This window comes from Helicobacter sp. 23-1045, from assembly GCF_053654655.1.
The window spans coordinates 54,799-109,479 of the sequence record NZ_JBSIUR010000007.1 but is presented as its reverse complement, the minus strand read 5'-3'; the positions used below and the strand labels follow the sequence as shown (position 1 = coordinate 109,479).

The 54,681-nt window shown below is 41.3% G+C and carries 55 protein-coding genes and 2 pseudogenes (1 of these 57 only partly in view); 18 read left to right on the top strand and 39 right to left on the bottom strand.

Annotated features, from left to right (window positions below; genetic code table 11):
* Positions 1–166: 166 nt before the first annotated feature.
* The 3 genes and pseudogenes from ACWIUE_RS08355 to ACWIUE_RS08345 form a co-directional block, all read right to left on the bottom strand.
* Positions 167–832 (bottom strand): annotated as a pseudogene (locus ACWIUE_RS08355) (ABC transporter ATP-binding protein); the annotation flags it as partial.
* Between the two features lie 49 nt (positions 833–881).
* Positions 882–2,150: an efflux RND transporter periplasmic adaptor subunit gene (locus ACWIUE_RS08350; protein WP_454136267.1), complete on the bottom strand. Its 1,269-nt coding sequence runs from the start codon at positions 2,148–2,150 to the stop codon at positions 882–884.
* 1 nt (position 2,151) lies between these two features.
* Entirely contained in the window at positions 2,152–3,651 is a 1,500-nt protein-coding gene (locus ACWIUE_RS08345; RefSeq protein ID WP_454136266.1) for a TolC family protein, read from the bottom strand.
* A gap of 81 nt (positions 3,652–3,732) precedes the next feature.
* Between ACWIUE_RS08345 and ACWIUE_RS08340 the strand changes: the two genes are divergently transcribed.
* The 3 genes from ACWIUE_RS08340 to ACWIUE_RS08330 all read left to right on the top strand — a co-directional run bounded on the left by ACWIUE_RS08340 (position 3,733) and on the right by ACWIUE_RS08330 (position 5,310).
* Entirely contained in the window at positions 3,733–4,731 is a 999-nt protein-coding gene (locus ACWIUE_RS08340; RefSeq protein ID WP_454136265.1) for a glycosyltransferase family 2 protein, read from the top strand.
* A gap of 26 nt (positions 4,732–4,757) precedes the next feature.
* Complete coding sequence (locus ACWIUE_RS08335) at positions 4,758–4,898, top strand: hypothetical protein (protein ID WP_454136264.1); 141 nt, start codon at positions 4,758–4,760, stop codon at positions 4,896–4,898.
* 145 nt (positions 4,899–5,043) lie between these two features.
* Complete coding sequence (locus tag ACWIUE_RS08330; protein ID WP_454136263.1) at positions 5,044–5,310, top strand: hypothetical protein; 267 nt, start codon at positions 5,044–5,046, stop codon at positions 5,308–5,310.
* Here ACWIUE_RS08330 and ACWIUE_RS08325 read toward each other — a convergent pair.
* The 3 genes from ACWIUE_RS08325 to ACWIUE_RS08315 form a co-directional block, all read right to left on the bottom strand.
* On the bottom strand, positions 5,240–5,695 hold the full coding sequence (locus ACWIUE_RS08325) for a hypothetical protein (protein ID WP_454136262.1): 456 nt from the start codon (positions 5,693–5,695) through the stop codon (positions 5,240–5,242). The genes ACWIUE_RS08330 and ACWIUE_RS08325 overlap by 71 nt on opposite strands.
* Entirely contained in the window at positions 5,643–6,290 is a 648-nt protein-coding gene (locus ACWIUE_RS08320; protein ID WP_454136261.1) for a glycosyltransferase family 10 domain-containing protein, read from the bottom strand. The genes ACWIUE_RS08325 and ACWIUE_RS08320 overlap by 53 nt, the downstream gene beginning before the upstream one ends.
* A gap of 105 nt (positions 6,291–6,395) precedes the next feature.
* The gene (locus ACWIUE_RS08315; RefSeq protein WP_454136260.1) at positions 6,396–7,007 is read right to left on the bottom strand and encodes a tetratricopeptide repeat protein; all 612 of its coding nucleotides are present in this window, start codon (positions 7,005–7,007) and stop codon (positions 6,396–6,398) included.
* A 215-nt stretch (positions 7,008–7,222) separates the two neighbouring features.
* Here ACWIUE_RS08315 and ACWIUE_RS08310 point away from each other — a divergent pair, with 215 nt between their 5' ends.
* The 3 genes from ACWIUE_RS08310 (at position 7,223) to ACWIUE_RS08300 (ending at position 9,958) form a co-directional block, all read left to right on the top strand.
* On the top strand, positions 7,223–7,573 hold the full coding sequence (locus tag ACWIUE_RS08310; protein ID WP_454136259.1) for a hypothetical protein: 351 nt from the start codon (positions 7,223–7,225) through the stop codon (positions 7,571–7,573).
* A 13-nt stretch (positions 7,574–7,586) separates the two neighbouring features.
* The gene (locus ACWIUE_RS08305) at positions 7,587–9,176 is read left to right on the top strand and encodes an RNA-directed DNA polymerase (RefSeq protein WP_454136258.1); all 1,590 of its coding nucleotides are present in this window, start codon (positions 7,587–7,589) and stop codon (positions 9,174–9,176) included.
* A 95-nt stretch (positions 9,177–9,271) separates the two neighbouring features.
* A complete protein-coding gene (locus tag ACWIUE_RS08300; RefSeq protein WP_454136257.1) occupies positions 9,272–9,958 on the top strand; it encodes a tetratricopeptide repeat protein in 687 nt (228 codons plus the stop codon).
* A gap of 189 nt (positions 9,959–10,147) precedes the next feature.
* Here the strand turns inward: ACWIUE_RS08300 and ACWIUE_RS08295 are convergent, their stop codons facing one another.
* From ACWIUE_RS08295 to ACWIUE_RS08265, 7 genes and pseudogenes are all read right to left on the bottom strand, one after another.
* Entirely contained in the window at positions 10,148–10,456 is a 309-nt protein-coding gene (locus ACWIUE_RS08295) for a hypothetical protein (protein ID WP_454136256.1), read from the bottom strand.
* A gap of 14 nt (positions 10,457–10,470) precedes the next feature.
* The gene (locus ACWIUE_RS08290) at positions 10,471–11,733 is read right to left on the bottom strand and encodes a tetrahydrodipicolinate N-succinyltransferase N-terminal domain-containing protein (protein WP_454136255.1); all 1,263 of its coding nucleotides are present in this window, start codon (positions 11,731–11,733) and stop codon (positions 10,471–10,473) included.
* Positions 11,734–11,749: 16 nt separating this feature from the next.
* The gene (locus tag ACWIUE_RS08285) at positions 11,750–12,640 is read right to left on the bottom strand and encodes a DUF2156 domain-containing protein (protein ID WP_454136254.1); all 891 of its coding nucleotides are present in this window, start codon (positions 12,638–12,640) and stop codon (positions 11,750–11,752) included.
* 2 nt (positions 12,641–12,642) lie between these two features.
* Positions 12,643–13,614 carry an NAD(P)-binding domain-containing protein gene (locus ACWIUE_RS08280; protein WP_454136253.1) on the bottom strand — a complete coding sequence of 324 codons (972 nt, stop codon included), beginning with the start codon at positions 13,612–13,614 and terminating at the stop codon, positions 12,643–12,645.
* A gap of 230 nt (positions 13,615–13,844) precedes the next feature.
* A pseudogene (gene ccoS / locus ACWIUE_RS08275) lies at positions 13,845–13,959 on the bottom strand (cbb3-type cytochrome oxidase assembly protein CcoS); the annotation flags it as partial.
* 2 nt (positions 13,960–13,961) lie between these two features.
* The gene (alaS, locus tag ACWIUE_RS08270; protein ID WP_454136252.1) at positions 13,962–16,712 is read right to left on the bottom strand and encodes an alanine--tRNA ligase; all 2,751 of its coding nucleotides are present in this window, start codon (positions 16,710–16,712) and stop codon (positions 13,962–13,964) included.
* A 101-nt stretch (positions 16,713–16,813) separates the two neighbouring features.
* The gene (locus ACWIUE_RS08265; protein ID WP_454136251.1) at positions 16,814–16,945 is read right to left on the bottom strand and encodes a hypothetical protein; all 132 of its coding nucleotides are present in this window, start codon (positions 16,943–16,945) and stop codon (positions 16,814–16,816) included.
* Between the two features lie 88 nt (positions 16,946–17,033).
* Between ACWIUE_RS08265 and ACWIUE_RS08260 the strand changes: the two genes are divergently transcribed.
* From ACWIUE_RS08260 to ACWIUE_RS08225, 8 genes are all read left to right on the top strand, one after another.
* Complete coding sequence (locus tag ACWIUE_RS08260) at positions 17,034–20,066, top strand: helicase-related protein (protein ID WP_454136250.1); 3,033 nt, start codon at positions 17,034–17,036, stop codon at positions 20,064–20,066.
* On the top strand, positions 20,056–23,259 hold the full coding sequence (locus ACWIUE_RS08255) for an Eco57I restriction-modification methylase domain-containing protein (RefSeq protein ID WP_454136249.1): 3,204 nt from the start codon (positions 20,056–20,058) through the stop codon (positions 23,257–23,259). Before ACWIUE_RS08260 ends, ACWIUE_RS08255 begins: the two co-directional genes overlap by 11 nt.
* A gap of 87 nt (positions 23,260–23,346) precedes the next feature.
* A complete protein-coding gene (typA, locus tag ACWIUE_RS08250; protein WP_454136248.1) occupies positions 23,347–25,161 on the top strand; it encodes a translational GTPase TypA in 1,815 nt (604 codons plus the stop codon).
* Positions 25,158–26,423: a glycosyltransferase family A protein gene (locus tag ACWIUE_RS08245; RefSeq protein WP_454136247.1), complete on the top strand. Its 1,266-nt coding sequence runs from the start codon at positions 25,158–25,160 to the stop codon at positions 26,421–26,423. Before typA ends, ACWIUE_RS08245 begins: the two co-directional genes overlap by 4 nt.
* Complete coding sequence (locus tag ACWIUE_RS08240; RefSeq protein ID WP_454136246.1) at positions 26,410–26,775, top strand: glycosyltransferase family 2 protein; 366 nt, start codon at positions 26,410–26,412, stop codon at positions 26,773–26,775. The genes ACWIUE_RS08245 and ACWIUE_RS08240 overlap by 14 nt, the downstream gene beginning before the upstream one ends.
* A 16-nt stretch (positions 26,776–26,791) precedes the next feature.
* Positions 26,792–27,319 (top strand): hypothetical protein, encoded by a 528-nt coding sequence (locus tag ACWIUE_RS08235; RefSeq protein ID WP_454136245.1) that lies wholly within the window; start codon positions 26,792–26,794, stop codon positions 27,317–27,319.
* Positions 27,319–27,456 carry a hypothetical protein gene (locus ACWIUE_RS08230; RefSeq protein ID WP_454136243.1) on the top strand — a complete coding sequence of 46 codons (138 nt, stop codon included), beginning with the start codon at positions 27,319–27,321 and terminating at the stop codon, positions 27,454–27,456. The genes ACWIUE_RS08235 and ACWIUE_RS08230 overlap by 1 nt, the downstream gene beginning before the upstream one ends.
* The gene (locus tag ACWIUE_RS08225; RefSeq protein ID WP_454136242.1) at positions 27,407–27,556 is read left to right on the top strand and encodes a hypothetical protein; all 150 of its coding nucleotides are present in this window, start codon (positions 27,407–27,409) and stop codon (positions 27,554–27,556) included. Before ACWIUE_RS08230 ends, ACWIUE_RS08225 begins: the two co-directional genes overlap by 50 nt.
* A 231-nt stretch (positions 27,557–27,787) precedes the next feature.
* Here the strand turns inward: ACWIUE_RS08225 and ACWIUE_RS08220 are convergent, their stop codons facing one another.
* From ACWIUE_RS08220 to proB, 16 genes are all read right to left on the bottom strand, one after another.
* Positions 27,788–28,084 carry a hypothetical protein gene (locus tag ACWIUE_RS08220; protein WP_454136241.1) on the bottom strand — a complete coding sequence of 99 codons (297 nt, stop codon included), beginning with the start codon at positions 28,082–28,084 and terminating at the stop codon, positions 27,788–27,790.
* Entirely contained in the window at positions 28,081–28,884 is an 804-nt protein-coding gene (thiF, locus tag ACWIUE_RS08215) for a thiamine biosynthesis protein ThiF (protein ID WP_454136240.1), read from the bottom strand. Before thiF ends, ACWIUE_RS08220 begins: the two co-directional genes overlap by 4 nt.
* Before the next feature lie 37 nt (positions 28,885–28,921).
* Positions 28,922–29,758 carry a YkgJ family cysteine cluster protein gene (locus ACWIUE_RS08210; protein WP_454136238.1) on the bottom strand — a complete coding sequence of 279 codons (837 nt, stop codon included), beginning with the start codon at positions 29,756–29,758 and terminating at the stop codon, positions 28,922–28,924.
* Positions 29,755–30,561, bottom strand: coding sequence for a tRNA1(Val) (adenine(37)-N6)-methyltransferase (locus ACWIUE_RS08205; protein ID WP_454136237.1), 807 nt, complete (start codon positions 30,559–30,561; stop codon positions 29,755–29,757). Before ACWIUE_RS08205 ends, ACWIUE_RS08210 begins: the two co-directional genes overlap by 4 nt.
* Positions 30,543–31,565: a bifunctional diaminohydroxyphosphoribosylaminopyrimidine deaminase/5-amino-6-(5-phosphoribosylamino)uracil reductase RibD gene (gene ribD / locus ACWIUE_RS08200; protein WP_454136236.1), complete on the bottom strand. Its 1,023-nt coding sequence runs from the start codon at positions 31,563–31,565 to the stop codon at positions 30,543–30,545. Before ribD ends, ACWIUE_RS08205 begins: the two co-directional genes overlap by 19 nt.
* Complete coding sequence (locus tag ACWIUE_RS08195; protein ID WP_454136235.1) at positions 31,556–31,984, bottom strand: ribosome maturation factor RimP; 429 nt, start codon at positions 31,982–31,984, stop codon at positions 31,556–31,558. Before ACWIUE_RS08195 ends, ribD begins: the two co-directional genes overlap by 10 nt.
* On the bottom strand, positions 31,985–32,344 hold the full coding sequence (locus tag ACWIUE_RS08190; RefSeq protein ID WP_454136234.1) for a hypothetical protein: 360 nt from the start codon (positions 32,342–32,344) through the stop codon (positions 31,985–31,987).
* Complete coding sequence (rbfA, locus tag ACWIUE_RS08185; RefSeq protein ID WP_454136233.1) at positions 32,338–32,853, bottom strand: 30S ribosome-binding factor RbfA; 516 nt, start codon at positions 32,851–32,853, stop codon at positions 32,338–32,340. The genes ACWIUE_RS08190 and rbfA overlap by 7 nt, the downstream gene beginning before the upstream one ends.
* Positions 32,813–35,608, bottom strand: coding sequence for a translation initiation factor IF-2 (infB, locus tag ACWIUE_RS08180; protein ID WP_454136232.1), 2,796 nt, complete (start codon positions 35,606–35,608; stop codon positions 32,813–32,815). Before infB ends, rbfA begins: the two co-directional genes overlap by 41 nt.
* Positions 35,590–35,841 (bottom strand): DUF448 domain-containing protein, encoded by a 252-nt coding sequence (locus ACWIUE_RS08175; protein WP_454136231.1) that lies wholly within the window; start codon positions 35,839–35,841, stop codon positions 35,590–35,592. Before ACWIUE_RS08175 ends, infB begins: the two co-directional genes overlap by 19 nt.
* A 27-nt stretch (positions 35,842–35,868) precedes the next feature.
* Positions 35,869–36,900 (bottom strand): homoserine kinase, encoded by a 1,032-nt coding sequence (gene thrB, locus ACWIUE_RS08170; RefSeq protein WP_454136230.1) that lies wholly within the window; start codon positions 36,898–36,900, stop codon positions 35,869–35,871.
* Between the two features lie 90 nt (positions 36,901–36,990).
* Positions 36,991–38,871, bottom strand: coding sequence for a motility associated factor glycosyltransferase family protein (locus tag ACWIUE_RS08165; RefSeq protein ID WP_454136229.1), 1,881 nt, complete (start codon positions 38,869–38,871; stop codon positions 36,991–36,993).
* 65 nt (positions 38,872–38,936) lie between these two features.
* A complete protein-coding gene (locus tag ACWIUE_RS08160) occupies positions 38,937–40,478 on the bottom strand; it encodes a flagellin B (protein WP_454136228.1) in 1,542 nt (513 codons plus the stop codon).
* Between the two features lie 113 nt (positions 40,479–40,591).
* Positions 40,592–41,254 (bottom strand): biotin--[acetyl-CoA-carboxylase] ligase, encoded by a 663-nt coding sequence (locus tag ACWIUE_RS08155; RefSeq protein WP_454136227.1) that lies wholly within the window; start codon positions 41,252–41,254, stop codon positions 40,592–40,594.
* Between the two features lie 11 nt (positions 41,255–41,265).
* On the bottom strand, positions 41,266–42,288 hold the full coding sequence (locus ACWIUE_RS08150; RefSeq protein ID WP_454136226.1) for a methionyl-tRNA formyltransferase: 1,023 nt from the start codon (positions 42,286–42,288) through the stop codon (positions 41,266–41,268).
* Positions 42,270–43,067 carry a glutamate 5-kinase gene (gene proB / locus ACWIUE_RS08145; RefSeq protein WP_454136225.1) on the bottom strand — a complete coding sequence of 266 codons (798 nt, stop codon included), beginning with the start codon at positions 43,065–43,067 and terminating at the stop codon, positions 42,270–42,272. Before proB ends, ACWIUE_RS08150 begins: the two co-directional genes overlap by 19 nt.
* Before the next feature lie 293 nt (positions 43,068–43,360).
* On the opposite strand from proB, the gene ACWIUE_RS08140 reads away from it, so the two are divergent.
* From ACWIUE_RS08140 to ACWIUE_RS08130, 3 genes are all read left to right on the top strand, one after another.
* Positions 43,361–44,557: an NAD(P)/FAD-dependent oxidoreductase gene (locus ACWIUE_RS08140; RefSeq protein ID WP_454136224.1), complete on the top strand. Its 1,197-nt coding sequence runs from the start codon at positions 43,361–43,363 to the stop codon at positions 44,555–44,557.
* 15 nt (positions 44,558–44,572) lie between these two features.
* Positions 44,573–45,148 carry a hypothetical protein gene (locus tag ACWIUE_RS08135; RefSeq protein ID WP_454136223.1) on the top strand — a complete coding sequence of 192 codons (576 nt, stop codon included), beginning with the start codon at positions 44,573–44,575 and terminating at the stop codon, positions 45,146–45,148.
* A 162-nt stretch (positions 45,149–45,310) separates the two neighbouring features.
* Complete coding sequence (locus ACWIUE_RS08130; RefSeq protein WP_454136222.1) at positions 45,311–45,487, top strand: hypothetical protein; 177 nt, start codon at positions 45,311–45,313, stop codon at positions 45,485–45,487.
* Between the two features lie 126 nt (positions 45,488–45,613).
* Here ACWIUE_RS08130 and ACWIUE_RS08125 read toward each other — a convergent pair whose 3' ends face one another.
* Positions 45,614–45,766 (bottom strand): hypothetical protein, encoded by a 153-nt coding sequence (locus tag ACWIUE_RS08125; RefSeq protein WP_454136221.1) that lies wholly within the window; start codon positions 45,764–45,766, stop codon positions 45,614–45,616.
* On the bottom strand, positions 45,720–45,851 hold the full coding sequence (locus ACWIUE_RS08120) for a hypothetical protein (RefSeq protein WP_454136220.1): 132 nt from the start codon (positions 45,849–45,851) through the stop codon (positions 45,720–45,722). The genes ACWIUE_RS08125 and ACWIUE_RS08120 overlap by 47 nt, the downstream gene beginning before the upstream one ends.
* Before the next feature lie 82 nt (positions 45,852–45,933).
* Between ACWIUE_RS08120 and ACWIUE_RS08115 the strand changes: the two genes are divergently transcribed.
* Complete coding sequence (locus ACWIUE_RS08115) at positions 45,934–48,750, top strand: hypothetical protein (protein ID WP_454136219.1); 2,817 nt, start codon at positions 45,934–45,936, stop codon at positions 48,748–48,750.
* A 61-nt stretch (positions 48,751–48,811) separates the two neighbouring features.
* On the opposite strand, the gene ACWIUE_RS08110 is transcribed toward ACWIUE_RS08115, so the two are convergent.
* From ACWIUE_RS08110 to ACWIUE_RS08075, 8 genes are all read right to left on the bottom strand, one after another.
* Positions 48,812–48,964 carry a hypothetical protein gene (locus tag ACWIUE_RS08110; RefSeq protein ID WP_454136218.1) on the bottom strand — a complete coding sequence of 51 codons (153 nt, stop codon included), beginning with the start codon at positions 48,962–48,964 and terminating at the stop codon, positions 48,812–48,814.
* Between the two features lies 1 nt (position 48,965).
* Positions 48,966–49,115, bottom strand: coding sequence for a hypothetical protein (locus ACWIUE_RS08105; protein WP_454136217.1), 150 nt, complete (start codon positions 49,113–49,115; stop codon positions 48,966–48,968).
* Complete coding sequence (locus ACWIUE_RS08100; protein WP_454136216.1) at positions 49,078–50,283, bottom strand: DNA-methyltransferase; 1,206 nt, start codon at positions 50,281–50,283, stop codon at positions 49,078–49,080. Before ACWIUE_RS08100 ends, ACWIUE_RS08105 begins: the two co-directional genes overlap by 38 nt.
* The gene (locus ACWIUE_RS08095; protein ID WP_454136215.1) at positions 50,280–51,152 is read right to left on the bottom strand and encodes a CfrBI family restriction endonuclease; all 873 of its coding nucleotides are present in this window, start codon (positions 51,150–51,152) and stop codon (positions 50,280–50,282) included. Before ACWIUE_RS08095 ends, ACWIUE_RS08100 begins: the two co-directional genes overlap by 4 nt.
* Positions 51,142–52,374 carry a DNA-methyltransferase gene (locus tag ACWIUE_RS08090; protein ID WP_454136214.1) on the bottom strand — a complete coding sequence of 411 codons (1,233 nt, stop codon included), beginning with the start codon at positions 52,372–52,374 and terminating at the stop codon, positions 51,142–51,144. Before ACWIUE_RS08090 ends, ACWIUE_RS08095 begins: the two co-directional genes overlap by 11 nt.
* A gap of 81 nt (positions 52,375–52,455) precedes the next feature.
* Positions 52,456–53,187 carry a phosphoadenylyl-sulfate reductase gene (locus ACWIUE_RS08085; RefSeq protein WP_454136213.1) on the bottom strand — a complete coding sequence of 244 codons (732 nt, stop codon included), beginning with the start codon at positions 53,185–53,187 and terminating at the stop codon, positions 52,456–52,458.
* Complete coding sequence (locus ACWIUE_RS08080; RefSeq protein WP_454136212.1) at positions 53,177–54,244, bottom strand: sulfate/molybdate ABC transporter ATP-binding protein; 1,068 nt, start codon at positions 54,242–54,244, stop codon at positions 53,177–53,179. The genes ACWIUE_RS08085 and ACWIUE_RS08080 overlap by 11 nt, the downstream gene beginning before the upstream one ends.
* A 12-nt stretch (positions 54,245–54,256) precedes the next feature.
* Positions 54,257–54,681, bottom strand: the 3' portion of a protein-coding gene (locus ACWIUE_RS08075; RefSeq protein ID WP_454136211.1) for a hypothetical protein. It continues 190 nt past the right edge of the window; the window shows 425 of its 615 coding nt (coding positions 191–615); its start codon lies beyond the right edge, outside the window — the gene reads right to left on this strand; its stop codon occupies positions 54,257–54,259.

Genomic DNA, 54,681 nt, shown 5'->3' with positions numbered 1-54,681 from the left:
GATTATTTTTTATGGATTGCTTCGGCGAATCTGTCGATTCGCCTCGCAATGACGAATCGTTTTTAGATTCTGCGAATTTATTTGCGATTTTTGTGCTAGATTCTGCGTTTTTATCTAAATCTACGCAATGATTACCCAAAGGCGAATTGCCTAAATTGCTTTTTGTTTCATCAATATTGCCATCCAAAAAATGCACTTCTCTATTTGCAAAAGAAGCCATTTCAGGCTCGTGCGTTACCATTAAAATGGTAATCCCCAAATCCTTATTTAGCCACTGCAAAATCTTCATAATCTCCACACTGCGCTTCGTATCAAGGTTACCTGTCGGCTCATCGGCTAGTAAAAACAAAGGCTTACTTGCAATCGCCCGTGCAATCGCCACGCGCTGTTGCTGTCCGCCACTAAGCTTATTTGAAGTGTGATTTACAAAAGCCTCTAACCCTACCATTTTCAACGCTTCAAATGCGATTTTTTGTCGCTCCGCCTTTGGCGTCCCACGATATAAAAGGGGCAATTCGACATTTTCTAGCGCGGTGGTGCGGGGCAGTAGATTAAATCCCTGAAAAATAAAGCCGATAAAATGTCGCCGTAAAAGTGCGCGTTCATTGCGGACAAGCGAAAAAACGCTCACATTTTCAAAGAGATATTCCCCGCTTGTGGCGACATCAAGGCAACCCAAAATATTTGCCATCGTGCTTTTGCCAGAGCCACTAGGTCCCATAAGCGCGACAAAATCGCCCTTTTCAATCTCCAAATTCACGCCTTTAAGCGCACGAAACGCGCTTTGCCCCTCGCCATAAGTTTTTGTGATATTGCTTAATTTTATAAACATTTTTGCGCCTTTTTTATTGCGAATCTTTGCCTAAATCCCACGCAAATCGCTACTTTTTGCTATCATCTTTTTGGATAATGACTTGTGAATCTGTGGTTAGATTGTCGCTTAAAATCTGCGCACTTTTGCCATTTGTAATGCCAATCTCAATTTCGATTTCTTTTGGCGCGCCGTTTTCTAAAATCCAAATCGTGCCTTTGTTGCCGATGTTTGAATATGAGCGTTTATTGCGCTTGGGCGGTCCCATCATAGACATTGCGTTGCCCTTTTTTTCTATCTCGTTTGGATTGAAAAGCAATGCTTGATATGGGATAATTAGCGCGTTTTTCACAGCGGCGGTTTTGATTGTCGCTGTGGCACTCATTCCGGGTCGAAGCAGAAGTTTTGAGTTATCCACATAAGTCGTAACTTCGTAGCTTATGATATTTGAGCTTGTTGTGCTTGAGCTTGATGAGCTACTAGTGGTAGAGCTTGAATCGGCGAAATTTACCTTTGCAACTTTGGCGATGAATTTTTCATTTGGGTAGGCATCGACATTAAATTCGACTTCTTGGTTGATTTTGACTTTGCCCACATCTGCCTCTAGGACGCTAGAAATTAGCTTCATTTTGGTTAAATCCTGTGCGATTGTAAAAAGTGTCGGCGTTGAAAAACTAGCCGCAACGGTCTGCCCCGGGTCGATTGAACGGACAAGCACGATTCCATTTGTGGGGCTTGTGATTATGGCGTTTTTTACATCGATTTTGGCAGATTTTAGCGAAGTTTCAAGTTGGCGAATACTAGCCTTTCGTATGTCGATATTTGCAAGTGCGCTTTTATACTCTAACTCAGCGGTTTTTAACTGCAACTGCGAAGGCGATTTGCCATCCGTTTTTTCAAACAAATCTTTGTAATTTTCATAAGTCCATTTTTTGTTTTCAAGCGTAACTTGTGCGCTTGTAAGCTCAGCTTTTGCGCTTTGTAACTGCGCTTCAAAGTTATCGACTGCTTGGTCTAACTTCTCTGGGTCGATTTTTGCTAAAATCTGCCCTTTTTTCACCTCATCATTCACATCGACAAGCACTTCATAAATCGTCCCTGATATTTGTGAGCCCACTTCCACCGTGTCTGTGGGTGATAGTGTCCCTGTCGCGCTTACATCTTGGCTAATGTCGCCACGCGTAGGATTTTGCGTGATATAGTGCACATTGCCTTTGCCAAATCCGCTTATAAAAAGCACCGACATAATCGCTACCACTGCGATGATTGCTACTACCGCAATGATTTTTTTTGTGTTTGTTTTTTTGCTTGGTTTGATTGTGTTGTAAATGTTTGTCATTTTATTTTCCTTGTGATTTTAATGTGTTGTTTTGCTTGTTCGTGGATTGCTTCGTTGCACTCGCTTCGCTTCGTGCGCCTCGCAATGACGAATCGGGCGAATTATTTGCAATTATATCCTCATCATTGCCACCTATCGAACGATACAAATAAATTATCGCGCTTATCGCATTAAAATGCGCCGTATTGCTTGATTTTATCATCGCCAAATTGTTGTTTGTGGCAAGCAAATATTCCGCCTTGTCGATTAGCCCCGCATAATAGCTCTGCTCCAAAAGCTCCAAAACCTCGTCATTTTGGGAGAGAATCTCTAAACTCGTTTTAAGATTCGCCCTATTTGTTTCAAGCGAATAAATGGCATTTTCAATCTCGCTAAACGCCGTATTCACGCCCTTTTGCAACGAATAATATGCCTCTAGGCGCGTGTAATCGCTGATTTTGATATTTTCATAAATCTCAAAGCGCGAAAATAACGGCATTGCAAGGGACGCCAAAATATTATACACAAAATCCGCAGGTTGCAAAAACGCCTTGCCAAGCGAACCGCTCACATTTAGCGTGGGATACATTTGCGCTTTGGCGGAGTTTAGATTATGCACGGCGGCATTTAGAGACGCGATTTGCGCTGAAATATCAGGGCGATTTAAGATGATATTTGCGCTAGAATTTAGATTTACGCTAAAATCTGGCATATCAAAGGATTGTGGCATTATCGCAAAATAGCTGTTTTTTTGCGCGTCCTGCGAAATTTGCTCTGTGATATGCGAATCATCAAAAACGAAATTGCGATTATTTATCAAAGTGCGAATCTCATTTTTTTTAGCTTCATAGTCGTTTAGTAGCGTGTTTAAGCTCTGTTCTTCGCTTTGCATATCTGCTTTTTTCTCCAAAAAATCACTAAAAGAAACCAACCCACTTTTATACATAAAATCCATAATTTCAAGCATTTCGCGGTAGTTTATGACGCGCTCTTTGGTTAAAACGATATTATTTTGCAAATATTTGAGATTAAAATACGCTAGGGCAATGTCGCTAATTAGGGAGATTTGGAAATATTTTAGATTGCTTTTGGCGACTTCTAATTGCTCATATTGCGCATCCGTTGCGGAGGCATATTTGCCAAAAATATCTAACTCCCAAGACGCCATAAGGCTTGTATTGATAGTCGAATCGCCATTGTAGCTATAACTCGCACTTGCGCTAATATCTGGAATCTGCTTTGAAATCGCTAGTCGCACTTGCGATTCGGCACTTTTGATTCGCGTCTCATAGATGAAAATATCGCTATTTTGCGACAATGCGCTATGAATCAGATTTTTTAAACCATCATCTTTAAAAACCTCAAAAAGCGAATCCGTGCGCTCCGCATTTTGCGAATAAATATTGCGAAAATCGCCCATTTCAAAGTCGCTTTTTAGAGATTCTGCGGTGTAAGTCGCGCTACACGCATTAAAAAGAAGATTTATCAAAGCAAAAATGGCGCAAAAAGTTAGTTTTTTCATAAAAATGCCTTTAATTTTTAAAACTCAAAGCGAAATTTTAATAAAATATTTGTGAAATATTTGTGAAATAAAGGCGAAGTTATGAAAGATTCTGCGAAAAAATCGGCATTAGATTCTGCGAAAAATGCGAAAGATTCTGCGAAAAATCCCGTGCTGTTTTTGATAATCCCTTGCTACAACGAGCAAGAAGTCATTAAATTAAGCATTGAGACTATTGATAAAAAAATGCGCGATTTAATCGAATCTAACGCGGTTAGCAAAAAAAGCAAAATCGTTTTTGTGAATGACGGAAGCAAGGATTCAACGCTATCCTTGCTAAAAAAGCACAAAACAAAGCAAATGCAAATTGTCTCTTTAAGCACAAACAAAGGACACCAAAACGCGCTGTTAGCGGGACTTTCTTACGCAAAAGACAAATGCGATTGCGTGGTGAGTTTGGATTGCGATTTGCAAGATGATATAAATTTAATCGATAGATTCGTGGAATGCTACAAAAATGGCTATGAGGTGATTTATGGCGTGAGAAGCGATAGAAAAGAGGATAGCTTTTTTAAGCGAAGCACGGCAAATGCGTTTTATGGGCTTATGAAAATTTTGGGCGCGGACATCGTGCATAATCACGCGGATTATAGACTTCTCTCAAATCGCGCTTTGGGGCATTTGCTAGAATTTAGCGAAGTAAATCTATTTTTGCGAGGCATCGTGCCACTGATAGGATTTAAATCCACAAAATTATATTACAAGCGAATCGCGCGTGTGGCGGGTGAATCCAAATATCCATTTTTCAAAATGCTAAGTTTTGCAATCGATGGAATCACAAGTTTTAGCATAAAACCACTGCGAATCTTAACGCTTTTGGGCGCGTTAATCGCATTTTTTAGCTTATGCGTGGGCGTGTGGGCGTTCATCACAAAAATATCAGGCGAAGCGGTAAGCGGATGGACATCAATGGTGATTTCAATGTATTTTTTAGGCGGGATTCAACTGCTAGGACTTGGGATTATCGGCGAATACATAGGCAAAATCTACCGCGAAACCAAACGAAGACCGCTGTATTTTATAGAAGAAATCGTGGAGTAGATGGCAATTTGTTCTGGGGTAATCATTTGAATTATTTTTGCATTCTGAGCGAAGCGAAGAATCTTAAAAAATTTTCCCCCTCCCTTGCGATAAATACCCCACCCCAAACCCCTCCCGCAAGGGGAGGGGCTTTCTCTACCTCCCCCTCCCTTGCGGAGGGGGATTAAGGGGGTGGGTAAAAAACAATAAAAATCACAGATTTTGCGATTTTCGTGCGATTCGCAGAATCTATCGCAATTTTGTCATATTGAGCGAAGCGAAATATCTCTAACATAATCCGTCATTGCGAGAAAATGAGCGTAGCGAATTTTCGTGGCAATCTATGGCGCAATTAAAAGATTTGGATTGCCACGATTTTGCTACGCAAAATCTCGCAATGACAAATCAGTGGCAGATTCTGCGATTCGCGCAAAAAACGCAGAATTTATTCAAAAATCACAAAATCCCGCACGATTCACACGAAAAATCGCAGAATCTACCACAAAAATCCACGCATATCCCGCCAAATCTATCGCCGTTTTTTCGCCCCAAGTCTTTGCCAAAAGCGCAAAAATATCGCCCTGCGGTAGCAATCGATGATTTTATTCACCACTTCGCGCGCCCTTTGAAATCGCACATATCGCTTTTCTAAATTCATCCGCCACTGCCCAAAACCGCGCGCGTAGGGATTATCCGCGCTAAAAATCTCTCGCAAAAACTCCGCCAATCTCTTTTCGCCCTTCTCCACAACATTTGAGTCCAAAATCAAAGGTTCATTTAACATCGCAATGTAGGCATTTTCATCGCTATCCAAATATTTGATAAACTCCACAAACTCGCCCACACTCGCAAAATCCGCAAAATTCACAAATGCCTTTTTGTTAAAAATCGCGCCATCATCGATAAAACGCCCAAGATTCTGCGAATCTACACTATGAAATCCCCCCCCCCCAATAGATAGGCACAGAATCTGCCTTTTTGGCATCGATGATTTTTTCTGTCACATATCCCGCTGTGTCGGAGTTTTCAAAGCAAATGTTGAATTTATATTTGCGTAAAAATGCGATTTTATCATCCGCCAAAAATCCCACATTGTTTTTGAAACGCCCCGCAGAATCGACTTTTTTATACGCGCTTAACGCCTCAAATACCGCGCTTCGCAACTCATCTGCCTTGCCATTGCTTACTACAAAACTGCAAAATTTGCGCTTGGCAAACTCCGCACAGAAGGCACTTTTTTGATAAATTGCGCTATTTTTATCCACGCCCACGAGATTTCGCAGGTAATACGGATAGCGCAAATGCCGCGCACCAAAGTCCAAATAGTCGTAAGTTATCGCATAGTCGCAGAAATTAAAGTCGGCGCGACAATTTTCCGCCGTGTGAAAAATGCGAACGCAATCATAGTGAATGTGACGCGTGCCAAACACGCTATACACGATAAATTGCGGGTTTTTCTCATCGATGATAAACTCAAACTCATCGCCACAATTTTCGCTATTTTCTTTCAGCACTCGCGAAAATAACGCCAAGTCATCGCCCCCGCATCCATCTATAAATGCGATTTTGATTTGCTTCATTTTTTGTCCTTTTAGTTTTTTAGATTCTGCGATTCTCGTGCTAGATTCTAGCGCAGATTCTGCGATTTTGCGTTAGATTCGCAGAATCTCATATTTCGCCAAATCTCACGATTCGCAAAATCGCTCATCAATCTCACACGCCCTTTGCGCGAAATCCTCCGCCTTTTGCAAGTCCGCCTCCACCGCCTCGCCAGAGGCATAAATCCCCGCCACGCTTTGACAAGCATTCGCATCGCCCCTAGCACACGCCTCTTCGTAGAGTTCGATGGCGTCATTAAAGCGCATTTTGGCGAGAAACGCACTCTCCCTAACGCCCTGCCCGTATAAATACGAAATGCCTAAATTAAAGCACCCATCGGCGTTTCGCAGCTCACACGCACGAGAAAAGTAAGTATTTGCCACTTCAAAATTTTCGATTTTCGCATAGATTGCCCCCGCATTCACGCACCCAAGCGCACTTCGCAAATCACACCCGCGCTTATAATACGCAATCGCAAAATCCACTCGCACCTCCACGCCCACGCCATTTTCATAAATGTATCCAAGCGTAAAGCAGGACTGCGCGCCCTTTTTGTCGCAGGACTTTTTGAGAAAATCGATGGTTTGCTCGCACTGCGCGACTTCGCCCCCCTTGCACGCTTCAAGCGTTAGCGCGTCATCGCTTGTTTGCATCGCCAAAATCATCGCACCTTGCGCAAGTGCCAAGCCAAAAAGCATAAATTCTCCATAAATCACATATTTTGCAAATCGCTAATCGCGCTTCTAAATCGGCGTTATGCAGTCATTTGCGAAATTTAGCGATTGCGATAAGCACCGCAACGCCATAAATTTGCGACAAAATACGAAAAAATAAGGCGATTTTATTGACTTGCGTTTTTTTTTTTTTTTTTTTTTTGTATTATGCGCGAAAATTTTAAATAAAAGGATAATGGTTGAAAAAGTTAATTTGTGCTTTAATGTTAATTTTTAGCATTGGCTACGCAGATAAAGTTGGTGATGGAGAATTTTTTATTGGACTTAGCAAACTATGTATGTTAGATAATCAAAAAGAAGCGATACCGATTATTTTAAATGTGAGAAATTTTCTAAATACGGAGGATGAGAATTTGATGATTGAAGTAGGGTTTGATTTTGGTGTGTTAGCTGCTACATATTGCCCAGCATTATGGTGGTGGCTTGGAAAAATGTATGTAGAATATGACGAAGAAGTTATTGGAATTTGGATATTGAAAGCAATTATGCAAACCGCTAGTGAGCTTGGTATAAAAATGTATCAAAAATAACAGTAAATAGCTTATGCAAAAACTTTACCAAAATAACAACAAAAGAAAAAATGTTTTACAGCTTGACTATAAAGAAGCTAGGGATTTTTTCTTTACAGAAAAAAGCTATTGCGATTTTGATTTACCACCATATATCAAATTTAAGCCCTTGCTTAAAGCGATAGATGAGAAAATCGAAAAAGAAAATATTGAGTTTAAAAATATAGGTGGCAATACAGCAAACAATTTTGATAGCGTCAATTATAAATTATTTAACAATAAAAATGGCAAATATGATTGGCGTCCGTTTGAGCTAATCAATCCTTTTATTTATGTGTATCTTGTGCGCGAAATCACAGATGAAGCAAATTGGGAGTTTATACGCAATAATTTTAAAAAACTCAATAAAAATAGTCGCGTGAAATGCCATAGTATCCCCATAAAATCACAAAGCAAAAAGCCAAATAAAGCCGAGCAAATTACAGAGTGGTGGGAAAAAGTAGAGCAAGAATCTATAAAATATAGTTTGGCATTTGAGTATTTATTTGAGACGGATATAACAAATTTTTATCCATCAATCTATACGCATTCTATTGCTTGGGCTTTACATACAAAAGACACGGCAAAAGCAAATAGAAGCAATAGCGATTTAGGCAATAAAATCGATAAATACATTATGGTTATGAGCTACGGACAGACAAATGGTATCCCACAAGGCTCAGTTTTAATGGATTTTATAGCCGAAATACTTTTAGCCTACATTGATAATCTTTTGAGTGGAAAATTAAAAGAACTTAACAAAAAAGATTTTAGAATTATTCGTTATAGAGATGATTATAGAATCTTTGTCAATAATCCACAAATTGCAGATTTAATACTTAAAAATCTATCTATGATTCTTGCAGAAATGGGACTTAAACTAAATCCAAGCAAAACGATAGCTTCTCAAAATGTGATTCAAGATTCTATCAAAAAAGATAAAGTTGAGTGGCTTTTTGTAGAATCTCTTTTGAAAGAACAAACCACGCTTCAAAAACAGCTTATTATTTTTCATAAATTTGCATTAGCACACCAAAATAGCGGAACGCTTGATAAGATTTTGCCAATACTTTTGAATGATTTAAATCAATCCAAAGAAAAATTTAAAAAAGAACGCAGGGCAAGGCTATTTAAAACAAATCTAAATAAAGAAAATATTAAAGTTTTAGTCGCTATTTTGGTAGATATTGCTTCGTTTAACGCAAAGATTTATCCTGTCGCTATGTCGATTTTGGGATTTTTGCTAGATAAAATAAAGTGTAAAATATTTATTGATAGCACAATCCGCAAACTTCAAAAAATCAACAATAACGCCTATATGCAAATTTGGCTACAAAGGGCTATCATTAAATTGAATGTTACTCAAAATGATATTTTTGATGAGCAAATATGCAAAGAAGTAAGTCATATAACTTCGCTCCCTAAAAATAAAAAATACGAGATAAATCTATGGAATCTTGCTTGGCTTAATTGCAACGAATTAAAAGATTTGATTAAGAAATATCCTATAATCGATAGGCGAAAGCTTGGCAAATTAGCCAAATACGCACAATCAAACGAAGTCAATGTTTTTGAATATGGCTAATTGCTAATGCAAACATAGAAATTTAAGTGGATTTAAGTCGGCGGTTAGACAAAATGCCTTTAATAGGGCAACATTTGATTAAGAAAGGATAATAAATGAAGAAGTTAATTTACGCCCTTGTGGCGATAATGTGTGGCGTGTGTGCCGTAAATGCTGGTGAGACGCAAGATTTGTTGTGTGGTGATGAAAGTTTATCATATTGTATAAAGCACTTTGATAGGCAATGCGAAGCTAAAAATTATGGTGCTTGTGTTGAGTTGGGAGTTTTACACGAAGAGCAAAAACAATATAATAAATCCAAAAAATATCTTGAAATGGTATGCGACAAAGCAAATAGTAAAGATGGTTTTCAATTAGAGCGAATCGATGGTAGTTTAAGTCCAAAACTCCCCGCTATTATAATGATGCGAAGCGCTTGTGGTATGTTAGCGGAGCATTATTATGAAGGCTGGGGCGTTAGGCAAGATTATATAAAAGCATTGCAATATAATAAAAAGGCTTGTGATTTTGGTAGTGCAGAATCTTGCGCTGTGACTGGGCGTTCATATTATGTTGGCAAAGGCGCAAAAATAGATTATAAACTAGCAAAAAGCTATTTAGAAAAATCCTGTGAAATGCAAAGTGGTTTTGGTTGTTTGGGACTAGGCGCATTGTATGGGGAAGGCAAAGGTGTCCCAAAAAATCTATCCAAAGCAAAAGAGCTGTTTGGCAAATCCTGTGATTTTGGTAACCAAGATGGCTGTGATGGGTATAAAAAGTTAAATGAAAGGGGTGTGAGATAAGTTGGCGTTTGTCATTGTAAGGTGCAAAAATTTTTGTAGATTCGCGTGAAATTATCGTCATTGCGAGTCCTTGCGACAGCAAGGCGAAGCAATCCACTAATGCGAATCGTGAATCAAAGGTGAATCGCGGACTTTTGGCGAATCTAAATGTGATAATTTATCGATTCACTTTTGAAATATTATGCGAATCTATCTTTTAGATTCGCGTGTTTTGGATGGTTGCTTCGCTTTGCTCGCAAATCCTGCGGATTGCCACGAAAATGCTACGCATTTTCTCGCAATGACGGAGTGGGAGCGATTCGCTTTAAGTTTTGGATTGCTTTGATTTGGCGTTGTCGAATCTCGCAATGACAAACCCACCCCCTTAATCCCCCTCCGCAAGGGAGGGGGAATTTTAGATTCTGCGACGCAGAATCTCGCACTTTCAAAAAATCGCACTAGATTCTGTAAAATCGCAGAATCTTGTAATAACAAAATTTTTGCCCTTGATTCACACAAATCTAACGCGTTTTTTAATGCAACGCCGTGTTTAGCTCGATTTGGACTTTGCTACGAAATGCCGTCATTGCGCCACTTTTTGAGTCCTGCCTAAAATGCACTCCGTTTTTGCCAGATAGCTCACGCCCCTTGTAAAGGCAACTTTCCTTTATTTCAAAGTCATCGTTAATCTCGCGAATCTTTTGCGCTTCTTCATTTGAAATATAAAAAATCGTCCCCGCTAACACGGCGATTCCGCCATCTACCACGCACCCATCGCCTAGCGAAATGCCTGTGGAGCTATTCACGCCAAGCAGACAATTTTTGCCGATGCTGATAGGATTTGCGTTGCCACCGCTTAGCACGCCTAAAATACTCGCGCCACCGCCCACATCTGTGCCTTCGCCTACAATCACGCTTGAACTTATGCGCCCCTCATTCATACATTTGCCGACAACCCCCGCGTTGAAATTCACATAGCTAGCACCGGGCATTTGCGTATAGCCACCGCTTCCCAAATACGCGCCAAAGCGGGTTTTCGCCGAATCAAGTAGGCGGATATTATCGAACTGCGGGATTACCTGCATTAAATAGCGCGGGAATTTATCCACAAAGTCGATTCGCGGGAACTTTCCAGCGATTTTTAGCGCGATTTCATTTTGGCGCAAATATTCTAACTGATAGGGCGTATTGCCACTCCACGCGATATTTTCTAGCAATCCAAAAATGCCATCTAAATTCAAAGAGCGCAATTTCGCCTTTCCCAAAGACAGCGCAAGTAGCTTCATATAGCTAGATTCGACACTCTCGCACTGCGCGTCATTATAAATCACCACGAATCGAAACGGCGATTTGCAACAATCCAAATCCGCCTGTTTTTGCAACTCTAATAGCATTTGAATATTTTTGTGCGCGGATTTATCGGCTAGTGATTCGGCTAAAAAGGGCGTAAAAATTTGCAACACAGAATCTACAATCGCAGAATCCACGCGATAAATCGCTTCATTTTCGCTTTTTGCGATTAGATTTTGTGGTGCTTTTTCAAGTGCGTGGCATAGCACGGCATAGCTTCCCAAATTCTCGCACTTTTCGCCCACGCGCCAATTTAGCACGGGATAGGTTGCCTGTAAAACTACGCCTTTTTTCGCAGAATCTGCGGTAGATTCTGCGATTTTAAGCGATTCGCCCAAATCGCCATACGATTCACCCAAATCAACTCTGGCAATCCCAAACCCAAGCGGTTCTCTAAACTTCGCGCCTTCAACCTCTACAAACTTCTTAAACTCTTCTTTTGTCATTTTGGACTCCTTAAATTTAATTTTTCAAAATCGCGGTGGATTTTTCTACGAATTGAGCTGGTTTATACGACATTTTTGCCTTGCGTAAGCCCTCGATTCCCAAATCCTCCTCGCGATTTACAAAGCGCAAATGCGCCCATTCATTTTTCAAAAATTGCTGATTGATTGCCTGATAAATCCCCGCATAAAAGGTGTTGCCCTTTTCGATGTGAATGACAACCGAATCTTCGTTGATTTGCTCCCCAAGCGAAAATGCCGCGATTTTGCCATCAATGCGAATTGCCCCGCCCTTCATATCAAGCTGTGCAAAATTCTCCAAACTCGCCTTAATACCAAGCATTTCATTTTGCAAACCATCGCTTTTATCGCTATTTTCAAACCACTTTTGATACGCGCCAAGCACTTCAAGCGCATTCGCAGAATCTATGCGCTCGTAACTAAAATTTGGATAGAGATTAAAAAAGCGATTTAGGTGATTTTTTTTCTTGTGTAACGCCCGTCCGCCGAGTGCAATCAAATCCTCCACATTATAAATATAGTCGAATCTATCGCGGTTTGGGGCGATTTCAAAGGCATTTGGAAAGAGATTTTCTAACTCCGCGCTTTGATTTTGCTCTAAACTGCGAAGCGAAAAGGGCATTTGATTATCCAAAAAATATTCTTTCATTTTGGCAATCGCGTTTCTGTGATTGCCCCGCCCAAGCGGATAAAAGATAAATGGATAAGATTCGCTAGGGAATTTTGTCAGCACCACAAGGCAATCATCGATTATCGCGTATTTTATGCTCCGCGAAAAGTGCCAAATGTAGAGATTGCCAAAGAGCATATCACTTGCTTCTACGCGCTGTGCGTGGAAAAAATCCGCGATAATGCCCTTTTTATCGATGCTAATGTCAAAAAATTGCACCCCTACGCCCCCATACGCCTTTGGATTTCAAGCACGATATCAAAGCCGTTATTTAGCGCACTTGCGATTGAACCGCCACTTTTAAATAGCAAATCCCCCGCCACAAAGATATTTTTCACGCTTGATTCACACGAATCGCTTACAATAGGCACTCCCGCGTCATCTAAATCTAAATTGCATTTTTTTAGGAAGTCGATAGGCGCGACACCGCCGATTGCATAGATTATTTTGTCATAAATCTCGCTTGTGCCGTCTGTAAAATTGACTTTTGGCTTTTTAGCTCCGTTAATGTCGTGCGATTCAAGGCTCTCAATGTCAATGCCAAGTTTGGTTTTTAGCTTACCTGAATCGATACTTTTAAAAAGCATTTCGCGGTTTGTGTCGTTGATTCGGCTAAATTCTGTGCGCCGATAATTCAAAGTGGCGTCATTTTTTTCTGCCAAAAAGTAGGCATATTCCACCGCAGAGTTGCCACCGCCTACGATTAGGACTTTTTCGTTTTGGTTGATTGAATTTGCGTTAAAAAAGACTTTGTCGCGAATTTCTAGCGGGATAGGGTAGCTTGGCTTATTTGGCACACCCATTTTGCCGATTGAAATCACTACAAATCGCGCATTTAGCTCATCGCCACTTGTGCAGTGAAGCGTGAAAATATCGCCATTTTGGCTCACGCTCTCCACCTCCGTTTTAAAGCGCACATCGATATTATTTGTCGCCAAAATCTTATCAAACAAATCAAGCGTGGATTCCTTTGTGCCATCCATAAAGTAAATATTGCCATTCAAATCCACCTTTTTGCCCTTGTAGTCCTTATCCACGCGCTTGTTGTCCTTGTAAAATTTGCGAATGGTAGTGGAGTGATTTTCGCCCTTTTCGCACAAAATCACATCATCGATTTTGCAAATCACACTCTCAACCGCAGCTGCGATTCCGCCCGGTCCTCCGCCGATTATGGCGATATTATAGATTTTCATTGGTTTATCCTTTCAAATTTAAATTTAATGTTTTTTAAAATCTAGATTCTGCGATTTTGACGCAGAATCTAACGCAGAATCTCGCATTTTTGACGCACGATTCGCAGAATCTGCGCTAGATTCTGCGATTTTGGCATATTTCGCAGAATCTAGCACCAATTCGCGCTTTAATTCATTGCGATAAGCGTCATTTAGCTCATCTACGCCATCCATCAAAAGTCCTTGCGTGAATTTCTTTTCATCATCAAACTGCCCACTGCGCAGTCCCCAAATAAACGCAATTAGTCCCAAAAGCCCGATTAGCAAGGATACGCTAAGCATTACGGCAATCATTCCGCTATTCATCGCTACGAATCGCTTTGGATTTTTTCTAGCGCAAAATCCCGCGCAATTTGCAAGGCTTCTTTAATCTTATGCGGATTTTTCCCGCCAGCAGTGGCAAAATCATCTCTTCCGCCACCGCCACCGCCCAGCACTTCGCAAACGCCTTTAATCCACTCTTTTGCCGATAGATTCGCCACGCCATTCACGCCACAGCTAATGCTAATCTTGCCATTGTCGTTTGCGATAAGCATAATGGCGACTTTGGGATTTTCCTTTTTTGCTTCATCGATGATTGCCTTAATGTTTAGATTCGCCGCTACTTCCACAATCATCAGCTTCACTTCATCAATCATCTCAAAATTTAGGCTTTTTACGCTTGAATCTGTCTTGCTTTTGGCGTCCTTATACTTTTGGATATTTTCTTTTAATTTTGCGATTCCGCTCATAATATCGCTATTTTTTAGCACTTCACGGGCATTTGTCAAAATCGCCAAATTTTCTTTGGTGTAGTTATATCCTGCTTTTCCGCACACAGCTTCGATTCGGCGCACTCCGCTTGAAATGCCACTCTCTTTTGTAATGTAAAAATTGCCGATTTGCGCGGTATTTTGGATATGAATCCCACCGCAAAGCTCACAACTTGCGCTATTTTCATCATCGCCAAAACTCACCACGCGCACAACTTCGCCATATTTTTCGCCAAAAAGCGCGATTGCGCCGCCCTTTTTGGCATCATTTAGCGACATAAAATCCACCTTTGAATCAAGCGCGGAGAAAATCATCGTATTCACTTCCGCTTCGATGGCATTTAGCTCATCTTTGCTTAACGCCTTTGGGTGCGTAATATCAAAGCGCAAACGATTCGCCTCTACCAAACTCCCCGCTTGTGTGATATGAGAACCCAAAATCTTTCGCAAGGCAGAATGAAGCAAATGTGTCGCGCTGTGGTGTTTGGAGATTTCTATGCGATTCGCACTAACTCTCACTTCTACCAAATCGCCCACTTTTAGTTCGCTACTCGTGCTAATCTCGCTGATATTTAGCCCAAAATATTTTTTGGTGTAAATGACATTTGCGACTTTTTTGCCACGCATAAAAATCTCGCCACTATCGCCCACAGGTCCCCCGCCCTCCGCATAAAGTGGGGTTGAATCTAAGAAAATATATCCATCGCCATCCAAACACTCCACGCGCCGATAATTTATATCAAGCAATCCCAAAATCTTGCTATGTGCGCTATCTGCTTCGTAGCCGATGAATTTATTTTCACCAAATTCTTCTAGCAACACTCCAAAATCGCCATTTTTGATTTCATCGCCAGAGCCCTTCCAGCTTTTTTTGGAGCGTGATTTTTGCGCCTCCATACACTTATTAAAAGATTCTAAATCTACTTCATAATTATATGGTTTTAGCATATCTTGTGTTAAATCCAATGGGAATCCATAAGTATCATATAGCTTAAATGCAATTTCTCCATCAAACTTGTTTCGTTGTTCTAATATTCCAATTTCGGCCTCTGTCTTTTTATATTTACCAACACTTTTATTTATTTTATCCATATGTATTTTATTGAGTTTTGGATAATTAGTAGCTACATCTGCAACATTAAGCAAATAATCAATTTGTTCAGAGTTTTTTTCTATTATTTGTTCATCGTTATAGATAAGCCTATCTGTTTCTTTTTCAAATAACTTCATTCCCGATTCGATTGTGGTTAAAAATCGCTCTTCCTCTAACTTGCACTGCTCCATAATGTGCGCTTTTTTATCCTCCAAATACGCATAATGCGCCATAGATTTGCAAAGCGCGGGGATTAGCTTGTATAAAAATGCCTCTTTTAGCCCTAGCAAATATCCGTGTCGCAATGCCCTGCGCAAGATTCGGCGCAAAACATATCCTCGCCCATCTTTGTCAAAATTCACACCTTGCGCTAATAAAAACGCAATGCTTCTTATATGGTCGGCTATCACGCGAAAAGACGCCTTAAACTCATCGCTGTAAGGCTTACCTGTGAGATTTTCGCACTCACTCATCAAAGGCGCAAAAAGCGAAGTATCAAAATTATTTAGTTTGCCTTCAATTAGCGCAATCACGCGCTCTAATCCCATTCCTGTATCAATGCTAGGGCGCGGGAGTGGGCGTAAGTTGCCATTTTTGTCTCTCTCATATTGCATAAAAACCAAATTCCAAATCTCTAAAAATCTATCCCCATCGCCACCAAAATAATCCTCGCTACCGCTAAAATTCGCCTCCCCTTGGTCGATATAAATCTCACTGCAAGGTCCGCAAGGTCCTACTTCGCCCATTTGCCAGAAATTGTCCTTATCGCCAAAGCGTTTGATTTTGTCCTCGCCTACGAACTTTTTCCACAAACCAAACGCTTCATCATCGCTGTGGTGGATACTAATATAAATCTTATCTTTTGAAAATCCTAGCTCACGCGTGATAAACTGCCACGCAAACTCTATCACTTCCTCTTTGAAATAATCTCCAAAGCTAAAATTCCCAAGCATTTCAAAAAGCGTGTGATGACGCGCCGTGTAGCCGACATTTTCTAAATCATTGTGTTTGCCACCAGCGCGAATGCAAAGCTGCGAACTTGTGGCACGGGGGATTTTTGGCGCGGGGATTTTGCCTGTGAAAATGTCCTTAAACTGCACCATTCCCGCATTTGTGAAAAGCAAACTCGCATCATTTGGCACTAACGGCATCGAATCATAGACTTGATGCCCGTGTGCCTTGAAATAATCCAAAAATTTCTCTCTAATATCCAAACGATAATCCTTCTTTAAAAAAGCACGGATTGTATAAAAAAAGTGTTAAGATTCTGCTTAAAAAAGGCGAATTTTTTTATGTATAATTGCGCTTTTAAATTTTAAAATTTAAGGATTTTATAATGTATAATCCCCCCCCACCGTAGCGAATATGGCAAATTAGATTCAGCGAAAAATAAATTAGATTCAGCGAAAAATGCGCTAGATTCTGCGAAATTAGCCTTAAATCTCACTTATCTCATCACAAACGAGAACGAAAACACCCTCATAAATCGCCTATCAAATCTCATAGATTCATATCCTGCCAAAGTTGATTTATGCGTGATTAGCGGTTTTTTCAATGCCAAAGCATTACAAGAAATAGCACGATTTAGCGACAAACTAAACTCACTTACCATAATTTTAGGCAAAGATTCGCCTAGCACAAATGATTCTAGCATTGCCTTTTATTTGCGCCATAGCGATGAGCTAAATAATGTCGAGTTAGACATTATCAAAAATCAGTTAGATGAGATTAGTGCTACTAAAATCGCTTATGATTTTATCGATAGCCACAAATCTATCAAAATCTATACTTTTGATAGCAAAAAAGGACGCGCCACGCTAATCCACTCAAAAATGTATTTTCTCTACGATTGCACCAATCCCAAAATCGAGCAAAACGCCATCATCGGTAGCTCAAATCTAACCGCAAGTGGTTTGGGGCTTTATGGGACAAGCTCAAATAAAGAGCTAAATTTGCTTTGTGATTCCAAAGCGACTACCAAAGACTGCAAAATCTATTTTGACAATCTCTTAAAAGACTGCATAGATTCTACGCAAGCCGTGCTAAATTTGCTTAATACAAGCTATTTTTACCATAGCCCAAAAGACATTATTGATAAAATCGCGCCATATTTTATAGATGAGACACAGGATTTATCCGCCAATGAAACGCACGATTTAGAGCGTGGCGCACAGGCTTACAATCTTTATGATTTTCAAAAAAGCGCGACAAAAGAGCTACTAAAACGACTAAAAACATATCACATAGCCTTACTTGCAGACCCTGTGGGCAGTGGCAAGACTTTGAGTGCATTAGCCCTTGCCACGCTTTATAAGCGAATCGCCATTATTTCCCCAGCCAAGCTAAAAGCACAATGGGAGAGCTATCAAAATGATTCACAAAATTTGTTTATCCAAAATCAAAATATTAAATTTTATAGTTATGATGAAGCGACAAACAAAAATGATAGAAACGCATTTTTGCAAAATGCAGATTTAGTCATCATCGATGAATCCCACAACTTTCGCAACGATAACGCTACCTATCGCAAATTTAAAGAGAAATTAGGGAGAGATTCGCATATTTTGCTACTCTCTGCCACACCGATAAACAATAGCTATTTGGATTTAGCAAGACAGCTCACGCTAAATAGCGATTACATTACCATAAATGGCAAGGTGCTAAATCCCATAGCAATTTGCAAACGCGCAAATGAAATCACCAAACAAGATTTGCAAGATTCTTATAAAGATTTGCAAGGGGATTTCAACGATTCAAATGATTTATCCCAAATTATCCTGCCACCTGATTATTACAAACTTTGCAATCTCATCTTTTCGCGCTCCGCACAAGACATAGAAGCACACCTAAAATCACAGGGCAAATCCCTACCTACAAAACAACCCAAGAGAGAATATTGCTCATCAATCCCCACGCATATCGATTTTAGCATAGATTCATTGCTAGAAATTTTGGGCGTAAATCCAAGCAAAAATAGCCTAACATTTTGCATTTATGACCCTTATAGTGAGCGGTATTTGCCCCGCGAAATCATCGAATTGCTAAAAAGCGACAATCTTTCAAATTTAGGCGATTACTCCACGCCACGAGGATTTTTATGTATGTCGCTTATCAAAGCATTAGAATCTAGTGTCGATGCGTTTAGTAGCATTTTAGATAAAATCATTGATTACCACACGAGCTTTTTAGATGGCGATTTTAGCGAATCTAGTGATGATTTAGACGAATCTAGCGCATTCCCACAGCGATTGCAAAGCATTATAGATTCAAACTACATTAGCGATTTAAGCGATGGATTTTATAGCGATATTCAAAGCGATTTGGATAAATTGCTTCATATAAAATCAAAGTTAGCTTCTTATGATTCAAAGCGCGATTTCCCCAAAAGCGAAAAATTCAAAGCCCTAAAAAAACTCATAAATTCTTGCAACGACATAAAGCGCGAAAAACTCATCATTTTTACAGAGAGCATAGTTACCACAGACGCACTCACAGACGCACTAAAAGCGACTTTTTCGCATTTGAGTATCGAATCTATCACAGGCAACACAGGCATAAAAGATTTTAGCAATTTTAAAAAGCGATTTTCGCCAAAATCCCTGCATTACGAGCTAAAAGATGGCGAGTGTGAAATCGACATTTTAGTTGCCACAGATTGTCTAAGCGAGGGGCAAAACTTGCAAGATTGTGCAAACTTGCTAAATTGGGACATTGCGTTTAATCCTGTCCGTGCGATTCAGCGAATCGGGCGGATTTGGCGCATTGGCTCAAAGCACGAGCTAAATCATATCACGCATTTTTTCCCCGATATGAAGTTAGAAGAATATATCGATTTAGAAGCAAAGCTCCGCTACAAATTAGAAGCGGCAAACTCCGCCACCGCGCTAGAAAATCCATTTTCGATAAATGAGAAAAAATACAGCGCACACAAAGATTTACGCGCAAAACAGCTAAAAGCAATGGAGAGCGAATTTATCGCATTAGAGCAAGAATCTAACGCCTTTGCCAATCTCTCAAATCTCTTTGATTTTACCACTCCACCGCCTAGCCATTTGCAAAATGGCATTTTTTCGATTGCGCTCAATTCGTCATTGCGAGATTTGCCAACGGCAAATCGTGGCAATCTAGATTCCCAAAACCTCCTTTTCGCACTTTTAGAAAATCTAGATTCGCACACAAAATCTATCGAGCAACTATATCCGTGCATTTATGACATTTCAAGCAAGATTTTGCACCCAAGCGTGAGGCAAACTGACAAATACGCAAATCTATCGCAAATCCTCCCACTAAAAGAACTCACGCAAAAGCCACCCCAAGAAGCAATCACTTCTCTTGAAACGCTTACCAACGATTACAGAGATATTAGCGTGTTAAAGCACATTTTTGCAGATTTGACACAAAAATTAAATGAGCAAATTGATTCAATGCAAAAGCAAATCTCTCAAAATGCTTCGCGAGATGGCGGACTTGTCCCTAAAAATCCCAAACCAAAGCCATTTAAACTAATAGCGTGGCTACTTATAAACCCAAACTTTACCACATTACAAGGACAAAATAATGCAAGATAAAATTAAAACCGCCCTACAAAATCTCCAATCCCAAAGCAAATCATTCAAAGATTTGCTAGATTTGTTATTTCCAACATACAAAGATGAAGCAAGTAACGAAAATATAGCGAATCTATCAAATGAAAATTTTGATTTTGCAAATGCGATTATTTTTTATTCTAATGCAAAAAACGATGACAACTTAGAAAGCTCCAAAAGCGGACATAACAATCTAGCATTTAGCCTTATTAACACACATTCACACAAAAGGGCGGATTTGATAGATGCCACTCGTGATATAAATAAAGCAATCACAAGTTATAACATTATCTTTTTTGTAAGCTCTACGCATTTATCCATAGCCTTTGCCACACGCCGAGAACATAAAATCACAAACACAAAAGATGTTTTAGAAAAAATCACTCTCATAAAAGATATAGATTTAGCCCACCCAAGCCACGCCCACCGAAAAAATTTAGACCAAATCGCCCAAATCAAACCAAAAGAAGTAGATAATTATTACAAAGAGATTTTAGAAACTTTAAGCATTTCAAGCCTAAACAAAGAGTTTTATAAAAAAATTTTCACGCATTTTGCGGACTTTGTAGAAAATCTCACATTACCAAACACAAGCGATGAGCAAACCAAGCGTGATTTTGTCCTGCGCCTATTTTCACGCATTTTGTTTTGTAAATTTTTGGAGAAAAAGAGCATTATAAACCCAAATATTTGGGATACAGCTTTGAGCCAAAATTATTACCACGAAGTGTTAGAGCCACTCTTTTTTGCCACGCTAAACACGCCAAAAGATTCACGCGATTACGACTCTTTGCCCGAGCAAATCACTAGCCTTTTAAGCGCGATTCCTTACCTAAATGGCGGATTATTTAGCCCACAGGACAATGATTTTTATGATTCGCAAAATTCAAATATCGATTCGCCATACATTTCAAACACCCTATTTAAAAATCTTTTTATCACGCTTAATTCTTATCATTTTACTATCGATGAGGCAGATGAGAGCGCGGAGGAAGTGGCATTAGACCCCGAGCTTTTGGGGCAGATTTTTGAGAGTCTGTTATCCCAACTTTTTACGGACAACAAGCTAGAAAAACTAGATAAAAACACACTTCGCAAAGCCACAGGGAGCTACTACACGCCCCGCGAAATCGTGCGCTATATGGTGCGTAGCGCGATTTTATCGCATTTGCAAACCACACTAAAAGACAAGGTTGATTCACAATTTTTAGAAAATCTTGTATTTGGTAGCATAGATTCTTGCGATGATGCGCAAAAGCAACCAATCTTAACCGCCATAAATAATATCAAAATCCTAGACCCCGCTTGTGGTAGTGGCGCATTTCCTATGGGGATTTTGAGTGAGATTATCCGTATCCAAAGCGATTTAGGCGACACACGCCCACTTTATACGCGCAAATTAGAGATTTTACAAAATTGCATTTATGGCGTGGATATTCAGCCGATGGCTACCGAAATCGCGCGACTTCGTTGCTTTCTCTCCCTTATCATCGATGAGGATTTTAGCCACAGCAAAGAGCCAAACCCCTTGCCAAATTTAGAATTTAAATTCATCTCCAGCAACTCGCTTTTGCCTTTGCAGACCTCATTGCAAGATTCGCGTGGCAGACAGCTTGGCAGCGATATTTACGAAAAAGGCTTGATAGAATTGCAACAAATCCGCACCGAAACATTTACTAGCCACGACAAAATCGCCCTACAATCAAAATACAAAGCCACGATAGACAAAATCGCAAAAGATTTATTATTTGAAAAACAAGGCGAGATGCCACTTACCAAATGGAATCCCTTTAATCCCAACGATATAGCGCAATTTTTCGATAGCGCGTATATGTTTGGCGTAGAATCTTTTGACATTGTCATAGGCAATCCGCCCTATATCCGCCAAGAATCTATCCCCAACAAACAAGCGATTTTATCCGCATTTGCAGATTTTGCGTGTAGCACCGCAGATATTTACACCTACTTTTTTGCCAAAGCCCTAGATTTACTCGCACCACAAGGCATTCTCACCTACATCGTTAGCAACAAATTCGCCCGCGCAGGCTATGGCAAAAACTTGCGCTCATTATTATTGCGCCACACCATTGAATCCTACACAGATTTTAATGGCATAAAAATCTTTGAAAACGCTATCGTAGATTCGTGCATACTCCAAGTATCAAAGTCCGCTCCACAAAATAACCAAATCCGCTATGCCAAAGATTTATCATCTAAAAATTGCGATTGTATCCCCCAAGATTCGCTCAATGCCGAAGCCTTTATCTTTGTAGATTCACACACCCTAGATTTAAAACAAAAGATTGAAAAAATCGGCACACCGCTTAAAGAATGGGATATTGAAATCTATCGTGGCGTTTTAACGGGCTACAATGAAGCCTTTATTATCGACACTGCGACAAAAGAAGCGATTTTAGATTCGTGCGAATCTAGTGCAGAGCGCAAACGCACAGAGCAAATCATAAAGCCAATTTTGCGAGGACGCGACATTAAAAGATATAGCTATGAATGGGCGAATCTGTGGCTGATAAATACACACAACGGCTATGAAACTAAAAGTGGCGCGAAAATCCCGCCCATTGACATAGGCGAATATCCCGCACTAAAGGCGCATTTGGATAGATTCTACACACAACTACAAAAGCGCACCGACAAAGGCACAACGCCGTATAATTTGCGAAATTGCGCGTATTTGGAGGATTTTGAGAAAGAAAAGATTGTGTATCCAGAAACTTCGCAAGGTGCTTATTTTATGTATGACAGCACAAAGATATTTTTAGAAAAAACTTCTTTTATGATTATTAGCAAAAATTTAAATACAAAATTTTTACTTGGTTTATTAAATAGCACTTTGATAACATTTTATTTTAAAAATTTTTGTGGAGGTTGTATTTTAGGGCAAAAAGGGTATCAATACAATAAGCACGCATTAGAAAAAATCCCTATCCCAAAAATAACGGCGAAAAACCAAAAAACCGCCGATGAGATTGTGAATCTCGTGGATAAAATCCTTGAATCTAAATCACAAGGCAAAGACACAACCCCACTCGAATCCAAAATCGATGATTTGGTTTATAAACTCTACGATTTAGATTCTGATGAAATCCAAATCGCAGAATCTCACAATAACAAATGCAATTTCACGCATTTTGGCTCTTATGTGAATCAAATGTGAATCGCCCCACCAACGCATTTGCATTTTTAGCTATAATTCGCTACAATCCGCGCTTTTTAATCCACGATTTTAAAGGACAAATTCACAATGCAAAATACCCAACATATCCGCAATATCGCCGTTATCGCACACGTAGACCACGGCAAGACGACATTAGTAGATGGGCTTTTAAGCCAATCAGGCACATTTAGCGAGCGCGAAAAAGTCGATGAACGCGTAATGGATAGCAACGACTTAGAAAAAGAGCGCGGTATCACAATCCTCTCCAAAAATACCGCAATCAACTACAAAGGCACAAAAATCAACATTATCGACACGCCAGGACACGCGGACTTTGGAGGCGAAGTCGAGCGCGTGCTAAAAATGGTCGATGGCGTGCTACTGCTTGTCGATGCGCAAGAGGGCGTGATGCCACAAACCAAATTTGTCGTAAAAAAGGCACTAGGCTTTGGAATCCGCCCCATTGTCGTGGTAAATAAAATCGACAAACCCGCCGCCGAGCCTGATAGAGTGGTAGATGAAGTGTTTGATTTGTTCGTAGCGATGGGCGCAAGTGATGAGCAACTTGATTTCCCCGTGATTTATGCAGCAGCGCGAGACGGCTATGCAATCAACAATCTAGAGGACGAAAAAAAGAATTTAGAGCCGCTCTTTGAAGCGATTTTGCAATCTGTCGCCGCGCCTAGTGGTAGCAGTGAAAATCCGCTCCAAATGCAGGTTTTCACGCTAGATTATGATAACTATGTCGGCAAAATCGGCATTGCGCGGGTGTTTAATGGCGTTGTCAAAAAGGGCGAATCCGTAATGCTCGCAAAAGGCGATGGCACAAAAGAAGTAGGCAAAATCACTAAGCTCATCGGCTTTATGGGACTTGCCCGCACCGAGATTGAGAGTGCTGGAGCGGGTGACATTGTCGCTATTGCAGGGTTTAACGCCGTAGATGTGGGCGATTCGATTGTGGATAAGGACAATCCTATGCCCCTAGACCCTATGCACTTAGAAGAGCCCACGATGAGCGTGTATTTCGCGGTGAATGATAGCCCGCTAGCTGGCACGGAGGGCAAACACATCACCGCAAACAAAATCAAAGATAGATTGCTCAAAGAAATGCAGACAAATATCGCAATGCGGTGCGAGGAAATGGGTGAAGGGAAATTCCGCGTGAGCGGGAGAGGCGAGCTCCAAATCACAATCCTAGCGGAGAATCTACGGCGCGAGGGCTTTGAGTTTAGCATTTCACGCCCCGAAGTGATAATCAAAGAGGAAGACGGCGTGAAAAAAGAGCCATTTGAGCATTTGGTAATCGACACGCCACAGGATTTTAGCGGGACGATTATCGAGCGACTTGGGCGCAGAAAGGCAGAGATGAAAGCGATGAATCCTATGAATGACGGATTTACGCGATTGGAGTTTGAGATTCCCGCACGAGGGCTTATCGGCTATCGAAGTGAGTTTTTGACCGATACAAAGGGCGAGGGAGTGATGAATCACAGCTTTTTAGAGTTTCGCGCATTTAGCGGGAGCGTGGAGTCGCGCAAAAATGGCGCGCTCATCTCTATGGAAGCAGGCGAGGCGACAGGATTTTCGCTTTTTAACATTCAAGAGCGAGGGGTGCTATTTATCGCGCCACAGGCAAAAGTCTATGTGGGAATGGTGATAGGCGAGCACAGCAGGGACAATGACTTAGATGTCAATCCCATCAAAGCAAAGCACCTTACTAATATGCGCTCAAGCGGGGCAGATGAGGCAATCAAACTTGTGCCACCGCGAGATTTGACGCTTGAACGGGCATTAGAGTGGATAGAAGAAGATGAGATTTTAGAAATCACACCTTTGAACTTGCGAATCCGAAAAAAGATTTTAGAACCAAACTTGCGCAAAAGAGCGAATAGCAAAAAATGAAAAACGCCCCAGATTCTGCGATTGTCTCAATCATCATCCCCATTTATAATGTCGCGCCGTATTTGCGCGAATGCGTAGATTCTGCACTAAATCAAAGTTATGAGAATTTGGACATAATTTTGGTAGATGATGGCAGCAGTGATGAGAGTTTGCAAATCGCGCTAGATTCTGCAAAAAAAGATGAGCGCATTTTTGTCATTTCAAAACCAAATGGCGGACTTTCTTCTGCGCGGAATTTTGGATTAGAGTTCATCAAAGGAAGCGCGTTGCGTGAGTTTTTCAAATCGCAGAATCTGCGCGATAAAATACCATCATTTACCCAAACCCACACTAAAAACGCGACCACAAAAGAGATTTCGCCAAGCGAGATAAACGCCCATTTTACGCAAATATCGCCAAATTTTATCAAAAGCGATTTAGCGCAAATAAATTCTTTCATTACGCAAAAACTGCCAGATTCTGCGATTATCCACTTTTTGGATAGCGATGATTTTTTGGAAAATGATTGCATTGAGATTTGTATGCAGAATCTGCGCGAAAAAAATTTAGAGATTTTCGCGCATAATTGGAGCGATTTAAGCGAGTGCGGGGAGCGCAAAAATGGATGGTATTTGAGCGATATCAAAAAGCAAAATTATGAAAGCGGATTAGAAATGCTTGTGGCAAATAAGTATTATGCCTTTTTCTTTGCGTGGCAGGGGGCGTTTCGCGCGAGGATTTTGAACCGCTATGCTTTGCGATTTAGCGAGAATATTTATCACGAGGACCACGACTTTGGGACGCTACTTTTTTGCTTGGCGCACAAGGTGGCATATCAAAACGCGCCACTTTATATCTATCGCCAAAGAGCAGAATCTATAATGAATACGCAAAACGCAAACGGGGGGGGGGATTTGCTTACAAAACTGCCTAATTTCTTGCGACCTTTGAGGGCGGACTTTGATGATTATAAAGATTTGCGAGGGTATTTTAAAAGTTATTGTTTAGTGGCGATGGGACGCAGAATCTATGATTTTTGGAGGGCATTTGGAGGCGATGAAACATATTTCAAAAAATCCACTCTTTGGTATGCCAAAAATTACATCGATAATTTTTATAACGCAAAAACTTTCTACGCCCCCAAAGCAAGGGAAAATCTCTCTGCGATGGGATATAAAAATCTCACATTTTGGCATTTTTATTTTGCGATAAAGTCGCGCGCGCGGGATTTGGAGAATTATTTACGGCGATTTGCATTAAAGGGCAAAAATGCAAAATCCTAGATTTTCTATCATCATCCCCATTTTTCGCGTGGAAAATTTTATCGCCCAAACCCTGCAAAGTGCGGTAAATCAAAGTTATGAAAACATTGAAATTATTTGCGTTGATGATTGCGGAGGCGATAGAAGTGTGGAGATTGCAAAAGAGTTTGCGCTAAGTGACCAGCGAGTGAAGATTCTGCAAAATTCGCGCAATCTCGGCACTTTTGCCACGCGAAATATTGGCGCACTAAATGCAAAAGGCGAGTATTTGCTATTTTTAGATGGCGATGATAAATTAGCATTGAATGCGTGTGAAAGGGTAGATTCTGCGATTATAAACGGGGGGGGGGGATTTAGATATTGTAGCATTTAACTACACGCACAAGATTTTGCACCCGCAAAACGCGCTATTTTCTATCAAAGATTTCGCGCTGTATGCTGCAAAAAACGGCATTGGCAGATATTGGGCACTGTCAAATAAGGCGATTTTGCGAAAAACCTACGCAAAATCGCTCCAAAATTTAGATTTAAATCAACGGATTTTGGTATCAGAGGATGTCCTAAACTTCGCAAACCTGCTATTCCACGCCAAAAATTATGCCTGCATAAATGATAAATTATACTTTTACCGCCAAAATCAAAACTCCATAATGCAAAGGACGGACGCTAAAAAACTCCACTTGACCGCGCAAAATCATAATTTGGTGATAAAAACGCTACTGCATTTAAGTGCAAACTTATCGCCCCTATCGCAGAATCTAGCGCGAATTATCTGCATTGAGTTAGAAATCTCAAACATCAACTTTGCAAAACGGGCATTAAACAAATCCACGCTAAACTACCTAAAAACGAGTTTTTATAAGAAATTTTTACGATTGAAACAAAGGCATTTCGTGGCAAAGATTCGCAGAATCTAGTGCGGGAAAATATCAAAAAAACGCAGAATCTAATGCGAAAAATATCAAAATCGCAGAATCTGCATTGCTCTCCGTCATTGCGAGATTTTGCGAAGCAAAATCGTGGCAATCCAAGATTCTGCGAACGCAGAATCTAATAAAAATCAATCGTGCGAAGCACCCAAATCTCGCCCGCTTCGTGGTGCAAAAAAATCGGGAGCAAGGTGCAAGTCAGTGCAACCGCCGATTTTTTGCTAGAAGCGGAAAAGCGAGGCTCTCCCCCTAAAAGCGAAAAGCGGCTGCTTTTTGGGAACACAATTTAAATGAAGTCGGGGGGGGGGGAGCGGGAGCGGGGTGCAGCCCTTTTTGCGAGAAAATAAGAGATTTTGAATTGAATTTAGGTGACAAAACCGCAGAATCTAAAATGAGATATTTCGCTTCGCCCAATATGACAATTTTTTTTGGATTGCTTCGTTGTGTTCGCTACGCTCACACTGCCTCGCAATGACAAAATGAATCAGATTTTGCGATTTGTTCCCCCTCCATTGCGGATGGGGCTAGGGGGTGGGTTTTTTGCATTAGATTCAGCGAATTTTTGATTTTTTTCGTCATTGCGAGATTTTGCGTAGCAAAATCGTGGCAATCCATATTATTATTTTTGGATGATTGCTTCGCTTCGCTCGCAAATTCTACGAATTGCTTCGGCACTTCGTGCCTCGCAATGACGAAGTGGGGGTAGATTCTGCGATTTTCGTGAGATTCGCAGAATCTACCGCATAAAATCACTCTTTCATCGCCACTAGCAAGTCCAACACCAAATTTGCCTGATGTGCGGCACAAATATTCACACGGGGCGACATTAGCCCATTGCCCACCTTTGCTTCGCTCACCAAATCCCCGCACACATAGAAATTTTGCGCGATTTTTTGCGTTTGAATCGCATTTGATTGCCCATATCCTGCAAGTCCCGATGCGCAAATAAGTGGCGTTTGCGGAAAATGTGCGTGAAAATTCTGCGCTATCATCGCCTTTGCCACCGCGCTATCAAACGCCTCGCAAACTATGTCGCAGTCCTTAAAAAGCGTGGGTAGATTGTCAGGCGTAATGCGAAGATTATGCGCATTCGTGGTGATAAATGGATTTATCTGCGCGATTTGCGCGCTTAATGCCTCCGTCTTTAACTTCCCCAAATCGCTTATAAAATAGCTTTGGCGATTGAGATTGCTAGGCTCAACCACATCAAAATCAATCAGCACAAGCCGTCCTACGCCTATTCGCGCAAGCATTACAGCGATATTTGAGCCAAGCCCACCAAGCCCACAAATCGCAACGCAGGACTTTTTTAGCTTGTTATGCACCTTTGGCGTGTGGCGCGAACTCATCATCGCCTCCAACGCCGCCCTAGGTGGCATAATCCCGCGCGGTATGCAAAATAGCTCATCGCCATCTTTTAGCGCAATCGCTTCGCGGGTGCAAAAGCCATTGACAATCCACACATCGCTTTCACTCTCACTTTTTGCACTCAAAAACTCCGCGCTACTCTTTGCGTCCGTCTCACAAGGGTTGTTGTTAAATCGTATTTGCATAGTTGTCCTTTGTGGTAAGATTTTGGCGTGAATTATACTAAATTTTATCGCTGTGAATCTCTACGCCCTCGCATTCGCGCTTTGCGCCATCAGTGTTGTTTTTAAAAATATCCCAAAAGGGAAATTCTTTGCATTGCGCGGGGCGCACGGGGTAGATTTGGCACTGCCTAGTAGATTCATCAAAAAAAATACACGCAAAGCCGTTTTGGTATGGCTTTTCGATAAGTGAGTATTTTACGCCCACTTGGCGGACGAATCGGCTCGTAAAATCGCCAAAATTTAGCCCCAAAAATTCTGCGATTTTGCCCATTTCATCTTTGCTTAAAAAAATATATCCGCTCTCTCCAATACAGCATTTACCCCCGCACTCTGCGCATTTTGATGGATTGAAGCTAAAACCAAAGCCATCTTTTGTGAGCTTTTTTTGCGTGAGTTTTTGTGGTGAATCTTGCGTGGATTGTGTTGTTTTGCGAACTTGATTTGCAAAATCTACAATAGAATCTTTTTTCTTTAAATTAGATTCGCTTGCTTCTTTTCGCAAAAGGGCTGCACCCCCCACCCCGCTCCCCCTACGCGCCAAAAGCTGCCGCTTTTCGCTTTTAGGGGGAGAGCCTCGCTTTTCCGCTTCTAGCAAAAAATCGGCGGTTGCACTACTGCAACCTTGCTCCCGATTTTTTGCACCACGAAGCGGGCGAGATTCGGGTGCTTCGCACGGATTATTTTTATTAGATTCTGCGATTTTCGCAGAATCTTGGATTGCTTCGGACGCTTCGTTCCCTCGCAATGACGAATCTATTTTAGATTCTGCGTTTTTCACACGATTCGCAGAATCTAGCGCAAATTGCATACCCAAAGACGAATTGCCTTCTTTCATAAGTCACTCTCATTTATTTTAATGCTCTTCGTTTTGCAAAATGCGAAAATCTCCCTTGCCTCCGCACTATGCTCGGTATCCACAAAGTTAAAAATCGGAGGCAAAACCTCCAAATATTTTTTGCTAAAATCAGCACTTATCATCGCCAAAGTGGCGTTTTTTTTGGATTCAATTCGCGCATTTTTTTTAGGATAGACAAACTGCAACGCACTAACATTAAAGCCATTTTTTTGAAGCGCACTAAAAATGTCCGCCAACGCGCTACTTTTATAGCAAAAAATAAATTTGCCATTTTTATTAAGCGCGGTTTTAGCGATTTTGGTAAGCGATTCAAAGGGCAGATTTTCGCTTTTTTTTGCCAAAAAAAGATGATTTTTGCGTGGCGGGGGCGAAAATCTATCATAAAACGGCGGATTTGAGATGATAAAATCAAACTTTTTTTTGGATAGATTTTGCAATGAATTTTGATTCGGCGAATCTATGCGCGATTTAGTCAAATCTACGCTAGATTCGCGCCCAAAGATTTCAATCGCATTTTCGCAAAAAATGTTCGCGCTTATATGATTAAAATCCGCATTTTTCTTGCATAATTTCGCATTGCGACTATCAATGTCAATCATCGTTAAATTCACACCAAAGTCCCGCCCACAGAGTAGTCCCAAGATTCCACAACCCGCACCAATATCTACCACACTCACACCATTTTTCAAAAATCTTGCAATAAACGCATACAAAAACAAACTATCGCTATTGTAGCAATAGCCATTTTGTAGCTGATATAGGCTTAAAACGGCTTTATCCATAGTATTGCGTCCTCTCCAATTTGTGCGCTATGCAAAATCCGCCCACCAAAATCGCTATGAAAGTTCCGTCCCACTGCGATTTTTGGCGATATAAAAACAAGCAACAAATCGATTTTATCCCTAAACAGCGCGAAGCTTTTCCCCCCGCCCTCAATTATGCTAAATCCATCTTGCAAAATGTCGCAAATGTCGCTATGAAGCGTGATTTGGCGATTTTTTACGCTATAAATTTTTAGGGTTTTGTCCTCGCATTTTTTTAAACTAGATTCACTCCCAAAAATGCAGACATTTGGGGCTTTTGCGCTTTTTGCTAGGCGCGAATCTAGCAGCGGATTATCATTTAAAATCGTTTTGGTAGAAATGATAATGCGCTTTGCAATTTCGCGCAGTTTGTGAGAAAAAATGCGCGAATATTCGCTTGAAATAATGCCACCTTCAAAGCTACCATTTAGTCGCTGGGCGATTTTAAAAACGCTCAAACGCCTATTTTTGCGCAATCGCAAAAAGGGATAGAGCAAATCTCTGCCCCTATTTTGCAAGACTCCACGCGTGATTTTAACGCCAAATTTTGATAGATTTTCCGCGCCACCACGCGAATTTTCGCCACTCTCATCTACGCTAAAAATAATGTGCTTAAATTCCAAAGCCTTTAAAAGCTCGGCGCACGGGGGCGTTTTGCCGTAATGATTGCAAGGTTCTAGCGTTACAAAAATGCTTGAATCACGCAAGATTCCGCTATGATTTGCCACCAAAAAATCAAAAATTTCACTTGCATTTTTTAGTGTTTGCAAAATCTCAAAATCGTTGCCTTTTAGCGCGATATAGGCGGATTTGGCTGCTTTTAGCTCGGCGTGGCAATCGCCACATTTGCTATGCGCTTCAAGCGACAAAATGCGCCCATTTTTATCCAAAATAAGCGCACCTACGCTAGGATTTGGCAGGGCAAGAAGCTGATTTTCCCACGCCTTGCGCAGTGCCAAGTCCATATAAAAATCTAATTCCATTCAAAAATGCTTTTTGCCTTTTTAATGTCGCTGTATGAAAAAGTGCGCGAATCTAATCTAAAATGCGTCTCATCGGCACTTTGCAAAGTCCCGCAAATTTTGCTTTTGTCATTTAGTGTGATTTGGATTTTTTGATTTAAAAAGCACTTAAAATGGCGCGGTTTGTTTAGGATTCGCTCTAATCCGGGCGAACTAACCTCCAAGCTATACTCTCTCTCAAAAGGCTCATAAACATCAAGCAGCGGGGATAAAATCTCGCTAATCTTTTGGCAATCATCGTGCGTAATGCCGTTTTCTTTGTGAATGCAAACGCGCAAGATGAGATTGTCATTTTCGCGCACCACTTCAATGTCAAACAAATCATAACCGCTAGATTCGACAATCTGTGCGATTTGGGCGGATAGTTTGGCGTCAATCATTTAAATCCTCTCTTTTTGGATTTGTGTTTGTTCTCGCGCGACTTTTTTTGTCATTGCGAGATTCTGCGTAGCAGAATCGTGGCAATCCAAAATAAAATCTAATCCGTGCGAAGCACCCTTAATCTCGCCCGCTTCGTGGTGCAAAAAATCGGGAGCAAGGTTGCAGTAGTGCAACCGCCGATTTTTTGCTAGAAGCGGATTAAGCGAGGCTCTCCCCCTAAAAGCGAAAAGCGGCAGCTTTTGGCGCGTAGGGGGAGCGGGGCGGGGGGTGCAGCCCTTTTGCAAAAAAGAATTTAGCAAATCCAAACGCAAATTAAAATCTAAATTTTTATGGGATTTATTGATTTTTTTTTCTAGCATTGATTCGCCTTGCTTTTTAAATCTTTTGATTTGGATGGTTGCTTCGCTTTGCTCGCAAATTCTGCGAATTGCTTCGGCGAATCTATCGATTCGCCTCGCAATGACGATTCGTTTAAATGCTCTTTTGCGTGGATTTTTCTAAAAATGCCCTCCAATCTATTGATATTTTCCAAACTCTCATCAATCACAAAATTAAGATTTGGCGTCCTATACCACGATAATTGCGCTTGTAAGTTCGCGCGAATCGCCCCACTAGCCTTTTTTAGCAACTTCAAAGCATCATTTGCACTCAAATCGCCAAGCGAATTTTTATCCAAAAAAACCTTTGCAACTTCCTTGCCTTTGCTACATTCCACGCGCGTAATGGCAATGCTTTTCAATCGCGTATCCTCTAAATCAAACAGCACCTCTTGCAACGCCTCTTGCAAAAGCGATTGCGTCCTTAAAATCTTTACATTCATCGCAAAATCACAGCTCTTTTGCCTTGAAAATCTCTTTGATGATTTCAAAGCTATCGCCGACTTTTATGTCGTTGAATGAATCCAACATTATCCCGCACTCATAGCCTTTGCCGACTTCTTTGACATCATCTTTGAAGCGTTTGAGCGATGAGATATTGCCTAAATGTAGCACCTTTTCGCCCCGCAATAAGCGCACTTTGTCGCCCCTATGGACTATGCCTTCAACCACAAAGCACCCTGCGATGACATTGCCTTTGCCAACGCTAAAAATATCGCGCACTTCGATATTGCCGATGATTTCTTCCTCCACAATAGGGCTCATCATATTTGCGATTATGTCTTTGACTGAATCAATCAAATCATAAATCACCGAGTAGCTTTGAATCGCCACGCTTTGCTCTTTTGCCTTGCTTTTGATTTTGCCAAGCGGTTTTACATTAAAGCCCAAAATATAGCAATTTTCTACACTTTGAGCTATGTCAATGTCGCTCTCTGTGATATTTCCCACGCTTGAAGCGATGATATTGACTTTGATTTCATCGTTGCTTAATGATTCAAGTGAGACTTTGATAGCCTCCAAACTGCCCTGCGTATCGGCTTTTACAATCAAATGCAGTGGCTTTAAACGCGCACTTGCGACAACTGAGCTTAATTCATCTAAGGATACTTTCGTGCTACGGGAGAGTTCTTTGGTTCGCAAGTATGATTTGCGCTTCATTGCGTATTCTTTTGCTTTTGATTCGCTCTCAATCCCTACCAAAATCGCCCCTGCGCTTGGCACTTCATTTAGCCCCGTTAAAATCGCAACTTCGGATGGTTTTAGTTCGCTCACGCGTTCGCCATTGTCTTTTATAAGTGCGCGAATCTTGCCATAGGCAGTGTCCGCCACCACACTATCGCCCACTTTTAAAATGCCCTCTTGCACGATTGCCGTTACCACAGGACCTTTGCCTTTATCCAAACTTCCCTCTAACACAACTGCTTTTGGCGCAATTAGCGTGTCTGCTTTAAGCTCCATCAATTCCGCTTGAATAAGAATCGTATCTAACAGCTCATCAATCCCCGCTCCACTTTTCGCGCTCACAGGGACAAAATCAAGCGTCCCGCCCCAATCGCTAGGCAAATAGCCCAACTCTGCCATTTCGGTTTTGAGTTTGTCGGGATTTGCGCCATCTTTGTCCATTTTATTCATCGCAATTATCATCTGCACTTGCGAATCTTTGGCGTGGGCGAGTGCTTCTTTTGTCTGCTCTTTTACGCCATCATCTGCGGCAATGACTATTATGGCAATGTCTGTTACTTGCGCACCGCGTGAGCGCATAGCGGCAAATGCTTCGTGCCCGGGCGTGTCGATAAAGGTAATCGCCTTGCCATTTTTCTCTACCATATACGCGCCTATGTGCTGGGTGATTCCGCCACTTTCAGTTTTGCTAACGCGCGATTCGCGGATATAATCTAAAAGCGAAGTTTTGCCGTGGTCTACGTGCCCCATAATCGTTACCACAGGTGCGCGAGTGATGAGATTTTGCGCCCCATTTGCGCTTGATTGCGCCTCCAAATATTCTAACGCTTCATTTTCCTTTGTGATTTCGATTTTTAGCCCAAATTCCTCCGCCAAAATCTCCACGCGCATTTCGTCCAAAAAGTCGTTTTTGGTTACCATTTCGCCCATTTTAAAGAGCGTAGAGATAATATCCGTGATTTTTAGCCCCACCTTATCGGCAAATTCATACACGCGAATGCCTTCTGGGATTTTGATAATGTCATCTTTTTTCGCACTTGCTTCGCTTTGCGCCTTTTGCGCTTCGCGTTTGTGGTATCCGCGCCCTTTTTTCTTGCGCTCCCTTGAAACGCTATCAAAAAACCACGGATTTTTGCGTTGTATGCGAACTTGCTCGGTTAATCTATCCTCGCTTTTGTCATTTTGCTCTATTTCGTTAAAATCAACTAGCATTACCTCATCGTCATCATCCATCATCGCCGTATCGCCCAAATTGCGGTTCAAATCGATTTTTTGCTCATTTGTGTGAATCTTTTTGGCGACTTCTTTTTTTCTGTCCTTTTTGGATTTGTATTTTGGCGTCTCATCATCGCCAAAATCCGCGCTTGGGTGCAAAATCTTGTCTCTTAAATCCCGCGCCTTGCTTAATTGCTCTTTTGAAGTCGGCTTGGGCTCGGGCTTTGCGCCTTTTGAAACGATGATGATTTTTCGTGATTCGATAGTTTTGATTGGTTTTTGTGAAATCGCAGAATCTTTTGCCTTATTCGCAGAATCTACCGCAGAATCCGCCTTTTTTTCACTAGATTCTGCGATTTTCGCAGAATCCGCAGAATCTAATTTCGCTTTTTTCGCAGAATCTTTGCCTTTTCTCGCAGAATCTTTTGATACTTTCGCAGAATCTACCGCAGAATCCGCCTTTGTTTCACTCGCAGAATCCACCGCAGAATCTTTTGTTTTCGCAGAATCTTTTGCACTCTTTTTTGTGGGTGCTTTTTTTGCTGTGGATTTTTTGGTAGATTCTGCGTCTTTTGTGGATTTTTTAGCGGTTTTTTTCGCACTAGATTCTGCGGTAGAATCTTTTGTGCTCTTTTTTGCGGGTGCTTTTTTTTCTTTTACTTCTTTTTTTGGTGGCATTTTACCAAGCGCAATATAGTTATAAATAATCTCTGCATCGCCCTGCGAGACGCTACTTTGGACGCTTTTTATTGTGATGTCAATTTCAGCAGCCTTTGCCAAAATCTCCTTTGTTTGCATTCCTAATTCCAATGCAATGTCTGCTACCTTTACTTTTTGCTCTGCCATACTTGCGCACTCTCCTTTGTGATGTTTATTTTAAAGATTTTTTGCAAAATTTTCTCGCAATTTTTGGACTCTATGCACGAATCACACAAATAAAAGCTCCGCCCAAACCCGCGAAATGCGACAACTTCGCCATTTTCTATTTGCAATCTTTTAAGCAAATCTTGCGCGAATCGCCCACGACACGCCACGCACATTCTTTGCATTATCGCTTTTTTGCTCAAAACTTTACTCAACTTTGCACCAAAAATCCCGCAATTATACTATAAAATGCTTATGCCATTATTATCAAATTCTAAATCCAAAACGCGAAATTCGCTAAATTTTTTTGCCAAAATCCCCGCAATTTTGGGCGCGTCATCGCGGTAGCAAATGTTTAAAAAAGTCGAGCCACTGCCTGATAAAACGCTCATAAGTGCGCCATTTTTCATCGCTTCTTTTCGCACCGAAAAAAGCGCGGGAAAAAGCCCCATACGCAAATCTTGGTGAATCTTATCATCGCCTACGACTTTTAAAAGTTGCCACCGCTTTTGCGCAAAAATTGACGCAATCATCGAAGCGCGTGAGAGATTAAAAACCGCATCTTGCAAAGCGATTTGGCGTGGAATCGCCCTGCGTGAGTGCTTTGTCGAAATGGGCTTATTTGGAATCACCACAACCGCCTTTATATCGTTAGCGATGCGCGTTTTCACATAAAAAACGCGATTATTTTTTAGCATAGCGACATTAAATCCGCCATTTACCGCTGGTGTGATATTGTCAGGGTGTTTTTCGTATTTCAAAGCGCGATTTATAATCATATCTTTGGTGTATTTTATGCCAAGAATTTGAAATGCGCTTACAATCGCTCCCACAATCACAGCCGATGATGAGCCTAGTCCGCGTGAAATGGGGATTTGATTCTCCAAATAAAAGCTAAAATTTTTTTGCAAGAAATTTGCCTTTGGAGGTTTGGGCGAATCTTTGGGATTTATGATTTTTTGATTTGCAAACTTTGGATTTGCAAACTTTTGATTCAAATGATTTGCGTTTAGATTTTTGGGTGGATTCGTGGCTTTTTTGGGCGAACTTTGCGCTAAATCGCCACTCTTTATCGATTCGCAAGTCTCTTTGAAAATTTTGATGAAATTATTGTCTTTGATTAGCTTTGGAATCCCCTCGCCTTCGCCTTTGATTTTGATACTTTGCAAAATGGAGGGCTTTACTTGAAAATCATTATAAAGCGACAAAGCAAGTCCCAAGCTATCAAAGCCCGGTCCCAAATTCGCGCTAGTTGCTGGAATCCTAACTATCATAAAACGCCTTTTTAGATGATAAAAGTGAAAAAGTGAAATTGTAGCATTTTTTATAGGCAGATTCTGCGATTTTTCTGCGAATCGCAGAATCTAATATTTACTGCTCTCACTCGCGCAATACAACACCGCATCCATACACCCCGCAAGCGAAAACAGCCACATTTTATGCGCAAAAAGCCACTCCAACTTCTTTGCCTTTTGGCTAATCTCATCATTTGCGATTTTTGTGGTGATTTTGACAAGCTCCATTTCTTGGTGAAAAATGTAGCTCTGCGTGGCTTCATTAAAGATTTGCAAAAATTTTTGCGACTTAAAAAGCCCCTTAATTTTTTCAATCGATTCAAGCGTTGAATCCAGCTTTTTAAAGTCAAATTCCTCTAATTTGCCCTCTTTATTTGCACTCTCTAATGCCTCGCAAAGCCCCGCCACTTCTAAAAATAACGCCTCAATTTTTGCTTTTTTTGCATTGCCATATTTTAGCAATTCTTGCGTTTTTTGCTTTGCTTTTTTTAGATTCGCCTTTGTTTCGCTCTCACTTGGCATTTCAAGCGTAATTTGGGCTTTTTTTGTGCTGTTATCCACACTGCTCATCGCTTTTTCAAAAGGCATTTCGATAGTGTGCGGGATTCGCGCACCGCCCTCTGTGGCGTTAATGGCGCAAATCCTGTCTTTTGTATCAAAAATATCTTTTGCAAAAAATTTCAAAAACATATCCCAAACCTGCGTAGATTGCACGAATCCGCCCCCGCCGTATTTTTCAAGTCGCACCACCGCACGTTCTTTTCCAATCTCACTCTCCCCATAAACCGCGCCCTTGCTATGACTTGTCCCGTCCTCTGCAAACGCCAAATCCTGCCCGATAAACACGCATTTTTCAAATCCGCTATGCACCACAATTTCATACGCCATATTTGCCGCGCTTAACCCAATGCCGACATAGCCATAAGATTCAAGCCCAAAATAGCTCGTATAGCCAAATGGACGCTGTGAGATTTGCAAGATTCCGCCCTTTTTGACAATCTCATCAAGCAATTTTTTATGCGCAATCGAAGTGATTGCAAAAATGACATTTTCAAAAAATCGCGTATCCACCACTTCATAAAACTTCGCCGTAAGCTCCACGCGCTCCATTGAAAGCACGATGTCTGGCTTTATGCCGTGTTCGCAAAGAATGGGGAAGGACGCATCAATGCAAAAAATCGTTACAAAATCCTGCATTTTTTTTAAAAGTGGCAGTTGCTTATAAAGGCTAGGACCTGTGGATACAATCACCGCGCAGTCGGTGTTTTTTGCCTTGCCAATCAGCTCATAAAGCGTGGGATTTTTTAGCATTAGCGGGAGATTTGCAATGTGGTGCTTTATGCCCGTAATCGCGTCATTGCTGTCATTTCCAAGACTTACCACGCAATGCTCGATTATGCTAACAAAAAGTTTGTTGATTTGCCCTGCCAAATCCAAAAAATTATCATAATATGCGTTAAAAAAATGCAGATTGTAAAGTTTGCTATGCATTAGCGCGGCTCTATTTTGGCTAAAAAATGGGGATAGATTTTCCATAGTCGCCACATTTGCGTCAAATAAAATGAATCGTTTTGCCAAAATATCATCGCTAAAATCTATCAAATTTAGCACGATGAAAATTATCTCCACATTTGGCTCAAAGACTAAGATTTGCTTGTGCGCGGGGTTTGAGAGAAGCATTTTATACAAAATCCCATTGCCAAGCCCAAAAAAGTAAAGATATGGATAAAGCTGATAGGGCGATAGCGCGTTAAAAATCTGCGTGGTAGATTCGACACTATTGCCGCTAAATAGGACAGATTCGCGCCTTTTATCCAAAATATTTATATCTGCCGAATCTGCCCCGATAAAAACTTCAAAGTCCGTATTTGGCGTAACTTTTTGCAATGTTTGATATAGAGCTAAATCAACCTTGCCAATCGCCCCTAAATTTTTCTCCCAAATGGTCATTTTGCGCCGCTTTTATGTGAGATTCTGCGAATCGTGCGCTATATTTTGCAAATTTAGGCGCGAATCTACTGCAACAATCTCAATACATTTTGTTGCACCAGATTCGCCTGTGCCATCGCAAAACTTCCGCTTTGTGCCAAAACATTATGTTTGCTAAATGTCGCGCTCTCCGCAGCGAAATCCACATCACGAATTAGCGATTCGGCGGCTTTGACATTTACTTGCGTAACGGAGACATTGTTAATCGTTGAGACTAGCTGAATCTGCACAGAGCCTATGTCTGCGCGGATTTTATCTAGCTGAACTCGCGCAGACTCCGCCATATCCATAACAACCATCGCGCCTTTTAGGCTTGTAACCCCCGCGCCTATGCCGTTAATGTTTAGTTGTGCTTGGGCGACATTGGCATTTGCGCCAGAAGCTGAAGCGATATTTGCATCAAAGATTCCCCGCACAGCGCGAAGATTCACGGTGTATTCGGCGATGCCTTGCTCGGAGTGAAAGCCTATGTGGCTATAATTTGTGCCAGAGACGATAATATCGCGCGCATCCGTGCGAATCAAAGTCAGTCGCCCTACGATTGCGTGAGTGTCGCCATCTACGCCTACAAAGTTGCCACCGCCTAGCACTTCGTGCCCTTCAAGCGTTTTTATGCTAATGGCGCGTCCATCAAGACTTCGCAGGTTTAATCGCCCCGTGATATCGGTATATGCTTCAACGCCCGTGTCTTCTTTCACCGTGTTTATCGCTTGAATTAGCCGTCCATCGCTGTCATTTTTACGCACATCATTGACATTGCCAATCTGCGTGCCATTTATGGTAAGTCCGCGAATCGTCCCTGACATCACCGCGCTACTGCCTGTTGCCATTACGCTCCACGCCGCGCGAATGCCAAGTCTATCGGAGTTTTTGTTGATGATTTCAGCAAGGACGCCAATCCCTGTCCCCGCAGAGTGCGAGATTTTCACGGTTTCTAACTCATAGCTATTTATGCCATCGACTTGAATCATATTGAGCGCGACTTCGGTAAGATTTTCCTTGCCATTTTCAGGCTCCATACCCTCCCCTGCGAAGCTTGAACTCTCCATTCGAATATGCCCGATTTTATCGCTACTTGTGGGACCGATGGAGGCTTGGATAGTGGTATTTGAAAAGTCGCCGATTTGAAATTCTTTGTTTGAAAATGAGCCAGAGAGCATTTTTAGCCCATTAAAACTCGTGGTGCTTGCGATATTATCGAGCTCTTCTAAAAGACGGCGAATGTCGCTTTGAAGCGCACGGCGCGATTCGGTGCTTTGTCCGTCCTGTGCAGCTTGAATCGCCTTTGTCTTAATCGTATCCAAAATCTTTAATTGCTCATCCATCGCCTTATCCGCGATTTGAATCATACCGATGGCGTCATTTGCGTTGCGCACCGCTTGTCCCAAACTCTCACTTTGAGAGCGAAGTGAATCGGCAATCGCCATCCCCGAAGCATCGTCAGCCGCCTTGTTTAGGCGCAAACCTGAGCTTAATTTTTCAAGCGAATTGTGAATGCTACGATTGTTTTGCACCCCAATAGTATGCGCGTTTAACGCCGAAATGTTGGTATTTATCCTAAAACTCATATCCGTTCCTTGTGTAGAATTTTGCAAAATTAAGCAAAATGTATTCCAAGTTCGCAGAATCTACTAGGAATTTTTGTGGATATTCGCAGAATCTTAATAAAATCGCAGAATCTTTATAGCTTCGCAGAATCTCGTGTGCTGTAAATTAGTTTTCCGCCTACCTTTATCGCGCCGTCTTTTTGCAATGTGGCGTTTTTTAGCGATAAAATTTTGCCATTTTCGCTATGAAATGAAAAGTCGTAGTTTTTGTGAAATTCCGCGCTATACGCGCTAAAAACTTCGCTCCAAAAGGCGGATTCCACGCGCTTAAAAAACGCACTCAAAAATCCATTTAAATCCCCTTGCAAAATCGCGCTGACATTGCTTTCTAAATGTGCGAATTTCTGCGCCTCCAAATTTAGCCCTATACCACACACAGCGAAGTTTCCTGCGATTCCACACATTACGCCACCGATTTTTTTATGCCCCAAAAATAAGTCATTTGGGTATTTTAGCCAAATTGCCGAACCCAAATCGCGCAATTCACGCATAAAATTAAAGGCAAAAAAGATTGCACTTGATTGCACTTGCAAGTCCTGCGGTAGCAAATCTAGCGGCAATGCAAAAGAAAAATATAGCCCTTTTTCTACCTGCCTCCATTCATTGCCACGACTGCCAATCCCCGCATTTTGCGCCTTTGCGACAATACAAAGTGGCGAATCTACCGCGCCGCTTTTGATTTGGGCGATTAAGTATTTTTGCGTGGAGGGCAGTGAATCAAAAAATTTTATTTGCATTTTGCGCCCATTTACCGCAAAATATCGCCCACTTTTAATCGCGCTCCGTTTAGATAGGCAGCCGCGCTCATTTTGTTTTTGCCCGCGCTTTGAAGCGATTTTATGATTATGCTACCACTCTCACAGCCCACCACAACGGCGGATTCGCAAATTTCCAAAATCTCTCCCGCATTGTGCGATAATTCCATCTCATTGATTTCCACGCCAAAGAGTTTTAGTCCGTTTTCTAACGCGATTTGCGGGTAAATCTCAAAGGCAAGTGATTTTAAAAAAATCTCTTTTGCGTCTATGAAGCGCACGATTCCATCGCTTTTTGCGAGTTTGTGGCAGTGTGATGAATCGCAGTCATTTTGCCTTAAAGGTGCGATTTGGTTAAGGTGATTTATGACTTTTAGCGCAAGATTCGCGCCCATAACGCTCAAAATCGCACTTAATTTTTCAAACCCAAATCCACCATTTTTCATCGCACTAATGCCTAAAATCTCCCCGCTATCAAGCCTTTCATTCATCTTTATCGCGCTAACGCCCAAAAAATTCTCATCATTTAAAATCATCGCATTTATGGGACTTGCCCCGCGATATTTTGGCAAAATCGAGCCGTGAATGTTGATACAAAAAAATTCATCAGTGATTGCCTTTGGGAGCATTCTCCCATAAGCCACCACAAGCGCAATGTCTGGCTTTAAAGTGCGCAAATCCTCTAAAATATCGCTAACTTTTTGTGGCTGAAAAATGGGGATTTGCGGTGCGTTTTCCACCAAAAACGCCTTTGTTTCAGGCATTTTTAGCTCTTTTTTGCGCCCAAATGGTTTGTCCTCTTGCGTGATAAGCGCGATAATTTCAAAGGATTTTTGTTTTTGGGATTCGCGTTTATGCGATTCGCGCCAAAGAGTTTCTAAAATATTTTTTGCAAAAAGCGGAGTGCCAAAAAATGCGATTTTTAGGGGGTTTGAATCACTTTTTGATTCGCCACTTGACTTTGAATCGTTGCAAGATTCGCTAGATTCGCCTAAACTCATATAATTTCTCCGCATTCAGCGCAAAAAAGCGTCCCTTTTTCGTGTTTGCCATTTAGCAAAAATTCTAGTGTCGGCTCTAAATCAAAGCCCGAGCATAAGAACATTTTGCGCCCTTTTTTTAGCAAAAAGTCCGCCGCATTTAGCTTTGTAACGATTCCACCCGTGCTAAATGCGCTCCCGCCTTGCTTGTCGCCCACCAAAGTTTCAGCGCGAATCTCACGGACATTTTTGATTAGCCTTGCGTTTTTATTTTCAAGCGGATTTTTGTCAAAATATCCATAAATATCGCTCAAAATCACCAGCATATCGGCATCAAAGCACTCCGTAACGCTTGCGCCCAAATTGTCATTGTCGCCAAAATTATCCAAAAACACCATTTCGCCTTGCGTTAGCACATCATTTTCGTTGATAATTGGCAAAATTTGATTTGCCAAAAGCGTCTCAATCGTTCGCTTAGCATATCGTCTTCGCTTTATCGAATCAAATATAAAGCCCATCACAAGCAACTGCGCGGGGATTATGCCGTGCGCTCTTAATGCGTTGCGATATGCCTCCATCAAAAGCGGCTGCCCGATACTTGCCAAAACCTGCTTGTTTTCGATGAGCGATTTGTCGATTTTTAGCTGTGTGTAGCCACTTACAACCGCGCCAGAGCTTACCAAAATCACTTCAAATTTTGTGCGAAGTTTTGCGATAAATGCGCAGAGATTTTCAATCTGCCCTTGCGCTAGGGCGTTGCCATCGGAGATAATAGAGCTACCGACTTTTAGGACGATTCGTTTGATGCCATTCATAAATTAACCTTTTGCAATTTGTTCTTGGGTAATCATTCCGCAGATTTGGTAAATCGCCACAAGGCACGGACCAAAAGTCCGCTATCCTTGTGTCGATTCACCAAAAACTACGAAAGCACTACCGCAATTACTTCGATTGTTTCATAAATTTTGCCTTTTTTCAAATTATAAAAAATCATAATTTTAGCAGAATCTTGCATTATTTTCATTGTAGATTCTGCCAGAATCTAAATAAATTCCCTTGCAAATTGCATTTTTAAAGATTATAATTCCGCTTTTTTTAAGGGAGAATAATGAAAATCTTAATCTTAGGTGGCGGGTATGGCGGACTGAAATGCGCTATCACACTGCAAAAGCACTTTGCAAAACTGCGTGGCAAAGCGCAAATTACGCTAATTTCAAAGCACGACTACCATTATCAATCCACACTGCTTCACAAAGTGGCGATTGGCACTTACAACGCACGAAAGGCGCGCATTTACTTTCGAAAAATCCTTGATTTAGGCAAAATCGCCTTTGTGAAAGATACGATTTTACGCATAGAGCGGGACAAAGTCATCGCGCGATATGCCAAATACGACTTTGATTATTTAGTAATTGCGCTTGGGTTTAAACCAAATACTTTTAATATTCGCGGGGTTAAAGAGTTTGCATTCGTCCTACATAGCGCAAATACGGCACTTCAAATCCGCTCACACATCGAAAATAAATTCAAAGATTTCAAATTTAGCGATGATAAGTTTGACTTGCATTTTAATATTTGTGGGAGCGGATTTACGGGCGTTGAGTTTGCCGCTGAGCTTGCAAATCAAAGCAAAGAATTATGCGATATTTGCGGGATTTCGCGCGATTTGGTGCAAATAAATATCATCAGCAAAGCACCCAAAGTTCTGCCGATGTTTAGCGACAAACTGCGCGATATCGCTGAATCTAAACTCAAAAAATTAGGCATAAATCTAATCGTGGGCGAAGTAATCGAAGTGCAAAAGGACGGCGTGATGGTGAAATGCGATTCGGCGATAAAAGTCAGCGCGAATACAAACATTTGGTGTGCGGGCGTTCAGGGCAATGAAGTGATTGGCAAAAGTGCCTTTGAGTGCAAAAATAATCGCATAAAAGTAAATGAATTTTTGCAAGTGCCAAGTGCACCAAATATCTTTGTCATCGGCGATTGCGCGCTTGCCACACAGCGCGATATTATCCACGCGCCCACTGCGCAGTTGGCAAATCAAATGGGCGAGTTTGTGGCATTTCAGCTTATAAATTTAGCGCGTGGAGTGACGCCAAATGCGCCATTTTCCTTTAATCATCGTGGCACGGTGTGCTCGATTGGGCATACGGACGGCGTGGGATTTGTGTTTCGCTTCAATGTGTGGGGCGAACTCGCGGCGTTTTTCAAAAATATCATTGAAAATAAGTGGATTTTAAGCATTGGCGGGTTGAAAAATGTCCTTAAAAAAGGGCAGTTTCGGTTTAGAAGTAGTTCGTAAAATAAAGGATTTAAAATGGACTTTAATATCGCAGAATCTGAGATTTTGGCGTGTGCTGGACTTTGTGTAAATGACTTTGGTAGCGCACAAAAAGAAGTTTTACTAGTTGGCGTGGAGAATGCGGAGATTTTCAACTCTTTGCTAAAATTTGGCGCGAAAATCCACGCGCTAAATTCAAGTGTGGAGCGTGATAGATTCGCGGAGGGCGTGGAGTTTTATGACTTGGCGATAAATCTAAAAGTGCAAAAATTTGATTTGATAATCGACTTAAAAAGCGCAAACACCGAGCATTATCAAAAGTTGCTAAAAAATAACGGCATTTTGATAGTGGATTTGCGCGATTTAAGCAAAGATGAGATTTTGCAAAAAAAGGCAGATTTTGTCGTGCTTATGCCATTTAGAGTGCAAGAGTGTGGGCGCGAAAAATGTTATCTTTTTGCCTCGAATAAATTTCACCCTTTGGCGGACTTTTCACTGCAAAAGTTAGATATGTGCGGGGATTTGCAATTTTGCAATGCGCGGATTTATGAAGGGTGCTTCGCAATGCCAAATTATGTGAAATCCGCACTAAAAGGCGTCGTGCGAAATTAGTGCGAAAAAATGGCGTAGATTCTGCGAATCGTGCAAAAATCGCAGAATCTAAAAATTCCCCCTCCCTTGCGGAGGGGGTTAGGGGGTGGGTGAAAATCTCAAAAAAATAATAATATAAAAAAATAATCGCAGAATCTGCCCCTACTTCGTCATTGCGAGAGAATGAGCGAATGCGAATTCTCGTGGCAATCCATTAAGATTCTGCGATTCGCACAAAAATCGCAGAATCTGCCCCTATTTCGTCATTGCGAGGCGCACGAAGCGAAGCGAGTGCAACGAAGCAATCCACAAAAAAATCAATACCCCAAAAGCAAAACAATGCAGATTCATTGCAAGTAAGCGATTCGTCTAAAACGCAGAGTCACCCTAATAGATTGCCACGATTTTGCTACGCAAAATCTCGCAATGACGGAAAGTAATGCAGATTCTGCGTTTTTCTCTAAAATTTCGCAGAATCTCTAAAAATCAAACGATTTGCAGAATCTTACACAAAAACACAGAATCTAAATTTGGATTGCCACGATTTTGCGTTGCAAAATCTCGCAATGACGGACAACAACGCCCCTCGTCGTCATTGCGAGGCGCACGAAGCGAAGCGAGTGCAACGAAGCAATCCAAGATTCTGCGAATCGTGCAAAAATCGCAGAATCTCTAACATTTCGCAGAATCTCCCCGCAAAATCGCCCCCAAAAATACCACGCAAAAATTTTTTTTAACCCATTTAATATTTATTTTATATTTTTATGCAATAATTAGAGATTTTAAAATTCAAAAGGGGGTTTAAGATGAAAAAGTTGCTTTTATTATGTGCGCTTCCCATTATGATTTTGGCAAATGGTGGCGGATATCCGCCCGGCGATGGCGATAATAATGTGAAGTATGATGGCAAAATCTATCGTTGCTTCAAATATTTGGGGCATTCATTAAGCTATGCGAGAAATAACGCGCAGTGGGCAGGTCACGGCACATATTGTCTGCCAAATCGCCCCACACATTGCTTGAAATCGTGGCATTGGAGCGTGGATGGCAAGGATGACAAAGTCGAGGAAACAGAGCAGAGCAAAAAATGTCAATTTACAAGTTGCAAGTTAAATGGCGGTGGCAACGACCCAAATGCCCATGTTTTCATAAATGGTGCTGGTAGCTGGAATCCTATAAATACATATTCCTACTGCGCGATTGAGAAAGATGAGCGACACGGCTCGCCAAATGAATTTCTCCAAATGGCAAAATGCGTAGAGAAAAACTCAGGCGAGGAAAAGCCCGCAAGTCTTTGCGATGCGGACGCAATGGGGCAAAACTATTATTACAAACCCAAATGCGATGCAGGCGATGATGAAAAAACTTGCAATGAAAAACTCATCAAAGTAAGCAATTCCCAAAAATGGAATATGCGCTTTTGCTATCGCCCGTGGGAAGGTGGAGCACCCGGTGGCGGAACCATAAAAGTATTTTTGGATAATCAAGGCGGACAAACCGTGCGTTTTAGAGGATTTACAAATAATATGGGGTGGAAAAGCGGACCTTGCGAGCAGATGGCACTGCCAATCACTAGCGGTGGCACACCACCACCCGACCCTGATAAGCCAAAAGAGCCACTTGGCAAACTTGTCATTATCGACTGGGAGGATAGCAAACAGGCGATTTCCAAAGTCCATACAAAAGTCTCTGGCAACTCTTATGACTTTAAAATCTACGCAGAATCTGGCAGTATCGATAGCGGACTGAAATCCGCCACCTGCCAAATCACAGATTCGACAGGTGCGCAAGTTTTCCATCAAGGGAATGCTGGAAGTGCATTTAGCTGGAATAGTCTTTGGGCGATGAAATACAGCGCACCAAAATCCGCAATGCCAAAAAGTGGCAAATACAAAATCAAATGCGTTGGCGAAAATAAAGATGGAGATTCTGCGGAGGCGGAAGTGGAATTTTTGGTAGCACCGCATTTGTATCAATTCGGCGTGGTTAGCTTGGACTTTGACAACGATGGAAATCCCATCAGCGAACCGCTCAACACACAAGCAATAAAAGTGGAAAATAAAAAAGTCGAAACGCTAAAACACAGCAATGACAATTGGAAAAGAAAACCCGTGATAAAAATCAACAAAGAGCTAAAACTCCAAGTAAAAGAAGTCATCGCCTACACTGCCGATGGGAAGGTGGATGAAGGCGTGGATGTATCAAGCGATGTGAATGGTGTAATCAGTATGCAGCAAGATAAGAGTAAATCCACCACACAGGCAATCACAAGCGAGACGCCACTAAAAGGTGGCATACCAAATGTTAGCAATGCAAGCGGTGCGTGCGCCATCACTCCGACTATCACTCCAAATGAAGCAGAAATGACGCTAGGAAAAATCGCAAACGCAGAATCTATCGCCACACTTAGCGCGGATAATGCGCTAGTGGCGAATGCGGAAGTGCTGATTTTAGATAGTGTTTTGCAAGAGCAAATAAAACAGCAAGAGGCATCCGGACTTTGCGATGGCAGTGGCGGGAAGTTCCCCTGCCCGTATCCCGGAGCGATTAAGGCGGAGTTTGAATATCAAATCGTGCCAAGCGATTTTCAAGTGGAGCTAAAAACGCACAAAGGGGCGGATTTGAAAGTGCTATATTTGGGGCAGGGATACACGCCTGCGGTAGAAAAGGGCGTGAAACTTGTCATAACCGCGCTAAAAAAGGAATTTGACGCGAATAATCCAAATAACGAAGTTGCAACGACATTTAGCAACAACTGCGCCGCGCAAGATATGACTTTTGCCCTAAATGCGGCAAATGGGACGATTAAAATCGAGTTAGTCGATAAAAGCGGAAAGGTCGAAACCGCCAAAGTGCCGTATAGTTCCTTTGTAAATGGCAAAATCACGCTAGATGACGCGATACTAAAAGTCACTAAAAACAACACGCCATTTACGCCAAATATGAAAAGCGAACCCATCATCATCGATAAAAATACTTTGCAAAATGATATGGGATTTTTTGGATTTGAGAATAGTTACTATCCAAAATACACAAATATCGCAAATGCAAATTTGGATATGGTGATTTTGCGTGCGCGAATAAATGCGATTGATACGGACAATGCGCCAAAATTCGGCACGGCAAATAATAGCAAGGTGCTCTATGAGTTTCAATGCGAGTATTGCGACATTGGCAGGGTTTATAATATCATCGGACGCGGTGCGTATGATAACAAAAAAGATAGAAGTCCCACACAGCAAGGATGGTGGATTGATAGGACTTTTAGCGAGTATAACGCCGTGCAGGTGGAGAAAAATCGCTCTGAGATTGAGAACTTAGGCAACACGCAAATACGAATGATTAGTGGCGTGACAAACGGAATGCAAGAGATTGCATATAGTTTTTTAAGTGCGGGGACTTATAAACTAAACATTCTGCACGGCAACTTCGTAAATGGCGCGACACCCGCCTCTATGCCGAACTTTTTGCTATATAATGCCTATTGGAATGAAAATGTAAAGTGGCACACAAACGCATTTATTTACATAAAAGGCGAAGCAAAAGATGAGCAGCGCAACTATGGAATAGACACCGGCGGAGCGAAAAACACGCGAAGTGGCGGAAGGACGGGGAAATATTAAAGGCATTTAGATTCTGCGAAATTCGTATAAAATCGCAGAATCTAGTGCGAAAACGCAGAATCTAAACTTTCCCCCTCCCTTGCGGAGGGGGATTAAGGGGGTGGGTAAAAAATCCCGTCATTGCGAGAGAATGAGCGAATGCGAATTCTCGTGGCAATCCACCCACGCCGTCATTGCGAGAAGTCGCACTTTGGGCGACTTCGTGGCAATCCATTTTAAGTTATATACTGCTTTGGTAAATCAAAATTTATTTTACAACAACAAAATATCGCAGAATTTCGTGCGAAAACGCAGAATCTAGCGCAGAATCTACCAAAAACGCAGAATCTAGCGTAGAATCTTATCAAATTCGCAGAATCTAGCATAATTTTCCCTATAAAATTCTCTTAAATCATCAAGCAAAATTCGCTTATTTTTTGCGGTAGATTCTGCGTTTTTGGTAGATTCTGCGCTAGATTCTGCGTTTTGGCGCACCACTTCCCACCATAAAAATCCATTTAGTCTTTGCGCTTTCACGCCTTTAAGTTTCGCGCAAAGTGAGTGAATGTCAAAAATCTCGCCATTGTATTGCGCCCTGCCATTTGCGGTGAGATTCGCGCTTTTAGATTCGCTACCTTTGATATAGAGCGTCTCCCCCACGCGCAAAAGCCCACACTCTATCAAATCGCAAAGATTCACACGCAAGGGCTTTTCATCAAATTTCGCCCTTGCAATATCGCTATTTTCAAATTTTACGCTGTCGATTCGCGCCTGTCCTGCGTGGATATACTGCTTGTTTTGCTCACACATTATGTAGCTTCGCCCAAGCCTCTTTGCCACCACCGCAGTTGTCATACTCCCACCAAATGGGTCTAGCACAATGTCGCCTAAATTGCTACTAATAGCGATGATACGATACAGCAGAGATTCGGGCTTTTGTGTGCTGTGGAGCTTCTCGCCACGCGCATTTTTTAGTCGCTCATTTCCACTGCATACGGGGATTTTCCACACTGAGCCAAGCTGTTTTCGCGCACCTTTGGCAAAATCTATGATTTCAGCGTTTAGCTCTTTGGCGGTTTTGTAGTGAAAAGTATAGCGACTTTTTTTGCTTTTTGTCGCCCAAATAAGCGTCTCGTGGGAGTTATTTAGGCGTGTCCCCATAAAATTTGGCGTGGGATTGCTTTTGTGCCACACAATGTCATTGATAAACCAAAAGCCCAAATCCTGCATAATCCCGCCAATGGTGTAAATGCACTGCATAGAGCCAATAACCCAAATGCTACCATTTGGCTTCAAAATGCGCCGACACTCCGTAAGCCACGCACGAGTAAAGTCGCTGTAATCGCGTGTCGAGCCAAATTGATTATCCCATACATCATCACACCCGCTAAAATCACTCCCCTCTGGGCGTTTAAGCGTCCCCTCCACACGCATCCAATACGGCGGGTCAGCGAAAATCAAATCAATGCTTGAATCAGGGAGCGTTTTTAGTAACTCTAAGCTATTGCCGTGTAAAATCGTGTTTAGGGGGAGAATTTGGGATTTTAGATTCATAGTTTTTTATGCGGTATTTCTAATCGCTCTAATATTTTCTTAAAATCCGCCAATGAATTTTTATTGTTTTTTAATTCCAAAAATTCTATATTTAAAGATTTTAATTGATTTTTATTTTGCAAACTCAAAGTATCGGCGATAAAAATATTTGTATCTCTTGCAATTATGGCATCCGCGGATTCTGGATTTCCTTTGCCCATTAGTTTTACTTCCACTCTATAAATTTTGCTTTTATCTTTATTAAAAAGTTTAAAATCCACTTCTCTATCAAAATCTAATTCTACATTCTTCTTAGAAATATCTGCGTTTATAAAATCTTTTGGCACTCCGCATAAACGACATAATTCCAACATTAAAGGTTTTTCCACTCTTTTTCCAATGCTGCTCCAAGCTCCGCCACGCAATGCAATTTTCTTTGTGGCAAGAGCGTTTATAACAAGCAAACTCTCATTTAAATTTAATTCAACGCTAATATTTTTATAAGAAATTTTTATGCTGATTCCTATATTTTGCGTTTCGTTTCCAAGCGAATCTAAAATAGATTCCAAATAATCAATATTGCTATTTGCGACATTTATCATAATTTCTTTTGTCGCGCTTCCGTAAATATTGCTAATTGTCTTTTTATTCATTCCTGCAAAAATCGCCGCGTCATCTGGTTTGATTTTCTCATTGTTAATAAAATTCTTTTTATACCAATCTAAATTTATATTTGTGTCATTCATTTTAGCGTTCAAAATTTTCTTAAAAAATTCCAAAGCAAAATCTAAAAATTCAATATTGATTGCGTTAATGACTTCCTCTCTATAATCTTTCCCGCTAATAAGTTTATCTATCGTTTGTTTAATTACTATTTCATTAAATCTCATAAAAACCGCTCTTTTTTAATTTTTCCGCATATTCTTTATTTTGTTCGCAAAGCAAAGGCATTCTATTCATTTTTATCGCAACTTTTCCAAATGTCCCGCTTCCTGCAAACGGGTCGCATACAATATCGTTTTTAAAAGAATAGTATTTCAAAACCTTCTCGCAAAGTTCGGAGGGAAAAACCGCGGGGTGATTTTTGTCCGATTTTGGCGAAATATACCAACAATTTGTAGAATCGATTTGCTCGTCATTTTTAAGATTTTTGTTACCTAATTTTGTATGGGCTTTAATATTTTTATCAAGTAAAAAAGGCGAATTTTTGCGATAAACCATAATACTTTCCGTAATGCAATTTGGTTTATAACTTAATGGCTTTTTAGTTTGCAAATAGCCCGCTATGCGATTTGGGACAGAATACTCGGGCTTTATCCAAATAATTTCATCAATAAAATAAAATCCCGCTTCTATTAAGATTTTATGAAAGTCAAAATGTATTGGATAGCGAATCGATTCAAACTCTCGCCCCGCTCTTTTGGTAATCACAGGCGAAACATTGATAAGTATAAATCTGCCGTCCTCTAAAATTCTATTGCATTGTTGTAAGGTTTCAAACATAAAATTTAAATATTCCTCATAGCTTTTATAGTCGCTGTAAATTCTCGCGTTATAATATGGCGGAGAAGTGAAAATCAGTTGGATTTGTTTGTCGTGGATTGTATCAAGCGTAGTTCTATTATCGCCGATTAGAAGTGATGGTTTTGTGATTTGTTTTTCTTGCGATTGTGTGCTTTGTCGTTTTTGTCTAAACTCATAATATTCAAACATTTTTTGCATAACTTCATTTTGATAATGCGCCAATATTTTATCGCGCAAAATTTTAAATCGCTCATCATCTTTTGCTTTATATAATGCCGTGCGAAACATTTGATACACAACTTCCATATAATGTGCGCCAAACGCTTCTTTTGCTAAAAATTCATAGATTTTGTCATTGTTTTTTTGTCTGCCGATAGATGAGACAATCTCTCGTTTTAGCTCGATTTCAAAATCCTCATAAAAAAGTTTTAGCAAATTTTCAAGGTTAGATTCACTGCGCTCTAATCCAAGTTTTTTGATTGATTCTAATGTGATTTTTGGCTTTTGGATTGTTTTGATAAAATCCAAAGAAATAGATTCGGCGGTAGAATGCGTAGAATCGCTATAATCAAAAAGCGCGTTTGTCATCTTATATCCTTGTAATTTTTTGGTATTTTATCGTATTTGAAATTATTTTTATCACAAATCCGCTATCACAAATCCGCGCTCTTACCGCCTATGCAATCCGCATTCTTTGTGGTCGGGGTTTTCCCACCACCAGCGTCCTGCGCGTATGTCCTCGCCATCTTTGATTGCGCGGGTGCAGACATTGCACCCGATACTGCTAAATCCCTGCGAATACAGCGCATTTATGGGGAGATTCGCGCTTTTGGCGTAGTCCCACATTTTGCTATCCTCCCAATCAAAAAGCGGATTGATTTTTTTTAGCGCGAAGTTTGCGTCATTTTCTATGAGTTTCGTTTGTGCGCGTGTGATGGATTGTGCGATGCGGATTCCGCTAATCCACGCGATTTTTCCACTCAACGCTACTTTGAGTGGCTCGATTTTACGCACAGCACAGCAGTGTTTTCGCTTCTCTACACTCTCGCGCATTCCCCACTCGCCAAGCTCATTTTCTAACGCCAAAATCGCCGAATCCTCCGCGCTAAACGCCTTTATCTCAATGTCAAAAAATCGCGCCACCTCCGCTTGATATGCCAAACTCTCATCAAAAAGTTTCTTTGTATCAAGGGTAAAAACTTCCAGATTTGCCCTATTTATCCCCGCTTTTAGCGTCAAATCTAGCGCGATTGTATCCTCGATTTGGTGTGAAAACGCTAGGGCGATTTTGCCCCCGCCAAATCCACTGCCAAATCCACCGCTAGAATTTTTGCTAGAATCTCCGCCCAAAACCTCGTCCAAAACCTCGCGCAATCGCGCTATATCGCTATTATATAACATACTCACTCCAAGATTGCTCATCGCTTCGATAAGCTTTAAGATTTAAGAAATTCACATAAATTATCTCAATGTTTTTGGTGCGAATCTCATTTAGCGTCCCCTTGTCGATTTGCGCTTCTATCACTTGCGCGTCCGCACCTACGCCGATTTGCACTTCTAAGATAATCCTATCGCCTAAGATTCGATAATGCAATATTTTGCCCTCGTGTGAGCCGTATTTTTTGCTAAATGAAATCTCAATGTCGTGCGGACGGACGAAAAATGTTTGATTTGATTCTTTGTTTGCTCCGCTCTCCGTTACCACTACGCCCTCTTTGATTCGCGCTTTGAAAAGATTGACATTGCCTAAAAAGCTATATACGAATGGATTTGCAGGGTGCTCATAGACGGCTTCGGGTGTGCCTACTTGCTCGATTGCCCCAGCGTTCATTATCACAATCTCATCGCTCACTTCTAGGGCTTCCTCTTGGTCGTGCGTTACAAAAATGCTAGTGATGTGAATCTCATCGTGCAACCGCCGAAGCCACTTTCGCAAATCCACGCGCACCTTTGCATCAAGCGCACCAAATGGCTCATCAAGCAACAGCACCTTTGGCTCGATTGCCAAAGCCCTTGCAAGTGCCACGCGTTGCTTTTGTCCGCCACTAAGTTCGCTTGGGTAGCGTTTGGCAAGGGATTCTAATTGCACCATTTTTAGCAGTTCGGCGACTTTGTCTCTTATCGCTTCTTTGCTTGGGCGCGTGGCTTTGGGGCGCACACGCAATCCAAAGGCGATATTTTCAAACACGCTCATATGCTTAAAAAGCGCGTAGTGCTGAAATACAAAGCCTATGCCACGATTTTTGGGGCTTTGACTTGTGATGTCCTCGCCAAAAAATCGCACCTCCCCACTATCGGCAGATTCAAGCCCTGCGATTATGCGAAGTAGCGTAGTTTTCCCACTGCCACTTGGTCCTAAAAGCGCGGTGAGTTTGCCCTCTTGCAATGTCAAATTGATATTTTTCAGCGCGTGAAAACTCTCAAAGTGCTTACTTAAATTACGGATTTCTATGCTCATTTTGTCCTTCCTTTATTGTGATTTAAATTTGCGCAAATCTTGCGAATCTTGCGAAACTTTTGGGTTTGTGATACCAAAATATGCGTTGATTTCATCTTCAAACATCACAGTGTCTTGTAGCTCTTTGGGCTTTTTGCCTTTTTGGTAGAGATAAAATTCATAGAGCGAATCAAGTCTTGCAATATCTATGCTTTCATTTGGAAAAACAAGCCTTGTGTAATTCACCTTATTTCGTGAAATATACTTGGTTTCTATGCCGTTTGCTTTAAGATATTCGTCTAACATACCAGCATACCAATGTGTGTCATCTGCAATTACATAAAAATCATCTTCTCCCCATTCCTTTTTAAATCTATCTATTTCATAACCAGTAGCAATTATTCGAATCACGCACTTATCGCAATCCACAATGAAATCTTTGGGCGAATCTTTTTGTG

Coding starts and splice junctions, on each gene's coding strand:
- ACWIUE_RS08255 (WP_454136249.1), top strand. CDS start 20,056: ATGCAAGATAAAATTAAAACCGCCCTACAAAATCTCCAATCCCAAAGC.
- ACWIUE_RS08205 (WP_454136237.1), bottom strand. CDS start 30,561: ATGGATAAAGCCGTTTTAAGCCTATATCAGCTACAAAATGGCTATTGC.
- ACWIUE_RS08320 (WP_454136261.1), bottom strand. CDS start 6,290: ATGAAGCAAATCAAAATCGCATTTATAGATGGATGCGGGGGCGATGAC.
- ACWIUE_RS08340 (WP_454136265.1), top strand. CDS start 3,733: ATGAAAGATTCTGCGAAAAAATCGGCATTAGATTCTGCGAAAAATGCG.
- ACWIUE_RS08305 (WP_454136258.1), top strand. CDS start 7,587: ATGCAAAAACTTTACCAAAATAACAACAAAAGAAAAAATGTTTTACAG.
- ACWIUE_RS08085 (WP_454136213.1), bottom strand. CDS start 53,187: ATGTTATATAATAGCGATATAGCGCGATTGCGCGAGGTTTTGGACGAG.
- ACWIUE_RS08190 (WP_454136234.1), bottom strand. CDS start 32,344: ATGCTAGAAAAAAAAATCAATAAATCCCATAAAAATTTAGATTTTAAT.
- ACWIUE_RS08350 (WP_454136267.1), bottom strand. CDS start 2,150: ATGACAAACATTTACAACACAATCAAACCAAGCAAAAAAACAAACACA.
- ACWIUE_RS08325 (WP_454136262.1), bottom strand. CDS start 5,695: ATGCCAAAAAGGCAGATTCTGTGCCTATCTATTGGGGGGGGGGGATTT.
- ACWIUE_RS08300 (WP_454136257.1), top strand. CDS start 9,272: ATGAAGAAGTTAATTTACGCCCTTGTGGCGATAATGTGTGGCGTGTGT.
- ACWIUE_RS08210 (WP_454136238.1), bottom strand. CDS start 29,758: ATGAAAGAAGGCAATTCGTCTTTGGGTATGCAATTTGCGCTAGATTCT.
- proB (WP_454136225.1), bottom strand. CDS start 43,067: ATGAATGGCATCAAACGAATCGTCCTAAAAGTCGGTAGCTCTATTATC.
- ACWIUE_RS08195 (WP_454136235.1), bottom strand. CDS start 31,984: ATGATTGACGCCAAACTATCCGCCCAAATCGCACAGATTGTCGAATCT.
- ACWIUE_RS08100 (WP_454136216.1), bottom strand. CDS start 50,283: ATGAATCTAAAATCCCAAATTCTCCCCCTAAACACGATTTTACACGGC.
- ACWIUE_RS08150 (WP_454136226.1), bottom strand. CDS start 42,288: ATGCGGAGAAATTATATGAGTTTAGGCGAATCTAGCGAATCTTGCAAC.
- ACWIUE_RS08105 (WP_454136217.1), bottom strand. CDS start 49,115: ATGCTAGATTCTGCGAATTTGATAAGATTCTACGCTAGATTCTGCGTT.
- infB (WP_454136232.1), bottom strand. CDS start 35,608: ATGGCAGAGCAAAAAGTAAAGGTAGCAGACATTGCATTGGAATTAGGA.
- ACWIUE_RS08290 (WP_454136255.1), bottom strand. CDS start 11,733: ATGACAAAAGAAGAGTTTAAGAAGTTTGTAGAGGTTGAAGGCGCGAAG.
- thiF (WP_454136240.1), bottom strand. CDS start 28,884: ATGCAAATACGATTTAACAACAACCCTTGTGAGACGGACGCAAAGAGT.
- ACWIUE_RS08090 (WP_454136214.1), bottom strand. CDS start 52,374: ATGACAAACGCGCTTTTTGATTATAGCGATTCTACGCATTCTACCGCC.
- ribD (WP_454136236.1), bottom strand. CDS start 31,565: ATGGAATTAGATTTTTATATGGACTTGGCACTGCGCAAGGCGTGGGAA.
- ACWIUE_RS08345 (WP_454136266.1), bottom strand. CDS start 3,651: ATGAAAAAACTAACTTTTTGCGCCATTTTTGCTTTGATAAATCTTCTT.
- typA (WP_454136248.1), top strand. CDS start 23,347: ATGCAAAATACCCAACATATCCGCAATATCGCCGTTATCGCACACGTA.
- ACWIUE_RS08240 (WP_454136246.1), top strand. CDS start 26,410: ATGCAAAATCCTAGATTTTCTATCATCATCCCCATTTTTCGCGTGGAA.
- ACWIUE_RS08140 (WP_454136224.1), top strand. CDS start 43,361: ATGAAAATCTTAATCTTAGGTGGCGGGTATGGCGGACTGAAATGCGCT.
- ACWIUE_RS08165 (WP_454136229.1), bottom strand. CDS start 38,871: ATGACCATTTGGGAGAAAAATTTAGGGGCGATTGGCAAGGTTGATTTA.
- ACWIUE_RS08315 (WP_454136260.1), bottom strand. CDS start 7,007: ATGCTTTTTGGCTTGGCACTTGCGCAAGGTGCGATGATTTTGGCGATG.
- ACWIUE_RS08245 (WP_454136247.1), top strand. CDS start 25,158: ATGAAAAACGCCCCAGATTCTGCGATTGTCTCAATCATCATCCCCATT.
- ACWIUE_RS08160 (WP_454136228.1), bottom strand. CDS start 40,478: ATGAGTTTTAGGATAAATACCAACATTTCGGCGTTAAACGCGCATACT.
- ACWIUE_RS08280 (WP_454136253.1), bottom strand. CDS start 13,614: ATGAAAATCTATAATATCGCCATAATCGGCGGAGGACCGGGCGGAATC.
- ACWIUE_RS08115 (WP_454136219.1), top strand. CDS start 45,934: ATGAAAAAGTTGCTTTTATTATGTGCGCTTCCCATTATGATTTTGGCA.
- ACWIUE_RS08095 (WP_454136215.1), bottom strand. CDS start 51,152: ATGAGATTTAATGAAATAGTAATTAAACAAACGATAGATAAACTTATT.
- ACWIUE_RS08110 (WP_454136218.1), bottom strand. CDS start 48,964: ATGGATTGCCACGAAGTCGCCCAAAGTGCGACTTCTCGCAATGACGGC.
- ACWIUE_RS08130 (WP_454136222.1), top strand. CDS start 45,311: ATGAGCGAATGCGAATTCTCGTGGCAATCCATTAAGATTCTGCGATTC.
- ACWIUE_RS08155 (WP_454136227.1), bottom strand. CDS start 41,254: ATGCAAATAAAATTTTTTGATTCACTGCCCTCCACGCAAAAATACTTA.
- ACWIUE_RS08135 (WP_454136223.1), top strand. CDS start 44,573: ATGGACTTTAATATCGCAGAATCTGAGATTTTGGCGTGTGCTGGACTT.
- thrB (WP_454136230.1), bottom strand. CDS start 36,900: ATGATAGTTAGGATTCCAGCAACTAGCGCGAATTTGGGACCGGGCTTT.
- ACWIUE_RS08080 (WP_454136212.1), bottom strand. CDS start 54,244: ATGAGCATAGAAATCCGTAATTTAAGTAAGCACTTTGAGAGTTTTCAC.